Origin of the sequence: Kitasatospora sp. NPDC098663 (assembly GCF_044760075.1) — a bacterium.
Taxonomy (GTDB): Bacteria; Actinomycetota; Actinomycetes; order Streptomycetales; family Streptomycetaceae; genus Kitasatospora.
Genome location: NZ_JBIWAP010000039.1, coordinates 1 through 55824, shown reverse-complemented (window position 1 = coordinate 55824; position 55824 = coordinate 1). Strand labels below are relative to the sequence as shown.

Below are 55824 nucleotides of genomic sequence, written 5' to 3'. Positions count from 1 at the left end.
GATCACCGCGGCCATGCTCCAACCGGTCGGCCTGGCCCGCTTCGCCAAGGCCTTCCCGGAGCGCACCTTCGACGTCGGCATCGCCGAGCAGCACGCCGTCACCTCCGCCGCCGGCCTCGCCACCGGCGGCCTGCACCCGGTCGTCGCCGTCTACGCGACCTTCCTGAACCGGGCCTTCGACCAGGTCCTGATGGACGTCGCCCTGCACCGGCTCGGCGTCACCTTCGTCCTCGACCGGGCCGGCGTCACCGGCACCGACGGCGCCTCGCACAACGGCATGTGGGACATGTCGATCCTGCAAGTCGTCCCGGGTCTGCGGCTCGCCGCTCCGCGCGACGCCGACCAGCTGCGGGCCCAACTGCGCGAGGCCGTCGCGGTCGAGGACGCCCCCACCGTGATCCGCTTCCCCAAGGCCACCATCGGGCCCGCCGTGCCGGCCGTCGAGCGGATCGGCGGGATGGACGTCCTGCTGCGCACCGGCCGACCGTCGGAGATCCTCCTGGTCGCGGTCGGCAGCACCGCCGCCGCCTGCCTGGACGCCGCCCGGCTGCTGCTCGCCGAGGGCTTCACCGCGACCGTCGTCGACCCCCGCTGGGTCAAACCGGTCGACCCGGCCCTGCCGGAACTGGCCGCCGCCCACCGGCTGGTCGTCACCGTCGAGGACAACGGCCGCACCGGTGGCGTCGGCGCCGCCGTCGCCCAGGCGCTGCGCGACGCCGACGTGGACGTGCCGGTGCGGGTGCTCGGCCTGCCGCAGGAGTTCCTCGGCCACGCCGCACGCGGGGAGATCCTGGAGGAGACCGGCCTGACCGGCACCGGAGTCGCCGCGCAGACCGCCGTCTTTGCCAAGAACCTGCTACCTAACCGAGGAGCGAACCAGCGCCATGCCGGCTGACCCCGACCGCACCGCCGCCAGCTTCGACCTCGCCGCGCTGATCGCCGAACGCGGCGCCGAGCGGTACGAGCTGCACGGCCGCCACCTCAACCCGCAACTGCCGCGCATGCTGCACACCATCGGGTTCGACAAGTACTACGAGCGCGCCAAGGGTCCGTACTTCTACGACGCCGAGGGCAACGAGTACCTCGACATGCTGGCCGGCTTCGGCATCTTCGCGCTGGGCCGCCACCACCCCGTCGTGCGGTCGGCGATCCAGCAGGTGATGGACCTCGACCTGCCGGACCTGGTCCGCTTCGACTGCTCGCCGCTGCCCGGGCTGCTCGCCGAGCGGCTGCTCTCGTACGCGCCCGGGCTGGACCGGGTGTTCTTCGGCAACAGCGGCACCGAGGCGGTGGAGACCGCGCTCAAGTTCGCCCGGTACGCCACCGGCCGCAGGCGCGTCCTGTACGCCGACCACGCCTTCCACGGGCTGACCACCGGCTCGCTCTCCGTCAACGGGGAGAGCGGTTTTCGCAAGGGCTTCGACCCGCTGCTGCCGGACACCGCCATCCCGCTCGGCGACCTCGGCGCGCTGGCCAAGGAGCTGAAGCGCGGCGACGTCGCGGCCCTGATCGTCGAGCCGATCCAGGGCAAGGGCGTCCTGGCGCCGCCGCCCGGCTGGCTGCGCGCCGCGCAGGCCTTGCTGCACGAGCACAGGGCGCTGCTGATCTGCGACGAGGTGCAGACCGGGATCGGCCGTACCGGCGAGTTCTTCGCCTACCAGCACGAGGAGGGCGTGCTGCCCGACCTGGTCTGCGCGGCCAAGGCGCTCTCCGGCGGTTACGTGCCGGTCGGGGCGACGCTCGGCAAGAGCTGGATCTTCGAGAAGGTGTACTCCTCCATGGACCGGGTGCTGGTGCACTCGGCCAGCTTCGGCGCCAACGCCCAGGCGATGGCGGCCGGACTGGCGACCCTGGAGGTGATGCGCGAGGAGAAGGTGGTGGAGAACGCGCGTCAGGTCGGCGACCAATTGCGCGAGCGGCTGGCCGCGCTGGTCGACCGGTACGAGCTGCTCGCCGAGGTGCGCGGCCGGGGTCTGATGATCGGCATCGAGTTCGGCCGGCCCAAGTCGCTCAAGCTGCGCACCGGATGGACGGCCCTGCAGGCCGCGCGCAAGGGGCTGTTCGCCCAGATGGTGGTCGTTCCGCTGCTCCAGCGGCACCGGATCCTGACCCAGGTGTCCGGTGACCACCTGGAGGTGATCAAGCTGATCCCGCCGCTGGTCATCACGGAGCGCGACGTCGACCGGTTCGTGGACGCCTTCACCGACATCATGGAGGACGCTCACCGGGGGAGCGGGCTGATGTGGGACTTCGGGCGGACGCTCGTGAAGCAGGCGGTCGGCAGCCGCTGAGCTGGTACCGAGCCCGTGGTCGGCGGCGGTGCGAGAGTGGGAAGTCGGCCGGGCCGACTTCCCACTCCGTGGGAGACACCGTGTCAGAGCTCGGTCCGGCGGCGCCGGATGACCACGATGAGATCGACGGTGGCGAACAGGGTGAGCAGACCGCAGGCGACGGCGAAGCCGGTCAGAGTCCCCTGGCTGGGGGCGCCGTCGGTAGGGGAGGCCGCCGCCCAGATCGCGAAGCCCGCCGTCGCGAGCGCGAACAGCGGCGTGAAGGTCAGCGACAGCAGGTAGCGGAGCTTGAGGTCGCTGCGGGCGGTGCTCGGCTCGGTGCCGCTGCGCCACGGCCGTCGCGGGGTGGTGGTGCGCATGGCCGTTCACCTCCGGGCCGCGCGGGTGGGGGCTACGATTCCAGTCTACGTCCGTGGGGGAGAGCGGGGGAGACGCGATGACGGGGTCGGACGCGGCGGCGGACGCCGAGGGCTACGCCGGGCTGCGGATCGAACGGGCCCGGGAGCTGGCCCGGCGGCACGGCTGGGCCTCGGTCCGGGTGCTGGAGCCGGGGGCGATGATGACCATGGACCACCGTGAGGGCCGGCTCAACCTCGCGGTCCGCGACGGTGTGGTCGAGCGCAGCTGGGAGGGGTAGGGCCTCCCTCCCGGTGGTCGACGTCCTCGATGGTCGGGGTGCCCGGCGGTCGCGGTGCCCGGCGGTCGCGGTGCCCGGTGGTCGCGGTGGCCGTGGCGTGCGGGCTCAGTGGCCCGGCCGTCGGGCCAACCGCTGTTCGGCGGCGACGACCATCGGCTCCAGCAGTGGCAGCGAGAGCAGTACCAGCAGTCCGGCGGCCCAGCCGGCCAGCACGTCGGTGACCCAGTGGGTGCCCAGGTAGAGCGTGGTCAGGCCGATCGAGCAGGCGGTGGCGGCGGCGATCACCGCGCCGGTGCGCCGCCAGCGGACCGCGAGGTAGGCGAGCACGCCCCAGGTGACGACCGCGTTGGCGGTGTGACCGGACGGGAAGATGGTGCCGCCGGAGAACAGTTCGGGCGAGCCGACGTACTGGGCGTAGTGCGGGCCGAGCCGACCGGTGACGATCTTGACCGCGCCGACCGTGACGTTGAGCAGCAGCAGCGCGACGGCCATCACCAGCAGCGGGCGCAGCCGCCCCAGCCGGTGCGCGCGCCAGCCGAGCCAGACGAAGGCGGCGATGGCGGAGGGGCCGCGTTGCCCGGCGACCACCCAGGTGTCGAGCAGCGGTTCCAGGCTGGGCCAGTGTTCGTAGGGGCGGAACAGCCGGACCGACCAGTCGAGGTCGACCAGGGCGGTGTTGAGCAGGACACCGGCCAGGACCAGCAGGTAGGCGACGCAGGTCACGGCGAGCAGGGCGGCCTGTCGGCGGCTCATCGGCGGCCAGCTGGGCTCGCGGCGGTGGGCTCGTTCGGGGCTCGGGCGCTCGCGGTGGGTGGTGGTGAGCTGCTCCGGCCCCTGGTTGGGATAGGGCGCGGGGGTACTCGGGGCTTGCACGGGGGTGACCTTACCCATCCCGCCGGGGCTATTCCGGAGGGATTTGTCATTTTCCCGTGAAATCGACAATTGGCGGGGAGAGGTCCGCCCGGGGAGTGATTTCCGCGATTCTCGGATCGAATGCCAGTGTGGTGTTCGAATGATTCTGCAAAAGCCCCGGTAAAGAAAACGGAGCGGGAGGCCGGCGAGTCCGGCTTCCCACTCCGTGGTAACCCTGTGTAGGTTCCGTGCTCAGTCGAGGGGGCCACCCGCGACGTAGATCACCTGCCCGGAGACGAAGCCGGCACCCTCGCTCGCGAGGAAGGAGATGGTGTGGGCGACGTCCTCAGGCAGACCGACCCGTTGGACCGGGATCTGGGAGGCCGCAGCGCGCTTGAAGTCTTCGAAGTCCATGCCGACCCGGGCGGCGGTGGCCGCGGTCATGTCGGTGGCGATGAAGCCGGGTGCCACGGCGTTGGCGGTGATCCCGAACTTGCCCAGCTCAATGGCCAAAGTCTTGGTGAAGCCCTGCAGACCGGCCTTGGCGGCCGAGTAGTTGGCCTGGCCGCGGTTGCCCTGGGCGGAGGAGGAGGACAGGTTGACGATGCGGCCGAAACCGGCGTCCACCATGTGCTTCTGCACCGCGCGGGTCATCAGGAAGGCCCCTCGCAGGTGGACGTTCATGACCGTGTCCCAGTCGGACTCGGACATCTTGAAGAGCAGGTTGTCGCGGAGCACGCCCGCGTTGTTGACCAGCACGACGGGGGCGCCGAGTTCGGCGGCCACCCGGTCGACGGCGGCCTGCACCTGGTCGGCGTCCGAGACGTCGGCGCCCACGGCCAGGGCCCGGCCGCCGGCCGCGGTGATCCGGTCGACGGTGTCCTTGCCGGCGGTCTCGTCCAGGTCGAGGACGGCCACCGCGTAGCCGTCGGCGGCCAGTTGCACGGCGGTGGCGGCGCCCAGGCCGCGGGCGGCGCCGGTGACGACGGCGACCCGGGGGGCGGTGCTCTGCTCGGTCATGCGCGCTCTCGTCTCTCTCGGGGTGGTCTCCGCGGGGAGCGCCCCGGGGAGGGTGGCCACACCCTACCCGCGAGTAGGGAGGGCGAACAGGGTCGGCGAGCCGCACGTGACGGTCGGTAAGGACCGACCGGTCGGCTTTCTACTGAGAACGGGTTACCGAGAGAGCGTGGCGGGCGCGTAAATATGCCAATGTTGCCGAACCTGCGTCTACTATCCGCCCCTGCCTGCCAGCAAGGGCCCGCCGTTTGTATAGTGTCCGCCAGCAGCCACCGGCTGCACGGCTGGAGCGCCCTCCCTCATAGCTGGACGCCCACTCGCCGTTACTGCCCCACCCGGGTGTCCCACACACACCGGGTGTGACATCGGGACGGATACATGGTGCTGGGGGAGATCCCGACGACCCGCGTGTCCGCGCGACTGCAACAGTCGCCCGGACACCTGATTCGCGTTGCACAGCAGGTTCACACCAGGCTGTGGTCCGAGCATGTCGGAGCCGATCTCACGGCTCCGCAGTTCGCCGTTCTGCTGGTCCTGGCCCTCGAACCGGGTGCCGACCAGCGGACGGTCGGCGAGCGAGCCTCGCTGGACAAGGCGACGATGGCGGAGATGGTCGCGCGGCTGGTCCGTCGCGGCTTGGTGCTGCGAAGGCGTGACCCGGCCGACGGCCGGCGAAAACTGCTCGCGCTCTCGCAGAGCGGTGCCCAGGCGGTGCGTGAGGCCACCGGCGGTGTGGTCCGCGTGCAGCGCACCCTGTTCGAGCCGCTGACGGCGGAGGAGCAGGTGGAGATCGTGCGGGTGATGGCCAAGATAGCCAGGCTGGAGCCCGCCGCGGTCGCCGTGTTCTCCGACACGCGGCCGATACTGGACGCGCAGCGGGCGATCGGCTACCTGATCAGGGTGGGCCAGCAGGTGCACACCAAACTCTGGTCGGAGCACGTCGGTGCGGAGCTGACGGCTCCGCAGTACGCGGTGCTGGACGCGCTGGAGCTGGAACCGGGCGCCGACCAGCGCACGGTCGGTGAGCTGGCCTCGCTGGACAAGGCGACGATGGCCGAGATGGTCAGCCGGCTGGTGCGCCGCGGTCTGGTGCAGCGCCGGCGCGACCCCTCGGACGGGCGCCGCAACCTGCTGTCGCTCTCGCCGGCGGGCCAGGACCTGCTGCACCGTTCGACGGCCGGCGTGGCCGAGGTCCAGCGGCTGCTGCTCGCCCCGCTGGACGAGGGTGAGCACGGGCCCGCGCTGGCGCTCCTCGGCAAGGCGGCGCGGCTCTAGAGGGATCCTTTGAGCGCCAGCCAAAACGATTCGCCAACGTACGGAAGGCCCGGTGTGTTGAGGGCCTGAGGCGTTGGCGATTCAAGGAGTCGGCGGCTCAAGGTGTTGGTGGCCCGCCCTGCCGGAGGCCGCTGCTCATTGGCGACGGCGGATCGTGGCACACCGAAGACCGCCCACCCCTGATCGGGGTGGGCGGTCGTTCGACATGACCGCTCGTCAGAGAAGTCGGACGGCGGGTGCCGTCAGTTCCAGTCGAACTCCTGCGGGTCCGGACCGATCCGCGTGCCGGTGGCGACGCCGGCGATCGCGGCGAGGTCCTCGGCGTCCAGCTCGAAGCCGGCGACGTCCAGGTTCTCCCGGATGCGGGCGGGGGTGACCGACTTCGGGATCGCGATCACGCCGCTCTGCAGGTGCCAGCGGAGCACCACCTGGGCGACCGTGCGGCCGTGCTTCTCGGCGATCTTCGCCAGCGCCGGCTCGGCGAGCAGCTCCTTGCCCTGGCCCAGCGGGCTCCAGGCCTCGGTGGCAATGCCGTGCTGGGCGTGGAAGGCGCGCAGCTCGGTCTGCGGGAAGTACGGGTGCAGCTCGACCTGGTTCAGCACCGGGACGACCGAGGTCTCGTCGAGCAGCCGGGTGAGCTGCTCAGGCCCGAAGTTGGAGACGCCGACCGACTTGACCCGGCCGTCCGCCTTCAGCTGCTCGAAGGCCTTCCAGACGTTCAGGTAGCTGCCGTGCTTCGGGCGCGGCCAGTGGATCAGGTAGAGGTCGACGTAGTCGAGGCCGAGCTTGGCCAGCGACGCGTCGAACTCGCGCAGGACGGCGTCGCGGCCCTGCTCGCCCGACCAGTCGCGGGTGCCCGAGTTCCACAGCTTGGTGGTGATGTAGAGGTCCTCGCGGGCCACGCCGCCGGCCAGGGCCTCGGTGATCGCCTGGCCGGTGCCGGCCTCGTTCTCGTAGATGGCCGCGGTGTCGATGGAGCGGTAGCCCGCCTCGATCGCGGTGCGGACGGCGGCCGTGGCCTCGGCGTCCGGGACCTGCCACACGCCGAATCCGAGCTGCGGGATCTGCGCGCCGTCGTTCAGCGTGACGTTGGGGATGTTGCTCACGGGAAGGGGTGCCCTCCTGATCGTCCGTGTGATTCCAGAAGGGGGCAACTGGCACCCGGGCGGGATTGTTCCCGCCGTTCGGGGGAATCTTGCGGGGGCCGGAGGCCCGTTCCGGTGGGGATCCGGGGGCCGGGTGGCGAAAAAACCTGTTGCGCAGATCACATCGGGGTTGGCAGGCTCGCGGCCATGACCTCCTGAGATCCGGGCCCTTCGTGCCCCTCCCGCCTCCGCCCGGCCGTCCCGTCCGGCTGTCCCGTCCGGCGCCGCCCCGGACGCGCCGATGCCGCCGGTGCGAGGCGCCGCGCTGTCGCCCGCCGCCGTCCGGCTTCCGCCGTTCGCGCGAGCCGGGCCCGCCGTGCCGCGAGAGCCGTGCCTCCGGCTCGTGACCTTCTCCCCGCGTGTCCGCTCACGCCTGTTCGCACCCCTCAGCACCCCTCAGCACCCTCCAGCACCGTCCCGCACCCTTCTGTATCGGAGCGTCATGCTGCTCACCCCCCTGCCGTTGGCCGACCCCGGCAGTCCCGATCTCTCCTCACCCCTGGCCCTCCTGCGCTGGCTCCAGCGCGGCCAGCGGCGCGGGCAGGTGCTCGCCACCTGCTGGGCGCTGCTGGAGATGGGCGGTCAGGCGGCGCTGCCGATACCGCTCGGGTGGGGCGTGCAGGCTGCCGTCGACGGCGAGGCCGCCGGGATCTGGCGGGCCGGCGCCCTCGCGGTGGCGCTCGCCGTGCTGTCCGCGCTCGGTTCCGTGCTGCTGCACCGCCAGGCGGTCTGGAACTGGATCCACGCGGCGTGCCACGTGCGGCAGCTGGTGTCCCGGCAGGCCTCGCACCTGGGCGCCGGGCTGTCCCGCCGGATCGCCACCGGCGAGGTCGTCGCGGTCGGCAGCGGGGACGTCGAGCGGATCGGCTGGTACGTCGAACTCGTCGCCCGGGTCCGGGCCGCGGTGATCGTCTGGCTGGCCGTCAGCTCGGCCGTGCTGGTCGTCGAACCGGTGCTCGGGGTCGGGGTGCTGCTCGGCGTCCCGGTGCTGGCGGCCGCCGTCTGGCCGCTGATCGGGCCGTTCGAGCGGCGGTACGAGCAGCAGCGCACGCTCGGCGGCAAGGCCACCGAGCTGGCCGCCGACACCGTGGCGGGGCTGCGGGTGCTGCGCGGCATCGGCGGCGAGGAGCTGTTCCTCGACCGGTACCGGGCCGCCTCCCAGAAGGTCCGGGCCGCGGCCGTCCGATCGGCCCGGCTCTGGTCGCTGATGCAGGCCCAACAGGTCCTGTTGCCGGGCCTGTTCGTGATCGGGGTGACGTGGTACGGCGCCCGGCAGGCGGCCTCGGGCGAGCTCGCCGTCGGCACCCTGATCGCCGTGTACGGCGCCACCGCCTTCCTCGCGGCGCCGCTGCGGATCCTGGGCGAGGCCGCACACGCCTGGAGCGTCGCCCGGGTCTCCGCCGGGCGCGCCGTCCGGGTGCTCTCGCTCAGCCGCACCAGCGGCGTGGCCGAGGCCTCGCTGAACAAGACGGGGAACGCCGACCTGTTCGATCCGGCGACCGGGCTGACCGCACGGGCCGGGGAGCTGACCGCGGTCGTCTGCGGGGACCCGGACTTCGCCGGGGCGCTCGCCGAGCGGCTCGGCGGGCACGTCCCGGTTGCCGACGGCGAGCCGGAGCAGCCCTCCGTCCGGCTCGGCGGGACGGAGTTGGACGCGGTGCCGCTGGCCGAGGCCAGGGCGGCGGTGCTGGTCCACGACAAGGAGCCGGTGCTGCTCTCCGGCACCCTGGCCGGGCTGTTCGACATCCCGTCCTCGGGGCGGGTCTCGGTGGCCGAGGCGCTGGCCGCCGCCCGGTCCGACGACGTGCTGGAGGCCCTGGTGGACGGCTCGCCGGAGTGCGAGGGCGACGCGATGCTCGCCCGGATCACCGAGCGCGGGCGCTCGCTGTCCGGCGGGCAGCGCCAGCGGCTCGCCCTGGCCCGCGCGCTGCTGGCCGACCCGCCGGTCCTCGTCCTGGACGAGCCGACCAGCGCGGTGGACGCCCACACCGAGTCCAGGATCGCCACCGGACTGCGGGACACCCGGGCCGGGCGCACCACCGTGGTCTTCGCGACCAGCCCGCTGCTGCTCGACCAGGCGGACCGGGTGGTGCTGCTGCGCGACGGCCGGGCGGCCGTGGTCGGGCGGCACCGCGACCTGATGCGGACCGAGCCGGCCTACCGGGCCGTGGTCACCCGCGAAGAGCAGCCGGAACCGGTGGGGGAGCCGGTATGAGCGGCCGCGTGGGCACCCGCGCCGTCCGTCCCGCCCGACCCGCCGCACACCTGAGGAGCACGTCATGAAGCCCCCCGTCCATGAGGAGCAGGGGCCGGCCACCACCCTGCCGGTCGGCTCACCGGCCGCCGTGCGCGCCTACCTGCGCCTGCTCGCCCGGCGCCACCGCGGCGGGTTCTCCGCGGTGGTGGGGTTGCACTCGGTGGCCACCGTGGCCGGGCTGGTCGGCCCCTGGGTACTCGGCAGCCTGGTCGAGTCGCTGGCCACCGGGACCGCCGAGGCCACCATCGCGGTCGCGGTCGGCTGGTACCTGCTGGCGCTGGTGGTGCAGTCCGCCTTCACCGGCTGGTCCCGGATGCGCGGTGCCGTCCTCGGCGAGCGGGCGCTGGCCGACCTGCGCGAGGACTTCCTGGTCCGCTCGGTCGCGCTGCCCACCGGCGTGCTGGAGCGGGCCGGCACCGGGGACCTGGTCTCCCGGGGCACCACGGACATCGACCGGCTGGACAAGTCGGTGCGCGAGGCCGCGCCCGAACTCGCCGTCGCCATCGTGTCGTTGCTGCTGGTGATCGGCGCCCTGCTGGTCACCTCGCCGCTGCTCGCGCTCACCTCGCTGGTCGGCCTGCCGCTGCTGCTGGTCAGCTCCCGCTGGTACTTCAAGCGCGCGCCGCAGTCCTACCGCAACGAGTCGGCCGGGTACGCCGCGGTGAACACCGTGCTGGCCGAGACGGTGGACGCCGGGCGGACGGTGGAGACGCTGCGCCTGGGCGACCAGCGGATCGCCCTGACGGACCGCAAGCTGGGCGAGTGGCTCGCCTGGGAGCGCTACACCCTGTGGCTGCGTTCGGTCTGGTTCCCGACCGTCGACGCGTTCTACTCCTCGGCGGTGCTGGCCACCCTGCTGCTCGGCGGGCTGTTCACCCTCAAGGGTTGGATCACCGTCGGCGAGTTGACCGCGGGAGTGCTGTACGCGCAGATGCTGGCCGGGCCGGTCGACCTGATCCTGCGCTGGTACGACGAACTGCAGATCGGCCAGGCCTCGCTGGCCCGGCTGGTCGGCGTCCGCGAGGTGCCGGAGCACGAGGGCGACGAGTCCAGCCACCCGGACGGCCGCCGGGTCGAGGCCCGGGACGTCCGGTTCGGCTACCGGGAGGGCGCCGACGTCCTGCACGGCATCAGCCTGGACGTCGCGCCGGGCAGCAGGGTCGCGCTGGTCGGGCCGTCCGGGGCGGGCAAGTCCACGCTGGGGCGGCTGCTGGCCGGGATCTACGCCCCCGGGCGCGGCAGCGTGACGCTCGGCGGGGCGGCGCTGGCGCGGATGCCGGCCGAGCGGGTGCGGGCGGAGGTCGCCCTGGTCAACCAGGAGCACCACGTCTTCGTCGGCACCCTGCGGGACAACCTGCGGCTGGCCGCGCCCGGGGCCGAGGACACCGAACTGCGCTCCGCGCTGGACGCGGTGGACGCCGGCGGCTGGGTGGACGCGCTGCCGCACGGCCTCGACACCGAGGTCGGCTCCGGCGGCACCGTGCTGACCCCGCCGCAGGCCCAGCAGCTGGCGCTGGCCCGGCTGGTGCTGGCCGATCCGCACACCCTGGTGCTGGACGAGGCCACCTCGCTACTGGACCCGCGCGCCGCCCGGAACCTGGAGCGCTCGCTCGCCCGGGTGCTGGAGGGCCGCACGGTGATCGCCATCGCCCACCGGCTGCACACCGCGCACGACGCGGACGTGATCGCGGTGGTCGAGGGCGGCCGGATCAGCGAATACGGCAGCCACCCGGAGCTGGTCGCGGCCGGCGGCCCGTACGCGGCGCTCTGGCGTTCCTGGCGGGACGAGCGGTAGCGGGTCGGCGCTGTCGAACCCGTACGGCGCTGTCGAACCCGTACGGCGCTGCCGAACCCGTACGGCGCCGTTGACCCGTAAGGCACTTCAAACCCGCACGGGGTCGGATTACCCCGTGCGGGTTACTCCCTCGCCCATCAGGGCGCGTAACCGGGCAAATCGGAGCCCCGGCCCGCAGACTGCTCCGGTGACCAAGATTTCGGACGGCTCGGCCGGCTCCAAACGCAGTGAGATCGCGGGGATCCCCACCCGGTACATCGGGATCGGCGTCCTCGTCGTCCTCGCTGTGTGGTTCCTGTTCGCGAACCTCGACAAGGTGAAGATCCAGTTCTGGGTGTTCACCGTCACCGCGCCGCTCTGGATCGCGCTGCTCGCCACGCTGCTCGCCGGCGGCGCGCTGGGCTGGCTGCTGAAGGGGCGTCGCGGCCGGTGACCAGCGTTCCCGGGCCGCCCCAGGCGGGGCCCTCGGCCTTCACGCCGCTGATCGAGGTGCGCGGCGTCAACAAGCACTTCGGGGACCTGCACGTCCTCCAGGACATCGAGCTGACCGTGGGCCGCGGTGAGGTCGTCGTGGTCATCGGACCGTCCGGCTCCGGCAAGTCCACGCTCTGCCGGGCGATCAACCGCCTGGAGCCGATCGAGGACGGCACCATCCTGATCGACGGCGAACCGCTGCCCGAGGAGGGCAAGGGGCTGGCCCGGCTGCGCGCCGAGGTCGGCATGGTGTTCCAGTCCTTCAACCTGTTCGCGCACAAGACCGTGCTGCAGAACGTCTCGCTCGCGCAGATCAAGGTCCGCGGCCGGCCCCGGGCGGAGGCGGACGCCAAGTCCCGCGCCCTGCTGGAGCGGGTCGGGCTGGAGGCGCACGCCGACAAGTACCCGGCCCAGCTCTCCGGCGGCCAGCAGCAGCGGGTGGCGATCGCCCGGGCGCTGGCGATGGACCCGAAGGCGCTGCTGTTCGACGAGCCGACCTCGGCGCTCGACCCCGAGATGATCAACGAGGTGCTGGACGTCATGCGCCAGCTCGCCCGCGAGGGCATGACGATGGTCGTGGTCACCCACGAGATGGGCTTCGCCCGGGCCTCCGCCAACCGCGTCGTCTTCATGGCCGACGGCCGGATCGTCGAGGACCGCGCCCCGGAGGACTTCTTCAGCGCTCCGGAGAGCGAGCGCGCCCGGGACTTCCTGTCCAAGATCCTGAAGCACTGAGGCGGCGCCCGTGACGAGCAAGACCACGCCCGCCGCCCGGAGCCGGACGGTGCTCGCCGCCGTCCTGCTGCTCGCCGTGCTGGCCGCCGGCTGCGGCAAGCCCGGCACCCCGCCGCCCAAGGGCCCGCAGGCGAGCGCGCTGCCCAGCTACCAGGTGCGCGACGCCGCGTCCATCACCGGCTCGCCGACCCTGGACGCCGCCCGGAGCCGGGGTCACCTGGTGGTCGGCGCCAAGGAGGACCAGCCGTACCTGGGCGAGAAGAACCCGGCCACCGGCGTGTACTCCGGCTTCGACATCGAGATCGCCAAGATGGTCGGCGCCTACCTCGGCTTCCCGCCGGACCGGATCGAGTTCAAGACCATCGCCTCGGCCAACCGCGAGACCGCGCTGCAGAACGGCCAGGTGGACTTCTACGTCGGCACCTACACCATCAACGACAACCGGAAGAAGCTGGTCGGCTTCGCCGGGCCGTACTTCGTCGCCGGGCAGTCGCTGCTGGTGCGCAGGAACGACAACACCATCCACGGCCCGCAGGACCTGGACGGCAAGAAGGTCTGCTCGGCGGCCGGTTCGACCCCGTACCAGCGCATCCAGTCGCAGTACCCGAAGGCGAAGCTGATCGGCTACGACACCTACTCGGCCTGCGTGGACAACCTGATCACCGGCCAGGTCGACGCCGTCACCACGGACAACGCGATCCTGCTGGGCTACGCGGCCAAGGTGCCGGACGAGCTCAAGGTGGTCGGCCCGCTGTTCTCCCAGGAGCCGTACGGGATCGGCACCCCGAAGAACGACACCGTGCTGCGCCTGGCCCTGGACGACGCGCTGGCGCAGAACGAGCAGAACGGCAACTGGAAGAAGGCCTACGACGCGACCCTGGGCCTGTCCGGGGAGCCGGCGCCGACACCGCCGCCGATCGACCGGTACTGAGAGGGCCGCGCCGTGAAAACGCTGACCGACAACTGGTCGACCTACTGGGACGGCTTCCTCGGCACGCTCTCGCTGTTCGCGGTGAGCGCCGTGCTGTCGCTGGTGCTGGGAGTGATGATCGCGGGTTTCCGGGTCTCACCGGTCCGGCCGCTGCGGGTGTTCGGGACGGCGTGGGTGACGCTGCTGCGCAACACGCCGCTGACCCTGCTGTTCTTCATCGTGGTGCTGGGCCTGCCGCGCTTCAACATCACGCTGCCGTTCTTCGTCTTCGCGGTGGCCGCGCTCGGCTGCTACACCTCGGCCTTCGTCTGCGAGGCGATGCGTTCGGGCATCAACACCGTGCCGGCGGGGCAGGGGGAGGCGGCGCGCAGCCTGGGCATGAGCTTCGGGCAGACGATGAGCGTGGTGGTGCTGCCGCAGGCGTACCGGTCGGTGGTCGCGCCGATCGGCAGTGTGATGATCGCGCTGGCGAAGAACACGGCGATCGCCGGCTCGTTCAGCGTCACCGAACTGCTCGGCACCTACCGGACGATCAACGAGCTGGGTTACAGCATCATCTGGACCTTCGTCTGGATCGCCGTCGGCTACCTGATCATCACCCTGGCCGTCAGCGCCGTCTTCAACCTGCTGGAACGACGAGTGGCGGTGTCGCGATGACCGTTGGATCCTCGGCGCTGTACGACATCCCCGGTCCGAAGGCGCTCGCCCGCCACCGCCTGTACGGGGGGATCGCGCTGCTGCTGATCGCGGCGCTGATCGGCTGGATCGTCTACATGCTGTTCCACACCCACCAGTTCACGTACCGGAAGTGGATGCCCTTCGAGTACCGGGGCGTCCAGGACCTGCTGCTGAGCGGGCTCGGCAACACCCTCAGGGCCTTCGGCTGGACGGTGCTGTTCGCGCTGCCCTTCGGGGCGCTGTTCGCGGCCGGGCGGCTGTCCGACCACAAGGTGGTGCGGGTGCTCTCCGCGGTGGTGGTGGAGTTCTTCCGGGCCATGCCGCTGCTGGTGATGATCTTCTTCGTCTTCGTCGCGCTCAAGGTGCAACCGCTGTGGGCGCTGGTGACCGGGCTGGTGCTGTACAACGGCTCGGTGCTGGCCGAGGTCTTCCGGGCCGGCGTGCTCGCGGTGCCCAAGGGGCAGCGCGAGGCGGCCTACGCGCTCGGCCTGCGCAAGACCCAGGTGATGACGTACGTGCTGGTGCCGCAGGCGAACCGGGCCATGCTGCCGGCCATCATCAGCCAGCTGGTGGTCGCGCTCAAGGACACCTCGCTGGGCTTCCTGATCACCTACGAGGAGTTCCTGCACGCGGGCAAGCTGATCGCCACCAACCTCGACTACGACCTGCCGTTCATCCCCGTGGTGATCGTGATCGCGCCGATCTACATCGGCATGTGCCTGCTGCTCTCCTGGCTCGCCCGCTGGGTCGAGCGCCGCAGCCGGCGCAGCCCGAGCATGCGGGGCGGGGCGCCGGTGGTCAAGGCCGGGGTGGCGATGGGGCTGCCGCCGTCCGCGCAGCAGTGAGAAGTCTGGTTCGATCCTGAACCATAGGTGCGGGTGGGGATAGAGCGGGCATCTCCAATTTCCTCTTATGATTGCGGAGGTTCGACGACGACGACCGGGGGAGGGCCATGGAGCCGGTATTCGACTCGCGGCACATCAGGACGTTCCACGAGGTCGTCAGAGCGGGCTCCTACTCGGCCGCCGCCCGTGAGCTCGGCTACACCCAGCCCGCCATCACCCAGCAGATGAAGGCGCTCGAACGCACCGTCGGCGTCGCGCTGTTCACCCGGGCCGGGCGCGGACTGCGGCTCACCGAGGCGGGCGAGGCGCTCTCCCGGCACGCCGAACTGATCCTCGGCAGCCTCTCCGCCGCCCAGCAGCAGCTCGCCGCGCTCGCCCGGCTGCGGGCCGGGCGGGTGCGGGTCTGCGCCTTCCCCAGCGCCAACGCCACGCTGATACCCGAGGCGATGGCCCGGCTGCTCGCCGAACACCCCGGTGTGCGGGTCGAGCTGCTGGAGGCCGAACCGCCGGACTCCGTCCAGCGACTGCTGCGCGGGGAGTGCGACATCGCGCTGGCCTTCCGCTACCCCGGCAGCGCGACCGAGGTGCCCGACGGGCTGGACGAGATCCCGCTGATGGAGGACCTGCTCACCGTGCTGCTGCCGGTCGGGCACCCGCTCGGCCGCCGGCACGCCGTCCGGCTCGCCGACCTCGACGGCGAGCGCTGGATCGCCGGGTGCCCGCGCTGCCGGGCCAACCTGCTGAACGTCTGCGCGGAGGAAGGCTTCGCGCCGGACATCGTGTTCTCCACGGACGACAACCTCGCGGTGCAGAGCCTGGTCGCCGCCGGGGTGGGGATCGCGCTGATGCCCGCGCTGGTGCTCTCCTTCATGTGCCACCGCAAGGTCACCGGGCGGGCCGTCGAACCGCACCTGCGCCGGCAGGTGAGCGCGTACGTGCTGCGCGAGCACCGGCGGATCCCGGCCACCGGGCTGGTGCTGGACCACCTGCGGCGGGCGGCGGCGAGCCGGATCGGGTGCTGACCGGATCGGGTGCCGAGTCGTCGCCCCGGCGAGTGCTCGCCGGGGCGATTCATAAGCTGAGGTTGGGGGGAAGCTTAAGAACCCTCGTTGGACGTGATAGGTCGGTGCAGCCGAACCTGCTGGCATGACACTCCCAGCCACGGTCGGCAACGACCGGCTCACCGAGCGGATGACCGCCCTGATCGGCGAGATCCGTGCCGTCGTGGACCGCGGACTGCCCCCGGAACTCACCGCCTACCTGGTCGGCGAACGCCTCGCCCCGCACCTGCACGCCGACCCCGACGGGCCCGACGCGCTGCTCACCCCCGCCCAGCGCGAGGGCGACCCGAAGCGCTACCGCCAGCACGTCCTGCACGCCGAGGAGGACGGCGGCTTCTCCGTCGTCGCCCTGGTCTGGCTGCCCGGCCAGCAGACCCCGATCCACGACCACGTCTCCTGGTGCGTGGCCGGCGTCCACCAGGGCCAGGAGAGCGAGACCCGCTACCGACTGGTCTCCGACGGCCGCACCGCCCACCTCGTCGAGACCGAGCACGTCGCCGGCCCGGCCGGCACCGTCGCCGCCTTCGCCCCGCCCGGTGACATCCACCTGGTGCGCAACGCCTGCAACAGCACCGCCATCTCCATCCACGTCTACGGCGCGGACGTCGCGCGGCTCGGCACCAGCATCCGGCGCGTCTACCGGCTGCCCGCCGACCAGCAGCAGTGAGGGCGGCGTGGCACTGACCCTCCGGGAGCGCGCCGCGCGCACCCGCTCACTGCCCCCGCTCGGCGGGGACGCCCCCGGCCTGCTGCTCGCGGCGGCCGGGGTGGCCGCCGCGATCGCCGTCCACGCGGCCGTGCCCGCCGTGCCCAAGCTCACCGCAGCCGTCGTGCTCGGGATGGCGGCGGCGCACCTGCCCGGGCTGCGCCCGGTGGTGCGCGGGGTGGCCCGGCCGGGGCTGTCCATGGCCGGCAAGCGGCTGATGCGGCTCGGCATCGTCCTGCTCGGGCTCAAGCTCAGCCTGGACGACGTGCTCGGCCTCGGCTGGGCCACCGTCGCCATGGTGCTCGCGGTGGTCGCGGCCACCTTCACCGGCACCCTCTGGCTCGGCCGGCGGCTCGGCTTGCCGGGCGACCAGCCGCTGCTGGTCGCCACCGGGTACTCCATCTGCGGAGCCTCGGCGATCGGCGCGGTCAGCCAGGCGGCCGGCAGCGAGGAGGAGGACGTCGCCGCCTCGGTGGCCCTGGTCACCCTGTGCGGGACGCTGGCCATCGCCGTGCTGCCGCTGCTCCAGCAGCCGTTCGGGCTGGGCGACGTGGAGTTCGGGCGGTGGGTCGGTGCGAGCGTGCACGACGTCGGGCAGGTGGTCGCCACCGCGCAGACCGGCGGGGCGGGCGCGTTGCGGGAGGCCGTCCTGGTCAAGCTGATGCGGGTGATGCTGCTGGCGCCGCTGGTCGCCGGGATGGCCGTCACGGTGCGGCGCCGGGCGCGACGGGCCGGGGAGGCCGTCGCCGAGGCCGGCCAGGAGTCCGGGGAAGGCCAGGAGTCCGGGGAAGGCCCTGCGAAGAGCCCGGTCAGGACCGGTAGCCGCCCGCCGATCGTCCCGCTGTTCGTGGCGGGGTTCCTCGCGATGATCGTGCTGCGGACCACCGGGGTGCTTCCGGAGCGGGCGCTCACGCTCGCCGGGGACGCCCAGGAACTGCTGCTGGCCGCCGCGCTGTTCGGCCTCGGCAGCGCCGTGCACCTGCCGACCATGGTCCGCACCGGCGGGCGCCTCGCCCTGCTCGGGCTCGGCTCCTGGGTGGTCGTCGCGGGCGTCTCCTACGCCGGGGTGCTGGTCACGACGTGACGGGCGCAGGGGCGGACTCGGCTATTGTCGGGCGGGTACTCGTCCGCCGGGACGCTCCTGCACCCGAGTCCGCTGAGGAAGCCGCATGTCCACCGCACTGCCCGAACGGGACGCTCACGAGGCCGTCGTCACGCTCGACCGGCGGGACGGCCCGTTCGGCGAGGTGGTACTGCGTCGGCGCGGTCGGCACTTCGAGATCATCGCCAACGGCTGCTTCCTGATGGACACCGCCGACGGCCGCTCCGAACGCCTGCTGATCCAGGCGGCGCTGGACGAACTGGACCGCACCGGCGCCCCCGCGGAGCCCTCCGTGCTGATCGGAGGCCTCGGCGTCGGCTTCTCGCTGGCGTACGCGGCGGCCGAGCCGCGCTGGGGGCGGATCGCCATCGTCGAGCGCGAGAGCGCCATCATCGACTGGCACCGGAGCGGGCCGCTTGACGCCTTCTCCGGCGGCGCGCTGGAGGACCAGCGGGTCCAGGTCCTCCACACCGACCTGCTGGAGTACCTGGCGGCGGCCGACGGCGCGCGCTACGACGCGCTGTGCCTCGACATCGACAACGGCCCGGACTGGACCGTCACCGACTCCAACGCCGGGCTGTACGGCGCCGACGGGCTCGCGGTGCTCTGGCACCGGCTGCAGCCGGGCGGGGTGCTGGCGGTGTGGAGCGCGCAGCCCTCCGCGGACTTCGAGGAGGCACTGCGGGCGGCGGGCTTCTCCGACGTCGTCACGCACGAGATCCCGGTCAGCCGCGGCGTACCGGACGTGGTCCACCTGGCCCGGCGCGCGGGCTGACGGCGCAGGGCCTCCCAACCTTCCTTCCGCGTCCGGGCGTTGTCCACCGCTGCGGTCAACTGCCGGACTGCGGCGTCGCGTTGTCGCGGCCTCCGCAGGGTGGACCCTGGTGGAGGGGGCAGTTGTCGGGGCTCAGCCGAACGGCCTGGTCTCCGGGCCCGAAGCCTCCGCCGCGTCGGTCTCCGTCGTCTCCTCCGGGGTGGACGGGAGGCTTCCCGGGGCGAAGGGGTTGAAGTCCGGCGGGGGCACCATGACGGGCGTGCCCTTCCGCGGCGCGTGCTGCGCGGCAGCAGCCTGCGCGGGAACGGCCGGCGGTGCGGAGGGCGGCGGCGGGACGGCCGGGCCCTGCGCCGCGAGCGTGGTGCCGAACGGGTCCGACTGGTCGGCCGTCACCGTGCCGAACGGGTCGGTGGCCGGGGCGGCCGCTGCCGGGGGCGTCTCCGGGGTGGACGGGAGGCTTTCCGGGGCGAAGGGGTTGAAGTCCGGCGGGGGCACCATGACCGGCGTGCCCTTCCGCCTGGCCGGCGCCGCCTGCGGCTCGGCGTCGGCCGGGGAGGCCTCCGCGACGGGTGCGAACGGGTTGAAGTCCTCGGGCGGCAGCTGCGCCGGCACCTCTTCCGGCTCCTGCTCGACGGGAGCGGGAGCGGGAACGGCAGCAGACGCGGCGGGCACGGGCGCGCGCACGGCGCCGGCCACCTCCCCGTCCCAGCCGAACTGAACGCTCTTCAGCAGCTCCGCGAACGCCCGCGTGTACAGGTCCCAGTCCTCCGGCTGCGCCGTGGACAGCTGGACGCAGAGCACGGTGCCGCCGTCCGGCAGCGGGACGAAGGCCTCGACCGCCGAGGTGACCACCCAGCGCCGCTGCCCGTCGGCGGACAGCGGCCCCGGCACCGGGACGGTCCGTCCCTCGACCAGGACGGCGGCCGGCCCGGCCGGCAGCAGGACCGTCCACACCTCGGCGTGCCGCCGGACGGTGGCGAGCTCGGTGGCGAGCGCGGTGATCGGCAGCGGGTGCCGGGCGAGCGAGACGACGAGGGCGGCGTCGGAGGTCCGGCCGTCCACGTCCAGCGCGCAGACGCCCGCGTAGACCGTGCCGGCGTCGTGGACCAGGTCGGCGAGGGTGGCGGAGATGACCGCGAAGTCGCGGCGCTGCTCCGGACCGTCACCGCTGAACAGCTCCTCGGCGACCTCGGCCAGATGCCCGGTCAGTTCCTCGGCGGCCGCGGCGGTGGCCGGGTCGACGCCGTCCGCCCCGCCCGCCGGCGCGGGCACCGTACGGGAGCAGACCCCGGCCGGACCGCCGGGGGAGGTCAGCGGGTGGAAGCCGGGCGGGACCACGAGTCGGACCTCGGCACCCGCGCCGGTGGCCAGTTCGACCGGCCGGCGGGTCTGCTGCCCGGCGGCCAGCGCGGCCAGTGCCGGGGCGAACGGCGGGCGCAGCTTGGGGTCGGCGAACTCGCCGGTGACCGGCAGTTGGAACAGCGCGGCCGAGGTGGTGCCCCGGTCGGCGATCGCGCCGCGCACCGTCCCGCCGCCGTAGCGGGTGTGCAGGGCGGCGGTCACCCGGTCGGCGACCCGGGCGCCGGTGCCGGGGCGGGCCGTGCCGGCGGTGAGCACCGTGCCGAGCCGGTCCACGGCCGCGTGTACCGGGCCGTTCGGGGCCAGCGGGAGGCCGAACAGCGCCTCGGCGGCGGGGTGTTCGGCCGGACGCAGGGCACCGAGTGAGGCCGCAGGATGGCGGGAGGTGCGCTCGTCGAAGAGGGCGTCGGTGAGCGTGCCGAGGGTCGCGCAGACCTGCTCCGCCGCTGCGAAGGGATTGGCCTCCGCGCTGAACTGGACGTCCTGGGTCAACTGTTGAGCCCCCCGCTCTGCTGCGTCTGCGGTCCGCTGGTTCGGCTGGGTCCGTGCGCGCCGTGGTGGCGTGCCGTCGGATCCGTGCTCATTCCTATCAGAGCCCGCTGTCGGGACCGAACCGGCCGATCACCCGATGGGAGCCGCGGCCGTTTCGCCCGTGGCCTGCGGGGACGTTTCGCCGGAGGGTGCGGTGGCGAGCGCGGTGACCGCCTCGGCGATCCCGGGGACGGCGAACAGTCCGGCGAGCTCCCGCACCAGGCGCCCGGTCGGGCCGTCAGGACGCTCGTCCGCGAAGAACGAGGCGAGTTCGGCGGCGAGCGCCGGCTCCCGGGCGGCGGTGAGGGTGAGGGAGGCGACGAACTCCTGCACCAGGTGCAGCTGCAGGTCCTCCAGCGGCACCGAGCGCTCGGCCAGCCACTCCAGCGAGGTGATCTCGGCGTTGGCGATCCAGGCCCGGACGGTCAGCCGCAGCCCGGGGCTCGGCGTGGGGATCGCCAGGTGGGAGAGGATCTGGTCGTGGGCGGCCCGCCGTACCTCGTCGATCACCGCCGAGGTGCCGGCGCTGGCCGCCACCGAGCCGCCGCGCAGCAGCGCCGCGAAGCCGGGCCCGTGGCTCTGCACGAAGTCCAGGTAGCGGCCCATCACCCGGTACAGCCGCTCGGACAGCGGCCCGTCGGCGGCCTCCTCGAAGCGCGCCGAGAGCTCCCGCCCGGCCCGGCGCAGCGACTCCTCGTACAGCGCCTGCTTGCCGGGGAAGTAGTGGTACACCAGCGGCCGGGAGGCCCCCGCGGCGGCGGCGATGTCGTCGATCGACACCTCCTCCGGCGGTCGGCGGCTGAACAGCTCCAGCGCGACGGCGATCAGCTGTTCGCGCCGCTCGTCCACGCTGAGCCTGCGGCGCGGCCGCTCACCGGCAGCCGCCCGGTCCGGCGTCCGGCCCGCCGCCCGGTCCGGTGCCTGCTTCGAGGCCTGCTCCGGGGCGGGAGTCCGTGCAGCGCGGGCGGCCGTCGGCGACGGCGTACGGGAGGCCATGCGCGCCACCCTATCCGCCGTCCAGGGCCGGGCCTATGCGGCGTGGAGGTCCAGGTAGCGGCGGTAGGCCTCGCGGCCGTCGGGGACGAAGTGGTCGCGGGCGAGGCGGTCGGCGAGCTCGGCGGGGGTGAGCCAGGCGTGCCAGGCGACCTCGGACTCCTGCGGCTGGACCGGGCCGTCCCACTCGGCCTCGTACATGTCGCTCCACCAGGAGAGCCGGTCCTGCCGGAAGAGGAACTTGAAGAGCGGGCGCGGGGTGATCCCGTGGACGCCGAGCTCCTCCTCGGCCTCGCGGACGGCGGCCTCGGCGTACGTCTCGCCGGAGCCGACCACGCCGCCGACGAACATGTCGTACGCGCCGGGGGCGAACAGCTTGGTGTCGGTGCGGCGGTGGACGAAGATCCGCCCGGCCGGGTCGCGGACCAGGATGAAGACGCACCGGTGGGTGAGCCCCTGCCGGTACACCTCCCCGCGCAGCGCCGTCCCGATCACCCGGTCGTGCTCGTCGACGACGTCCAGCAGTTCTTCGGCAGGGTTGGTCATGATGGACAGGTTAGGGTTTCGGGGCCCGCTTCGAACGCTTTTCGAGTGAGATCCGAGCTCGATTCGCGCGTGAGCCGCATGCCATTCGTATGTGATTCGTGTGCGATCGGACGCGGGCGGGAAAGCAGGAACCGGACAGGCTGAGGGCGGCGCGCGATGGTGGAGATCTGGGGCGAGACGGCCGAGGGGTTCGAGCCCGTACGGGAGGCCTTCGCGCGGAACTTCCACGAGTACGGCGAACTGGGCGCGGCCTTCGCGCTGTACGTGCGCGGCCGCAAGGTGGTCGACCTGTGGGGCGGTGACGCCCGGCCCGAGGTCGGCGGGCGGCCCGCACCGGCGGTGCCCTGGACGGCGGACACCGCCCAGGTGCTGCGCTCGGTCACCAAGGGCCTGACCGCGAGCACCGCGCTGCTGCTGGCCGAGCGCGGCCTGCTCGACCTGGACGCCCCGGTGGCCTCCTACTGGCCCGAGTTCGCGCAGGCCGGCAAGCGCGGGGTGCCGGTGCGCTGGCTGCTGTCGCACCAGGCCGGGGTGCCCGCGCTGGACGTGCCGCTGCGGTTGGAGGACGTGCTGACCTGGGAGCGCGCGGCGGCCGCGGTGGCCGCGCAGGCGCCCGCCTGGGAGCCGGGCACCGCGCACGGCTATCACCCGTACACCTTCGGCTGGCTGGTCGGCGAGGTGGTGCGGCGGGTGAGCGGGCGCACGATCGGCCAGTACTTCGCCGAGGAGATCGCCCGGCCGCTCGGGCTGGACCTGTGGATCGGGCTGCCGGCCGGGGCCGCGCCGAGGGTCGGCCGGCTGGTCGACCTGCCCGCCCCGGAGGCGGCCCGGACCGGGCCGAGCGGGCTGCGGCTGCGACCCAAGCAGTCCGTCCGGGACGCCTACCAGGACCCGGCCTCGCTGACCGCGCGGTCCTTCGCCTCGGTGCGCCCCGGGGTGGACCTCAACGACCCGGCGGTGCAGGCCGCCGAGATCCCCGGCGCGGGCGGCATCGGCACCGCCCGCTCGCTGGCCCGGTTCTACGCGGCGCTGATCGGCGCCGCCGACCGCCCGGACGGCTCCGGCGCGCTGCTGCCGCCGCTGCTCGGGCCCGGGGTGCTGACCCGCGCGGCCGGGCCCGAGGTGAGCGGGCCGGACCGGGTGCTGATCGTCAACTCCACTTTCGGCCTGGGCTTCTGGCGGCACGGCCCGACCGCGCCGATGGCCTCCCCGGCGAGCTTCGGCCACCCCGGCCGGGGCGGCTCGCTGGGCTTCGCCGACCCGGAGCTCGGGCTGGGCTTCGGCTACGTCACCAACGGCATGCAGCCGGGTGTCACCGGCGACGTCCGCTCGCGCAACCTGATCCGCGCGGTGCGGGGGTGCCCGGGGCTGTCCGGGTAGCGCCGGGCGCGGTCCCGATCCGTCAGGCCTGGCCGGTCTCGAAGCGGGTGATCTTCGGGCCGGTGAGGGTGAAGCGCCAGGCGGTGCGCATCTCGCCCCAGGTGTCGTTGGTGAAGTTGGCGACCAGGGCGTGGCCGCCGTCCGATTCGGTCTGGACGTCCATCCGGCCGCGGACGGTGAAGATCTCCTTGTCGATCCACTCGGCCAGGTCGCGGTCGGAGCCGTCGTCGGACATGGTCGCGTCCGGGGTGAGGGTGGCAAGGAAGGCGTCGCGGTCGCCCGCGTTGACCGCGGCGACGAAGGCGCGCACGGTGGGGTCGGAGAGCTTGGCGGGGGAGATGGTCATCGGGACTCCCGGGGGTGAGGGGCGGGGAGTCCTGTTTACGGCGTTCGCCGGGTGTGTTCGGGCATGTCGGCGGCGCGTCGAGAAAATCGGGCATTCATGTGCTTAGATCCCGAAATGGGCGTTTTGCCCTACGGAGGGTTGCGCAGCGTGGACGTCCGGAAGGGCGTTCGCGCTGCGGCCACGGGGAGTGGCGGCGGAGCGGGAGGCCGGGACCGGTCTCCCGCTCCGTGTTTGCGCGGTTCCTGATTCCGCGTCCCGTGAAGGGCGCGGCGTGCGCGAGGCCGCGGTCTAGAAGAGCCCGACGGCGTCCGGGGAGTAGCTGACCAGCAGGTTCTTGGTCTGCTGGTAGTGCTCCAGCAGCGCCTTGTGGTTCTCCCGGCCGATGCCGGAGTTCTTGTAGCCGCCGAAGGCCGCGTGGGCGGGGTAGGCGTGGAAGCAGTTGGTCCACACCCGGCCGGCCTGGATGGCGCGCCCGGCGCGGTGGGCGGTGTTGAGGTTGCGGGTCCAGACGCCCGCGCCCAGCCCGTACTGGGTGTCGTTGGCGAGGGTGATCGCCTCGGCGAAGTCCTCGAAGCGGGTGACCGAGACGACCGGGCCGAAGATCTCCTCCTGGAAGACCCGCATGCTGTTGACGCCCTCGAACACCGTGGGCGTCACGTAGTACCCGCCGGCCAGGGCGCCGCCGAGGTCGGCCCGCTCGCCGCCGGCCAGCAGCTTGGCACCCTCGGCCTGGCCGATCTCGAAGTAGGAGAGGATCTTCTTCAGCTGTTCGACGCTGGCCTGCGCGCCGACCTGGGTCTCGGTGTCCAGCGGGTCGCCCTGGCGCATCGCGCGCACCCGCTCCAGGCCGTCGGCGAGCAGTCGCTCGTAGACCGAGGACTGGATCAGCGCCCGGCTGGGGCAGGTGCACACCTCGCCCTGGTTGAGGGCGAACATCGCGAAGCCCTCGACGGCCTTGTCGTAGAAGGCGTCCGAGGCGTCGGCGACGTCCGCGAAGAACACGTTGGGGCTCTTGCCGCCGAGTTCCAGCGAGACCGGGATCAGGTTGTCGCTGGCGTAGCGGGCGATCAGCCGGCCGGTGGTGGTCTCGCCGGTGAAGGCGATCTTGCGGATGCGGTTGCTGGAGGCCAGCGGGGCGCCGGCCTCCTCGCCGAAGCCGGTGACGATGTTGACCACGCCGGGCGGCAGCAGGTCGGCGGTCAGCTCGGCCCACAGCAGCACCGAGGCAGGGGTCTGCTCGGCGGGCTTGAGCACCACCGCGTTGCCGGCCGCGAGCGCCGGGGCGAGCTTCCAGACCGCCATCAGGATCGGGAAGTTCCACGGGATGATCTGGCCGACCACGCCCAGCGGCTCGTGGAAGTGGTACGCCACGGTGTCCTCGTCGAGCTGGGACAGGCCGCCCTCCTGGGCGCGCAGCGCGCCCGCGAAGTAGCGCAGGTGGTCGACCGCGAGCGGGAGGTCGGCGGCCAGCGTCTCGCGCACCGGCTTGCCGTTCTCCCAGCTCTCCGCGACGGCCAGCCGCTCCAGGTTCGCCTCCATCCGGTCGGCGATCCGCAGCAGCACCTGGGCCCGCTCGGCGGGCGGGGTGCGGCCCCAGCCGGGGGCGGCGGCGTGGGCCGCGTCCAGCGCGGCCTCGATGTCCTCGGCGGTGCCGCGGGCGACTTCGGTGAACACCTCGCCGGTGACCGGGGTCGGGTCGCCGAAGTACTCGCCGCGCACCGGCGGGGTCCAGTCGCCGCCGATCCAGTGCTCGTACCGGGAGCGGTAGGCGACGATGCTGCCGGGCGTGCCGGGGGGCTGGTAGACCGTCATGCTCTGGTGTCTCCTCGCGACGTCGGGCGCCGCCCGGACCGGGCGGTGCGGGCGGCGCGCCGGGCCGCGCCCGGCGCGGGGCGGCCCGGCGGGAGGGTGCGGACACGCAATTCGGGGCGTCCGCCCGCCGGGGCGTCCGCCGTCGAGCACGATAGCCGCCCGGCGCGGGGTGCGGCTACGGTCCGTGCGCGCGGCTCGTACGGACGGTGCGCGTTCCGGCCGTCGCGCCGGGGCGCGCGCCGTGTCTCCGCGCTCCGGTCGGGACGGAGTCAGACCGCGTGGTAGCGGCCGGTGCGGGACTCCCAGTACAGGTAGCCGGCGAGCCAGGTGACCAACCCGTCCGCGTACCGCTGGGCGATCGTCCGTTCGACCCGGGAGAGCCCCAACTCCCGGTACACGTCCGGCAGTCGGCCGTGCAGGTCCCGGCACCGCTCGACCATCAGCTGTGCCTCCTCCAGCACCACCGCGCAGGCCTCCTCGGCCGAGCAGCGGCGCTCGCGCTGGACGATCATCACCAGGTTGTTGACGTCGCCGCGCGGGGCCTCCAGCGGGAACGACCGGACGTCGTTGCTGAGCGAGGGGATGTCGGCGGCCAGCTGGCGCAGTTGACGCAGCACCGGGTGGTGCAGGACGGCGGCGGGGACCTCGAACTGGCCGAGGCGTTCGACCATGTCGAAGATGGTCTCCATCGCCGCGGTGCCTCGTCTGAGCACCAGGTAGCCGTCGCGGTCGGGTGGCCGGGTGGAGATGCGGCCGGCGGCCTCGGCGGGATGACTGGCCAGGTACCACTCCCAGTTGTACGCGGCGCGGGCCTGCCAGCGGGCGGGCATGCCGCGCACGCTGCGGTCCCAGAGGTCGGCGAAGGCGGTCTCGACCGGCGAGTCCTGGTCGGGGCGGGCGCCGTGCAGGACGGCGATCAGCCGCTCGCAGATGGGCGCGACCTCTGTCGGGCGGCGGCCGAGCGGGCCGTCGAACTGGTCGTCGAAGAGGAAGTAGAAGCCCATCAGGTCGGCGGCGAGGGAGAGTTCGTCCGGGCCGGTGTCGGGGTAGCCGAGGGCGGCGAGGTCGACCACCTCCCAGTGGGCGTACCCGGGGTGGTCGACGTCGGGGAGCAGCGGGTGGCGGACCAGCCAGTCACGGTGCAGCGCGGTGGCCTGCGGACCGTGCGGGCTGCGGCGGTGCGGGAACGGAATCTGAAGTGAGGTGTCGTCAGACATCGGACTCCCGGTGCGGCGAAGGGTGGGGGCACTAGTGGTTCGAACGCTCGGTGTGGGGGGAGTTGACGCGGCGAGGCTCCCGGGGAGAGGGTGGTAGCGAAAGATCATCTTCGCCTCGCGGGCCGTAGGGTATCTGATGTAATGATCGGACGTTAGGGGTATAGGGCAATTGCCCTTGGCAAGGCGTCCGAACCCTCACCGTCCGCCCCAGCCTGCGCGAATGCCCCACAGTGAGTGCCACGCAGCGCTAACCTCGGCTCCACGGGCAGTGATGCGAGCAGCGACACGGGCTGTGACGCGAGTGGCGAGGCGGAGGCACGACGGTGACCGAGCAGGACAACGAACTTCGGACGGGATCAAGTTCCGGCCGGGACGGCGACAGCACCTCGCCGAGGGTCAGGCTGCGCGACCGCGACGCCGAACTGCGCTCCGTCGAAACGGCCGTCGACAAACTCTGCTGCGAATTCGCGGCCGGCGGCACCGAGATCGGCGAACTGCTCGCCTTCTCCGGCCGCCCCGGCATCGGCAAGACCAGCCTGCTGCACGAGGTCCGACGGGTCGCCAAACTCCGCGACCGCGCCACGGTGTTGTTCGCCCGCGGCGGCGAACGCCAGTTCAACGAGCCCTACCACGTGCTGCGCCAGCTCCTCCAACCCCTCCTCACCAGCCTGGAACCCGACGAGTTCCGCCAGGTCATGGGCACCTGGGAGGAGGTCGTCGGACCGGCCATGGGCCTCAAGCGGCCCAAGGCCGGTGCCCGCCGCCTCGACCCCCAGGGCGTGCGCGACGGCCTCGACTACGTCCTCACCCAACTCGCGCCGCGCCGGGCCCCGCTGGTCATGATCGTCGACGACCTGCACTGGGGCGACCACGAGTCGCTCTCCTGGCTCACCCAGTTCGCCGTCCGCTCCCGCGAACTGCCCGTCCTGCTCGTCTTCGCCTTCCGCGAGGACGAGAGCGACTGGCCGACCGAGATCCAGCAGCACCGCAAGGCCGTCCTCGGCCTCGCCACCAGCAAGCACGAGCTCAACCGGCTCTCGCTGGTCTCCGTCACCGACATGATCCGCGCCGAACTCGGCGACAAGGCCGAGGACGCCTTCTGCTACGAGTTCTGGAACGTCGTCAACGGGAACCCCTTCGAAGCCGTCGCCCTGCTCGACCAGGTCCGCGACCAGGACCTCGAACCGGTCGAGGAGAACTCCCAGCAACTGCGCGAACTCGCCGTCGACGCCACCGGAATGACCCTCAAGAGCTGGATCGACCGGCTCGGCTCCGGCACCCTGCGCTTCGCCTGGGCCTGCGCGATGCTCGGCACCGACATCCGGGTCGACCTCGCCACCCGGATCTGCGCCCAGACCACCGAGGGCGCCCGCGACGCCATCAAGCAGCTGCGCAAGCAGCGCGTGCTCACCCAGACCCCCAACGGCAACCTGGAGTTCGTCCACCCGCTGATCGGCAGCTCGATCTACAACACCATGCCGGAGGCCACCCGCACCGGCATGCACGGCGTCGCCGCCGCCGAGATCGAGAACGCCGGACTCGGCCTGCTCGCCGCCTCCCGCCACCTCGTCGAGACCTTCTCCGGCGAGGGCGACGACAAGACCGTCCGCAAACTGCGCCGGGCCGCCGTCGAACACCTGCTCATCGGCGCCCCCGAAGCCGCCCAGCGCTGTCTGCACCGAGCCCTCAACGAACCACCGGCCGACGACATCCGCGCCGAAGTGCTGTACGAGCTGGGCTGCTCCGCGCTGCTCACCGACCCCGTCGCCACCGTCAACCAGCTCAAGCTCGCCCTCGACCCCGAGGAGGGGCCGCTGCGCCCCGAACTGCGGGTCGACGCCACCTTCCGGCTCTCCGAGGTGCTCGCACACAGCGGCGAACTGCGCCAGGCCGCGGTTGTCTGCCAGGACGAGGCCGAGCAGACCGCCGACCCGGCCGGCCGACTCCGGCTCCAGGCCGCCTCGTTCATGTGGCACGCCTTCCGCAAGTCCGAGGACGACGGGCCCGGCCGATCCACCCGGCTCGGCCTCATGTGCGACGGCCTCAGCACCCGCGACGCCGCCGACCGGGCCGTCCTCGCGATGCGCGCCTGGGACCTCACCCTGCGCGGCGCCCCCTCCACCGAGGCGCTGACCTACGCCGACGCCGTCCTGGACGCCGGCCGACTGCCCAAGGGACTCGGCTGGACCAACAGCACCTGGGGCTTCGAACTGCCCTCCATGCTCGGCCTCACCTACACCTACAACGACCGCATCGCCCAGGCCGAGCGGCTGTTCGCGGACGCCATCATCCAGTTCGAGGTGGCCGGGTGGAGCGGTGCCCACCGGGGCTTCGCGTACTTCCTGATGGGCCTCGCCCGCTTCCGCCGCGGCCTGCTCGCCGAGGCCGAGGACTTCCTGCGCCGCGCGCTGCGACTGTCCGAGCGGATCGGCCCCAAGCTGCCGCTCGCCTGGGACGCCGTCGGCGTCCTGGTGGACACCCTGCTCGCCCGCGGCCGGACCGAGGAGGCCTGGGAACTCGCCGTCAAGTTCGGCTTCCACCCGCCGTACCACGCGACCGCGATGGTGCTGCCCGACGCGCCCTCGCTGTACGGCAAGCTGCTGATCGCCAAGAAGCGCTACGCCGGGGCGGCCGCCGCACTCACCGAGGCCGGCGCCCAACTGGAGGCCCGCGGCTGGCACAACACCGTCTGGGCGCCCTGGGCCGGCCACCTCGCCATCGCGATCGCGGCCGACGAGCCCGACCGGGCCCGCGAGTACGCCCATAAGGCCGTCCATGACGCCCGCACCTTCGGCACCGCCTCGGCGATCGGCACCGCGCTGCGGTTGAACGCCCAGATCGAGGACGGCCAGCAGGCGGTCGAACTGCTGGAGCAGGCCGTGATGTACCTCGGCCAGTCGCCGGCCGGGTACGAGCACGCCGTCGCGCTGGTCGACCTCGGCGCCGCGCTGCGCCGGGTCGGACGGCTGGAGGACGCGCAGGAGTACCTGTACCAGGGCATCGAACTGGCCCAGCACTGCTCGGCCGAGGGGCTGGTCGACCAGGCGCGGCGGGAGCTGGCCAACTACGGCCTGCGGCCCAACCGGCTGGGGCTGCGCGACTTCCGGGAGACGCTCAGCCAGCCCGAGTGGGAGGTCGCCAACCTCGCGGTGCAGGGCGTGCCGCCGCAGCGCATCGCCGACGAGCTCGGCGTGCACCTCAGCCTGGTCAACCGTCGACTGGCCGCGGTCTACCGCAAGGCGGGCAGCGGGCCGGACGGCCTGGCCTCCGCCCTCGGGCTGCCGACGCAGCCGCGCGGGGCCACCCGGCCGGGGGCGGAGCCCGAGGAGGAGTAGCCGCGGGCGGCCCGGGCGCGTGGGCGGCGGGCGCCCGGGCGGCGCGCGGAGGCGCGGGAGTGCTCCCGGCGCGGTCGCCGTCGCTAGGCTGACGCAGACGTGGGGTCGCCGCGGCGACCCCCTGGACGGACCCGGAACCGGGGCGGTCACGGCACCCCGCGACCGCCAGTGAGGAGCAGGCCATGGCGAGCGAGGCCACCAGCGTGCGGCACGAACCCCTCGACCCCTCGGGCGCGGGCGCCGCGATCGAGCGCTGGACGCTCTCCGCCGGCCCGTACGAGGCGAGCGTGCTCACCCTCGGCGCCACCCTGCACACCCTCACCGGCCCGGACCGCGCCGGGCGCCCCGCCCAACTGCTGCTCTCCACCGACCAGCTGACGCAGATCCTCGGCCCGGCCCGGCACTACGGCACCGTGGTCGGCCGGTACGCCAACCGGATCGACGGCTCCAGGATCACCATCGACGGCGAGGAGCACCCGCTCGCCCCGACCGGCGGCGGCATCACCATCCACGGCGGGCCGGACGGCTTCGCGCAGCGGATCTGGGAGGCCGAGCGGATCGAGGGCGGGGTGCGGCTGCGGCTGCACAGCCCGGACGGCGACCAGGGCTTCCCCGGCGCGCTGGACGTCACCGTCTCCTACACCCTCGACCAGGCCGGCGAGCTGGTGATCGCCTACCGCGCCGTCACCGGCAAGCCGACCGTGGTCAACCTGACCAACCACGCGTACTTCAACCTTGCGGGTGAAGGGAACGGCGACGTCCTCGGCCACCTGCTCACCCTCGACGCCGACGCCTACACGCCGGCCGACGAGCGGCAGATCCCGTACGGGCGGACCGAACCGGTGGCCGGCACGCCGTTCGACTTCACGGTGGCCACGCCGATCGGCAAGTCGGTGCACGACGACCACCCGCAGCTGGCCGGGCCCGGCGGCTACGACCACAACTGGGTGCTCCGGGACCGGCCGGCCGACGGCAGCCCGGCCCGGGCGGCGCTGCTGGAGGACCCGGTCAGCGGTCGCACCCTGGAGGTGCTGACCACCGAGCCGGGCGTCCAGGTCTACACGGCCAACAAGTTCCAGGGGGCGGTCACCGGCGCGAGCGGCGTTCCGTACGGGCCGTTCGCCGGGATCGCGCTGGAGACCCAGCACTTCCCGGACTCCCCGAACCACCCGGCGTTCCCGAGCACCGTGCTGCGGCCGGGGGAGGAGTTCCGCTCGACCACCGTGCTGCGGTTGGGCGTCAGCTGAGCGCTCCGGGCGCGTCCGGGGTGAGGCCCTGCCGCAGGTCCGGAGTGAGGTCCGGTACGAGGTCCCGGCGCATGCAGAGCCGGGGCCAGCGGTCGAGACCGTGCTCGGCCTCCTTGCGGCGGATCTCCCGCAGGCCCGGGGTGAGCTCGTGGTCGGCGAGCGGGCGGAAGCCGCAGCGGGCGTAGTAGGGGGCGTTCCAGGGGACGTCGGCGAAGGTGGTGAGGGTGAGCGCGGGGGCGTCGGTGCCGGCCGCGAGGTGTTCGATCAGGGCCCGGCCGATGCCCCGGCGGGCGTGGTCGGGGTGGACCGACACCTGTTCGATGTGCAGGGCGCCGTCCACCGGCTCGGCGAGCAGGTATCCGGCGATCGGACCGGGACCGGGACCGGGACCGGGACCGGGTTGCCGGGGCAGGTCGGTCGCGTCGGGGACGGCGACCAGGGCGACGCCCGCGTCCAGGTAGTGGGCCAGCTCGTCCGGGGCCGGTGGTTCGTCGTCGGCGATCTCCGGCATGCCGATCGCGGCGAAGGGGGCCCCGGCGGCCCGCTCCAGTTCGCACAGCAGCGGCAGTTCGTCCCTCATGGCGGCTCTGATACGCATGCGTTCAGTCTGCTGCAAGCGGTTTCCGGCCAGGGATGGTGGTGCTCTCGGCCATCCGGTACCGGCCTGAAGCGGGCGAACCCGGACATTTGGTCGGACTGTCCACTACCGTGCGGCTACGTCCAGGACACGTGGGCGTAACGATCGCCGTTTCTTGCAGAAACTTGCTGCAAGGACTTTCCGTCGCTATTGCACCGCTGTTAACTTCCTTCCGAGCCCGACGGCAGCAACGGTGCAGTCGGCACGAGGCAGCCATTATGCGCCTGTCTCCGAAGATCTCGGGCACCCCCACCCTCCCAAGGAGTTCTCATGCGGCGTGGCATCGCGGCCTCTGCCCTCGTTGTGGCCCTCGCGGTCTCGATGGCTGCCTGTGGCAGCAGCGGCTCCAGCTCAAACGGCAAGGCCGACGGGCCGGTCACCCTCACCTACTGGGACACCTCGAACGCCACCAACGAGGCGCCGAGCTACCAGGAGCTGGTCAAGAAGTTCGAGGCCGCCAACCCGAACGTCAAGGTCGACTTCGTCAACGTCCCGTTCGACCAGGCGCAGAACAAGCTCCAGACCGCCATGGGGGCCAAGGGCGCTCCGGACGTGTTCCGCTCCGAGGTCGGCTGGACCGCCGCCTTCGCCAAGGCCGGCTACCTGGAGCCGCTCGACGGCACCCCGGCCGTCGCCGACACCTCCGCCTTCCAGCCCAGCCTGATCCAGCAGGCCAAGTTCGACGGCAAGCTGTACGGCGTGCCGCTGGTCACCGACACCCTGGGCCTGCTCTACAACAAGGAGCTGTTCGCCAAGGCCGGCATCACCGACGCCCCCAAGACCTGGGACGAGCTGAAGACCGACGCCGCCGCGCTCAAGGACAAGGCCGGTGTCGACGGCTTCTGGCTGAAGGCCGCGGACGGCTACTACGCGATGCCGTTCCTGTTCGGCGAGGGCACCGACACCGTCGACGCCGCCGGCAAGAAGATCACCGTCACCTCGCCGGAGGCCGTCAAGGCCATCGAGACCTACAAGACGATGTTCACCGCGCCCGGCATGGCCAAGGCCGACGTCACCACCGACGCCTACGCGCACATGATGGACGCCTTCAACAACGGCAAGGTCGCGGCCATCGTCCAGGGCCCGTGGGAGATCACCAACATCTACAAGGGCGCCGCGTTCGCCGACAAGAACAACCTCGGCATCGCGCCCGTCCCGGCGGGCTCCAGCGGCAAGTCCGGTGCGCCCACCGGCGGGCACAACATCTCCGTCTACGCCGGTGCCGACCAGGCCCACAAGGCCGCCGCCGAGAAGTTCGCCGCCTTCATGACCTCGGCGGAGAGCCAGGCCTTCATCGCGCAGAAGAACTCCACCCTGCCGACCCGCTCCGACGCCTTCACCGCCGACGTCAAGGCCGACCCCGGCATCGCCGGCTTCCAGGCCGTCCTCGGCAGCGCCAAGCCGCGCCCCGAACTGCCCGAGTACAGCTCGCTGTTCTCCTCGCTCGGCACCAACCTGGGCAAGGCCGTCCAGGGCACCGGCACCCAGGACGCGCTGAACACCGTCGCCACCGACTACGCCAAGCTGCTGCCGGGCTTCGCCAAGTAGTCGCCGTCGGCCGTCCGAGCCGCCGCCGCTCCAGGCCCTGTCCGGGACCTGGCGGCGGCGGCCACCCGGCGGGCCCGGCGGCCGGACCCGCTCTCCCCGAGACTTCCCCCCGAGAAGGTGTCAATCGATGTCAGTCGCCGTGCAGGGCGCCACCGGCAAGGGCAGCCCGGAGCGCGAGCAGCGTCCGGGCCTGCTGGAACGCGTCAAGCGCTCCTACGCCAAGCACTGGTACGCCTACGCGATGATCGCCCCCGTGGTGCTGGTCCTCGGTGCGCTGGTGCTCTACCCGCTGGTCCAGGGCCTCTGGCTCACCCTGACCGACGCCAACAGCCTCAACGTCGCCCGCAAGATCGGCGTCAACGAGATCCCGGCCAGCTACAACTTCGTCGGCTTCCACAACTACGCCGACATCCTGTGGGGCCCCGGCTCGTACGACCGCTTCTGGTCCCACTTCGTCTGGACCATCGCCTGGACGGCCATCTGCGTCTGCCTGCACTACAGCCTCGGCCTGGGCCTCGCCCTGCTGCTCAACAAGAAGCTGCGCGGCCGCGCCGCCTACCGGATGCTGCTCATCCTGCCCTGGGCCGTGCCGACCTTCGTCACCGTCTTCTCCTGGCGACTGATGCTGTCCGACGGCGGTGTCGTCAACAGCATGCTCGGCTTCCTCCACCTGCCCGAGCCCGGCTGGCTCACCGACCCGTGGGCGCAGAAGTCCGCCGCGATCCTGGTCAACACCTGGGCCGGCGTGCCGTTCATGATGATCTCGCTGCTCGGCGGCCTGCAGTCGATCCCGGCCGAGCTGTACGAGGCCGCCGAGATGGACGGCGCCACGCCGTGGCAGCGCTTCCGGTACGTCACCCTGCCCGGGCTGCGGGCCGTCTCCTCCACCGTCGTCCTGCTCGGCGTGATCTGGACGTTCAACCAGTTCAACGTCATCTTCCTGCTCTTCGGCACCGGTGCGCCCGACGCCCAGCTGCTGGTCACCTGGGCCTACCGCCTCGGCTTCGGCCAGATCCCCCGGGACTACGCGCAGTCCGCCGCCTACGGCGTGATCCTGCTGTCCATCCTGATCGTCTTCACCGCCTTCTACCGGCGCTGGCTCGCCCGCAACGAGCAGGCCAACGGCTGAGGCCCCGGACCCAGTTGACCCACGAAGGCAGGTACCCCCGATGAGCACCACCACCGAACTCCCCACCCCCGCGACGACCGTGGCCCCGGCCGCCCGGCCGGCCAAGGTCCGCCGGCGCGGTGAGAGCAGCCCGCTGGCCAGGGCGCTGTCCCACGGCACCCTGATCGTGGCCGGCCTGATCGCGCTGTTCCCGGTGGCGTGGATCCTCTTCGTCTCGCTCGGCCCGGACAAGACCGACTACCTCCACCCCGGCGCGATCCTCGACAAGCTCACGCTGTCGAACTACCACCACGTGCTGTTCGACACGGACTTCTTCACCTGGTTCGGCAACGCCCTGCTGGTCTCCGGCGTCACCACCGTGTTCGGCGTCCTGGTCGCCGCCACCACCGGCTACGCCGTCTCCCGGATGCGCTTCCCCGGCCACCGGCCGCTGATGTGGTCGCTGCTGGTCACCCAGATGTTCCCGATCGCGGTGCTGATCGTGCCGATGTACACGATGCTCTCCGACCTCGGCCTGCTGGACAGCTACCTGGGCCTGATCCTGGTCTACTCGACCACCACCGTGCCGTACTGCGCCTGGCTGCTGAAGGGCTACTTCGACACCATCCCGGTGGAGATCGACGAGGCCGGCCGGGTCGACGGGCTCAGCCCGTTCGGCACCTTCTGGCGGCTGGTGCTGCCGCTCGCCCGCCCGGGCCTGGCGGTGGCCGCCTTCTACTCCTTCCTCACGTACTGGGCCGAGGTGCCGTTCGCCTCCACCTTCATGCTCAGCTCCGACAAGTACACGCTGGCCGTGGGCCTGCAGACCTTCGTCAGCGAGCACGACGCCCAGTGGAACCTGATGGCCGCGACCGCCGTGCTGATCGCGATCCCGTCGGCAGCCTTCTTCTACCTGGTGCAGCGTCACCTGGTCACCGGTCTGACCGCCGGTGCCTCCAAGTCGTAACGCTCCTCGCTCCTCTAGTCCCCAAGGGATACCGTCCATGACCCAGAACCTGGCCGACACCTCCCGGCCTGCCGCCGACGCCGCCGCCCACGAGGCGGTCACCCCGGCTCCTGCGACTGGCGGCGCGTCCAGAGGCTGGTGGCGGGACGCGGTCATCTACCAGGTGTACCCGCGCAGCTTCGCCGACTCCAACGGCGACGGCATGGGCGACCTGCCCGGCATCCGCAGCCGCCTGCCGTACCTGCGCGACCTCGGCGTGGACGCGGTCTGGCTGTCGCCGTTCTACGCCTCGCCGCAGGCGGACGCGGGCTACGACGTCGCCGACTACCGTGCCGTGGACCCGATGTTCGGCAGCCTGCTGGACGCCGACGCGCTCATCCGGGACGCCCACCAGCTGGGGCTGCGGATCATCGTCGACCTCGTCCCCAACCACTCCTCGGACCAGCACGAGTGGTTCCAGCGCGCCCTGCGCGAGGGCCCCGAGTCCCCGCTGCGCGAGCGGTACCACTTCCGCCCCGGCAAGGGCGAGAACGGCGAACTGCCGCCCAACGACTGGGAGTCCATCTTCGGCGGCCCGGCCTGGACCCGCAGCGAGAACCCGGACGGCACCCCCGGCGACTGGTACCTGCACCTGTTCGCCCCCGAGCAGCCCGACTTCAACTGGGAGAACCAGGCCGTCGCCGACGAGTTCCGCTCGATCCTGCGGTTCTGGCTCGACATGGGCGTCGACGGCTTCCGCATCGACGTCGCCCACGGCCTGGTGAAGGCCCCCGGCCTGCCCGACCTCGGCGGCTCGGACCAGCTCAAGCTGCTCGGCAACGACGTCATGCCCTTCTTCGACCAGGACGGCGTGCACGAGATCTACCGCAGCTGGCGCAAGATCCTCGACGAGTACCCGGGCCAGCGGATCGGCGTCGCCGAGGCCTGGACCCCGACCGTCCAGCGCACCGCCAACTACGTGCGCCCCGACGAGCTGCACCAGGCCTTCAACTTCCAGTACCTGGGCACCGGTTGGGACGCCGCCGAGCTGCGCGAGGTGATCGACGTCTCGCTCGACTCGATGCGCCCGGTCGACGCCCCCACCACCTGGGTGCTGTCCAACCACGACGTCACCCGGCACGCCACCCGCTTCGCCAACCCGCCCGGCCTCGGCACCCAGATCCGCACCCCCGGCGACCGCGAGCTCGGCCTGCGCCGCGCCCGCGCCGCCACCCTGCTGATGCTCGCGCTGCCCGGCTCCGCGTACATCTACCAGGGCGAGGAGCTCGGCCTGCCGGACGTCACCGACCTGCCGGACGAGGTCCGCCAGGACCCGTCGTTCTTCCGCAAGGCCGGGCAGGACGGCTACCGCGACGGCTGCCGCGTCCCGATCCCGTGGTCCGGCACCGAGGCCCCGTACGGCTTCGGCCCGGTCGCCGGCGGGCCGTCCTGGCTGCCGCAGCCGGCCGAGTGGGCCGCGCTGAGCGTCGAGGCGCAGACCGGCGACCCGGCGTCCACCCTGGAGCTGTACCGCAGCGCGCTCGCCGTGCGCCGCTCCCAGGACGACCTCGGCGCCGGGACGGCCGTGGAGTGGCTGGACGGCCCCGAGGGGACCCTGGCGTTCCGCCGCGGCTCCTTCGTCTGCACCGTCAACACCACGGACGAGCCGGTCCGGATAGCGGCGCCCGGAAAGCTGCTGCTCTCCTCGGTGGAGCTGGTGGTCGACGGCGGCGAGACCGTGCTCGCGCCGGACAGCACCGGCTGGTGGGCGGTCTGACGTGGTTGCAATAGGCTCTGGGACCGTGACTACGGCGCGACTCTCAGACATCGCGGCGCAGGCGGGGGTCAGCGAAGCCACCGTCTCCCGCGTACTCAACGGCAAGGCGAACGTCTCCGCCGCCACCCGGCAGACCGTGCTGGCGGCGCTCGACGTGCTCGGCTACGAGCGGCCGACCCGACTGCGTCAGCGCAGCGCCGGCCTGATCGGGCTGATCACGCCGGAGCTGAGCAACCCGATCTTCCCCGCACTGGCCCAGGTGATCGAGCAGGTGCTCAGCCGGCACGGGTACACCCCGGTCCTGTGCACCCAGACGCCGGGCGGGTCCACCGAGGACGAACTGGTCGAGATGCTGGTCGACCGGGGCGTGGCGGGCATCGTCTTCGTCTCCGGGCTGCACGCCGACTCCACCGCAGACCACGACCGCTACGCCCGGCTGACCGGCCGAGGGGTGCCGTTCGTGCTGATCAACGGCTACAGCGAGCGGATCGACGCGCCGTTCATCTCGCCGGACGACCGGGCCGCGATGTGGATGGCCGTCCAGCACCTGGCCGAACTCGGGCACGAGCGGATCGGGCTGGCCGTCGGGCAGCGGCGGTACGTGCCGGTGCTGCGCAAGATCGAGGGCTTCACGGCGGCGATGCGCGAGGTGCTCGGGCGGAGCCAGGAGGAGGCCGAGGAACTCGTCCACCACACGCTGTTCAGCGTGGAGGGCGGGCACGCGGCGGCCGGCGCGCTGCTGGACAAGGGCTGCACGGCGATCGTCTGCGGCAGCGACATGATGGCGCTCGGGGCGATCCGGGCGGTGCGGCAGCGTGGGCTGTCGGTGCCGCACGACGTCTCGGTGGTCGGCTTCGACGACTCGCCGCTGATCGCCTTCACCGAGCCGCCGCTGACCACGATCCGCCAGCCGGTCGAGGCGATGGCGACCGCGGCGGTGGACGCGCTGCTGGAGGAGGTCGGCGCAAACGCGGCCCAGCGCGGGGAGTTCATGTTCCAGCCGGAGCTGGTCATGCGCGGGTCCACGGGGGCCTGCGCGCGCTGAGGACGGTCAACGGACGGGCCCCGGAGAGCAACTGCTCTCCGGGGCCCGTTGCGTGCTGTCCGGGTGCCGGGTCAGCCCTCGTGGTCCGTGGGGCGGCTCCTGCACCCGGCGGTCGTGCTCAGACCCGGCCGGCGAAGTCCGGCGCCCAGTTGGCGACGGTCTGCAGGCGCACGCCCGAGCTCGGGTTGGCGGCCTCGACGTACTGGCCGCCGCCGATGTAGATCGCGACGTGGTAGACGCCGGAGTTCTGGCCGTTGTTGGACCAGAACAGCAGGTCGCCCGCCTGGAGGCTGTCCAGCGAGACGCGGGTGCTGGCGGCGGCCTGGTCGGCGGCGACGCGCGGGACGGAGACGCCCGCGGCGCGCAGCGCGGCCTGGGTCAGGCCGGAGCAGTCCCAACCGCCGTTGCCGGTACCGCCGTAGACGTACGCCTGGCCGACCTTCGACTGGGCGAAGGAGACCGCGGCGGCCATGCTGCCGGTGGCGGCCGGGGCCGGCGCCGGGGTCTGTGCCTGGGCGGCCGGCTTGGAAGCCGGCTTGGTGGCCTGGGGCTGAGCCTGGGGCTGGGCCGCCGGCTTGGTGTTCGCGGCGCCACTGTCGGAGGTCTGGCCGGACTTCTGCGAGCGGTCGAACCAGGTGAAGTCCGAGCCGGACGTGGCCGACGAGCCGGACTGCTGGGCCTGGCCGCCGTCCTTGAACGAGAGGCGCTGACCCGGGTAGATGGAGTCCGGGCCCTCGGTCAGGGTGCCGCGGTTGAGCTCGTACAGCCGCTGCCAGCCGCCCTGGAGGTTGTGCTTGTCGGCGATCGAGGACAGCCAGTCGCCGGAGGCCACGGTGTAGTCGTCGGTCTGGGGCTGGGCGCTGTTCTGGGCCTGGTTCTGGCCCTTCTGCGCCTGGTCCTGGGCCGGTGCGGCCGGCTTGGCGGGCTTCGGGGCCGGGGCCTGGGTCTGCGCGGGCTTGGTGGCCGGGGTGGCCGGGGCGGCCGGCTTCGCGGCGGGCTTGGTGGCGGTCGAGCCGGCAGCCGAGCCGGCCGAGGTGTCGACGGCGGCAGCGGCGCCGCCCTTGGTCAGGCCGGCCTGGACCGAGCACACCGGCCAGGCGCCGGGGCCCTGCGAGGCGAGGACCTTCTCGGCGACGGCGATCTGCTGGTCCTTGGTGGCCTGGTTGGCCTGGGGGGCGTAGGCGGTGCCGCCGAAGGCGGCCCAGGTGCTGGAGGTGAACTGCAGTCCGCCGTAGAAGCCGTTGCCGGTGTTGATGCTCCAGTTGCCGGTGCTCTCGCACTGGGCGACCTTGTCCCAGGTGGCGACGGAGGCGGCGGAGGCGGTGCCGGAGGTGAGGCAGGGGATGGTGAGGCCGACGCCCGCGACGCCGATGGCGGCGATGACGCGTCGGGTACGGCTGGACAGACGGGTGCCGTTGGTGGGCAGCATGAAGACGCGGTCCTCTCCCACGCCTGCGAGGTGAGCTGTCGGATTCGGGCTGGAGTTGCCCGGCCGCGCTGTGGGCGCGGCTTCACCCCTAGCCCTGGATCGTTCCGGGGAACGGTCCGGGGCGACTTACCTGTGGGTCCCCCGCTCCTGCCGTGGTGCGTTTTCGCGCTGCCAGGACATCCGACGGCAGGACTCGGCGTCGCGGATGAACTGGGTTCGTGTGGCCACGAACGGGGAGCACGTTAAGCAGACTTAAGTTCAAACTGCAAACACCTGTGACGCGCATCACGGTTTGGTGAGAACGATCGTTCCTCTCGCTCGCCATGATCAAAAATGACCGATTTCCGGCAACCCGGCGAAGGATGCGCACAACTGTCTGCGCTTCAGGATGCGGGTGACGGAGGGTCGGACCGCCCGGGGGGCCGCCCGCCGGGAGGGTGGCGGGTCCGCACTGTGGCCCTCGGGGGGCGCGTCGAGCGATGGCGAACAAATGCGGATAGAACGGACATCGCGCTCATTCGCCCTTTAACTCCCTTACAGGACAAGCGGGAAGGGCCCGGGACGGTTGCGTCCCGGGCCCTTCGCACGTGCGGTGACCGCTACTGGCCGACCGACTCCTCGGCGGCGGCGTGAGCCGCGTGAGCGGCGTGACCGCCCCGGCCGGAGTGGTCGGCGTGGGCGCCCCCGGCGGCCTCCGCCGCCTCGGCCTCGGCCTCGGCCTCGGCCTGCGCCAGGGCCTCGGGGGAGGGTGCGGGCAGCGCGGCCAGGTAGGTGGAGGCGATCAGCTGGCCGACCGTCGGGTAGGCGCCCAGCGGCGCTGCGGACGGGCAGCCGGTCTCCTCGGCGGCCGTGGCGAGCAGTTCGGAGTCGGCCTCCGGGCCGATCACCAGCGGGGCCAGCGCCGGGCGCTGGGAGCCGGTCTCCTTGAGGTGGTTGACGGCCGCGGCGACCGAGCCCGGTACGTCGAGCGCGGCGGGTACGACCGGGACGGCCAGCCGGGCCGCCAGCAGGACACCGGTGATGCCGGCCGCGGCAGCGGCCTCCTCGCCGCCGACGGTGGTCAGCACGACGCCGTCCGCGGCGGTCGCGATGGCGAACAGCCGGGCCCGGTCGGCACGCGCCAGGCCGGCCTCGGACAGGCGCACGTGCACGGCCTCGGCGAGCAGCGGGTGCGGGCCGAGCACGTCGGTGACGGGGGCTCCGTAATCGGCGGCGAGGGCGTGAAGTTCGGTCAGGAATCCGTGCGGGCCCGGTACCAGCGGCACCAGGACCGGCGCGGGCAGGCCGGCCTCGGCGGCCATGGCCAGCAGTTCGGCGACGGTGCGGTCGTCGCTGTCGGCGCCCTGGGCGGCTTCGCCCGGGAGGTAGCCGACGGCGGTCTGGATGCCGCTCTGCTCGCTGCGGACGATCGACAGCAGCTCCTCGACGACCGAGCGGGACTCGGGCCCGGCGGTCGCGGGCACGGCGAGCACCAGGGCCGGGGATCCGGCCGGGATCTCGGGGCGCTCGGGGCGACGGTGGCGCCCCCGCGCACGGGAGCCTGGAGTGCGGACGGGCAGTGGCGCGCCCGGGATGGCTGCGGTGCTCATGCCGGAGATCGTAGGACATCGGCCCGTCAGGCCCGCATTCGGCTGCCGGTCGGGTTTCGCGTGGTCATGGCGGGTGCGCCGCGCTCCCGTCGTGACCGTCCGGGCGGTTTGCCCGCAATCCGGACATATCTCACCCAGCCCTCGAGCGATCACCGCTCGTTGCCCTGACGTGTCCGACGGGGCGTCGAGTTGCCTCTGTGGCGCGTGAGATGTCTCACAGCCAGGACATCGCCTGACGGAGGGTCACGAAGGCGCGACTCCGGGCGTCTGAAGATCAACATTCAGCGGGGGGCCGCTCACGGCCGGTTATCGAGAATCTGACGATTCACTCGGCTATGTCCGTTTACGTACCGTCAGGAGAAGGGTCCGTGAAGAGTTCGGAACTGCCGGTGAAAGGCCTCGTGCACCTGCACTGTCCCGTGCTGATGCACGTGCACAGCAGCTATCATCGCGTCAAGTGAGGCGTTGTGCCGGGCCGGTACGGGGCCGGTCCGTTCGTTCGGCGGGTGCCGGGAGCGCCGCGCTGGACGACCACTCCGGAGCTCTTCGGGAGATTTCTATGCACGACTCGCAGGACACGCACGGCTCGTACGACACCTACAACGGGATGGCGGCCGCCGACCTCAAGGGGGTTGTCTGGCAGAAGAGCCTGCACAGCAACTCCCAGGGGAACTGCGTCGAGTTCGCGGCCCTGCCGGGGGGCGATGTGGCGATGCGCAACTCGCGCTTCCCGGAAGGTCCGGCGCTCATCTACACCCGGGCCGAGATCGCCGCCCTGCTGTTGGGGGCCAAGGACGGGGAGTTCGACCACCTGGCGGTCTGACCGGCCGTCGTCCTGCCATCGGGGGGCCGTCGTGGGTGCTGACACCGCGACGGCCTTTGTCTTTTCCGGAGCCGGTCCGGGGCCGCGCGACGGGTGCTCTCGCGACGGGAGTTCTCGCGGCCGGCCGCGCGCAGGTGCGGCGGGTGGTCCCGCGCACGGCTGGGGGCCCGGACGCGGACGGGGGTCGGGCCGCCGGGGTGCCCGGCCGTCGGTTCGGCCGTCGGTCCGGTCGGCTCGTCCGGGGGGCGGGCCGGGGAATCGTCGTGGGAATCGTTCTGAGGGCCGAGCCGGGGCCCGTGGCGCACCTGCGCCAGGCCCGTCGATCCGCCCCGCGGAGCCCGGGGTGCGGTCCTCTCGGGGCCTCCCTCGGCCGGCCGCGCGCCGCCTGGCGCTAGGCCGAGCGCCGGTGCCGTCCACCGAGTTCGGAACCGGTGGCCGGCTCCGCCTCGAACAGGGCCCAGACCACCTTGCCGCTGCCCAGCGGGTGCCAACCCCAGGAGCGGCTGAAGGACTCCACCAGGTGCAGTCCGCGGCCGGACTCGGCGACGAAGTCCGCCTCCCGGGCGACCGGGCCGATGCAACTCGGGTCGCTCACCGCGCAGACCACCTGGGGAGAGCGGTGCACGAGGCTTATTCGGATCGGCAGCCGGCCTTCGGGGGTCGGCTGTATGGGAAAGTCGTACTCGCCCTGGGCGCCACCCGCAGGGTCGGGCCGTGCGCCGACCGCATGCCGCAGTGCGTTGGTCACCAGCTCCGAGGCCACCAGCGCGACGTCGTCGAACAGCTCCATCAGGCCCCAGCGCTGAAGAGAGGTTCTGGCGAAGTCGCGCGCGGTTCTGACGGCTTCGAAGCGAGGAGCGAGCGTACAGGTGACCACATGGGGGTCAACCGCCAAAGCCGTACCGGTGCTCATGAAGAGCTCCTCCCATAAGGGGGCGGACACGGCTGGACCCGCCGGGGTCATGCCGGTCACCTCCGACTCGCTCGGCCGCTCGGCCGCCCCCTCGACCAGCGCGCGCGCACACGTTCCCCCGGTGGCGCGGGGGAACGCTGCCGGGTCGGTGCACGGAGTCGCGCGTGGGGTCGACGCGGAGCCCGCGGGAATGCCAGGGATGTGCAGGTGCACGTGCACCATGGTGGTGTGCGCTCACTGCAGATGCAAGAGTCGATTCACGTGCAGTCGCACTATTGGCATATGCAAGCGCCGGATGCACGTGCATCCTGGTGTGTGGAGTGTGGAACTGATAGGAACATCCGTCAGTATCGGCACCGTGAGCGCTCAACTGATGGCAGACTGTGCGCTGTTTGCCCAAGGTGGAGGTTTCGACCGCATGACCACAGTTCAGCCGGGCGGCGGCTCGATGGTCCGCCGGATCCTCCTCGGTTCTCAGCTGCGTCGCCTGCGTGAGACGCGTGGCATCACGCGCGAGGACGCCGGCTACGCGATCAGGGCCTCGGAGTCCAAGATCAGCCGCATGGAACTCGGCCGCGTCAGCTTCAAGGAGCGCGATGTCGCCGACCTGCTCAGCCTCTACGGCGTGGACGACGGCCTGGAGCGGGAGGCACTGCTCGGGCTGGTCCGCGAGGCCAACAAGTCCGGCTGGTGGCACAGCTTCAACGACGTGCTGCCGGGCTGGTTCCAGACCTACGTCGGCCTGGAGGAGGCCGCCCAGCTGATCCGCACCTACGAGGTGCAGTTCATCCCCGGACTGCTGCAGTCCGAGGAGTACGCACGGGCGGTTTTCGGACAGAGTCGGCCGGTCGTCAGCGAGGAGGAGATCGAGCGGCGGGTCAGCCTCCGCCTGCGTCGCCAGAAGCTGCTGACCGAGGGCGCCAGCCCGCGGCTGTGGGCCGTGATCGACGAGGCCGCTCTGCGCCGCCCCGTCGGCGGGCCCAAGGTGATGCGCGGCCAGGTGCAGTACCTGATCGACGTCGCCGAGCAGGCCAACGTCGTGATCCAGGTGATGCCGTTCCGATTCGGCGCGCACGCGGGGGAGTCCGGGGCGTTCACGATCCTGCGCTTCCCCGAACAGGACCTCGCGGACGTCGTCTACCTGGAGCAGCTCACCAGCGCGCTGTACCTCGACAAGCGGGACGACGTCGACGCGTACATCCAGGTCATGGAGCGGCTCTGCGTGGACAGCCTCACGCCCGAGCGGACCGTGGACCTGCTGGCCTCGATCCTCAAGGAGCGCTGAGGGGAACTCCCAGCGGAGCGTACGGGTCCGGCGCCCGCGATCGGTCGCCCGGACACCGAGCCGCCGTCCACCCGCCGTCAGCCGCGGGCCGGCGGCCGTTCGCGTTCCGGCGGCAGTGCCTGCGGCGGGGTGCCCAGCTCCCAGGGCAGGTCGTAGCGGCGGAACAGGTCGGCCCGGATGGGTGCCAGCGGGAGTTCGGCGCCCGGCAGCAGCACCCCGATGCAGCCGCCCATCAGCGCGCTGCGCAGCACCGCGTGCTCGGCGGCCGGGTCCGGCGCGCCCCAGTCGAGCAGCAGGCCCTGGAGGATCGCGCCGAGCTGCTGCTGCTCCGGGTCCTGGACGAAGGCGCCGGAGTCCGGGTCCAGGATCAGCGCGAGGTGTGAGCGCATCACCCGTGGATGCTCCAGGGCGAGGGTGAGGACCGCGTCGATCGCGTGGGCCAGCCGGGCCGCCGGCGTGGCGTCCGGGGTCAGTTCGGCGAGCGCGCCGGAGAGCGACTGGTGCATCATCCGGTGCGTCGCCGACTGCATCAGCAGCCGTTTCCCGTCGAAGTAGTAGGAGAGCAGCCCGCGGGCGAGCCCGGCCCGCTCGGCGATGTCGGTCAGCGTGGTGCCCGCGTATCCGTGCCGGTCGACCAGTTCGACGGTGGCTCGCATGATGCGCCGACGGGAGCGTTGCCGCATCTCCTCATTGACCGAATCCCCGCGAGGTGCCATCGTGTCTGCTCCGAACGTTCGTTGGCTCCGGGCCAATATACTGGCGGAGCCGGTAGTCGCACCGTGAAACCGCGCGCCGGTGGGCGCCGCTCGGGCGCCCGGTACGAAGACGGCCGGCTCCACCAAAACGGGGGTTTGGTGGAGCCGGCGCCATTGTCCGACGGCGGGGGGCCGGGGGCCGGCCCCGGGCGGCGGTCTACGGTCAGCGGTTGGTCAGGACTTCGGTCCGCGCCGGGCTCGACCCGACCGGGGGGTAATCGTAGTCCGGCACCGGCACGGGAGCCGACTTCCGCCGCCGGTCGACCAGGGCACCCACCGCGGCGATCAGCAGGCCGAGCAGCGCGACCGCCGTGACGAACACCAGGGCCGGCCGGTAGCCGTCCAGCTGTGCCTGCGGGCTGTCACCGCCGGCACTGCCGGCGGTGATCATCGCGGTCGCGCCGGCCAGGACCACCGCGGTGCCGACCTGGATCGCGGTGTTGACCAGGCCGGAGGCCAGTCCCTGCTCCTCGTCGCCCACGCCGTCGGTGGCGGCGATGTTCACCGAGGGGAAGGCCAGCGCGAAGCCCAGGCCGAGCAGCAGCATCGAGGGCAGGACCAGACCCAGGTACGAGCTGTGCTCGTCCAGCCGCAGGAACAGCGCGAACGCGCCGACCAGGGCCAGCAGGCCGATCGGCAGCAGCCGACCGGTGCCGAAGCGGTCCACGATCGGGCCCATGAACGGTGCCGAGAGCGCGATGAACGCGCCGGCCGGCAGCAGCCCGAGGGCCATCTGCAGCGCCGACCAGCCCAGCAGGTGCTGCAGGTAGAGGGTGACGACGAACTGGAACCCGCCGTACGCGCCGGCCATGGCGAAGGCGATCACGTTGGCCCGGGCGACCGAGCCGTTGCGGAAGATGCCGAGCCGGACCAGCGGGTGGGCGGTGCGGCTCTCCACCAGCAGGAAGGCGGCGGCCAGTGCGGCGACCACGACCAGCGAGCCGACGGTGCGAAGGCTCAGCCAGCCGGCGCCCTGCGCCTCGGTGGCGGTGAACACCAGCAGCAGCACGGTCGCGGTGCCGGTGATCGCGCCCAGCACGTCGTAGCCGCCCTTGGCACGCTCCTCGGCGGGGCGGGGGAGCAGCCGGACCGCGAAGAGCAGGGCGAGCAGCGCGACCGGAACGGGCATCAGGAACGTCCAGCGCCAGCCGACCGAGGTGAGCAGCCCGCTGAGCACCAGGCCGAGCGAGAAGCCGCTGGCGCCGCAGGTGGTGTAGATCGACAGCGCTCGGTTGCGGGCGGGGCCCTCGGCGAAGGTCGTGGTGATGATCGACAGGCCGGCGGGGGCGGTGAAGGCGGCGCTGACGCCCTTGAGGAAGCGGGCGGCGATCAGCAGCCCGCCGTCGTCGACCAGGCCGCCGAGCAGCGAGGCGGCGGCGAAGACGCCCAGGGCGACCAGGAAGACCCGGCGGCGGCCGAGCAGGTCGGCGGCACGGCCGCCGAGCAGCAGCAGGCCGCCGTAGCCGAGCACGTAGCCGGAGACCACCCATTGCAGGGCGGAGGTGGAGAGGTGCAGCTCGGAGCCGATGGACGGAAGGGCGACGCCGACCATGGAGACGTCCAGGGCGTCCAGGAACATGGCGGCGCAGAGCACGATCAGGGTGCCCCAGAGGCGGGGTGTCCAGCTCAGCCCGCTGGTTGACGGGGCGTCGGGTGACGTGGCGGTCGCGGTGGTCATGGGGAGGACAGTACATGCGCGTGCATTCAATGCAAATGAATAAGATGTGAACACATAATTTTACGGCGCACATGCTAGGGTGGCACCGTGGCTGATCTCGACTCCCCGGCGGAGGCCGGTCTCGTCGCGCAATGGCGCGACCTGCTGGCCCGGCATGCCGCCACGGCCTGCATGCTCGATCGCGAGCTGGGTGACAAGTGCGGGCTGGGCGTGAGCGAGTTCGAGGTGCTGGAGCGCCTGGTGGAGGGGTGTCAGGGCGGCGGTCATGCGCTGCGGGCGCAGGAACTGGCCCACACCGTCCACCTCAGCCAGAGCGCGCTGTCCCGGGTGATCGCCCGTCTGGAGAAGGGGGGACTGGTCACCCGGGCCATGTGTGAGAGCGACCGGCGGGCCATCGTGATCACCCTGACCGGGGCCGGTCGGGAGCGGTACGAGCAGGCCAGGCCGCTCCATCGCGAGGTGCTCGAACTGACCCTCGGCACCCCGCTCGGGCCGCTGGGCGAGCCGCCGACAGGCTGACCTGTTGTCAACTCGGGGGGTCGGCAGCCGGGTTGGACTTTTCGGGCGGGGGCGAGGGCCTTCTCAGAGGAGCGAGGTCAGCCCCGGGGCGACGGCCAGCAGGACGGCCGCGGCAGGTGCGGCGAGGGCGACGGCGGTGAGGCGCAGCCGGTGCGGCACGGACAGTCGCGGACGGCCCGCGAGCAGCCGGTCCACCCGCCGCGGGGACTGCGCCAGACCGGGCGGGCAGGAGCCGAACACCCCGCGGTCCAGATTGAGTTCGGCCAGCGCGAGGGCGGTGGTGTGCCGGCCGTGCCGGCGCGCCGCCCGGTCGTCGGCCGCCAGCTCCACCAACTCCTCCACCTGGGCCCGGAAGGCGCTGAACACGCCGACCCCGGGGAAGCCGGAGGCGAGCGCCTGTGCGCACTGCTGGAGCCAGTGGTGCCGGGCCCGGACGTGCCCGCGCTCGTGGCTCAGGACGGCGGCCAGCTCCCGGTCGGTCAGCTGCTGGAGGGCGCCGGTGGTGACCACCAGGCGGGAGTCCGGGCCGGGCAGCGACCATGCCTGCGGGCGGACGTTCTCCAGCACCACCAGCCGCTCCCGGCGACTGCGGGCGGCCGCGATGGCCTCGGGCAACTCCGGAGCGCGGACAGTCAGTTGAGCATGCCGGTGGTCGCGGATCGCCTTCGCGGAACGGACTTCGCGGGTGAGCGCCAGCACCGTCTGCAGGCCGCCCGCCGCCAGCACCGCGGCGCACAGCCGGCCCCAGCCCTCGGCGTCCTGGAGGCCGTACGCGGCCTCGACGCCGTGCGGGGCGCCCGAGAACACCAGGGCGCGCAGTTCGGGCAGCGCGGCGGAGGCGGCCAGCAGCAGGCCCAGGACGCAGCACAGCAGCACGGCCACCACCAGGCACTGCCATGCCAGCAGTGCCAGCACCGGTTCGCGCTCCGCCCAGCGGGCCCGGGCCAGCAGCCGGGGCGCGACGGTCGAGAGCAGCAGTCCGAGCAGCAGCAGGCCGATCAGGGCAGTCATCGTATGGGCTCCCCGAGTACGCACGGAACGCGACAACGCGCTCCCTGCCAACCTATGCGCTGATGACGTCCGGAGGAACGGCTTTCGACCGGCCAGTGACCAACGCCACGTCAGGGATGGGGTCTTGGATCGATCCGGGCTCACATGGTCAGGAGCATGGCGAACATGCCGATGCCCATGGTGAGCCGGCAGGCCCGGGGCAGCCCGGAGGTGCCGAGTGCCATGGTGCCGGAGGGGGTGTGCAGGAGCCGGGTGCCGACCCACAGGGAGTAGGCGCCGAAGTAGAGCAGGAGGGAGCCGGTCAGCAGTGGCGTGCCCGCGTCGGCGGCGTGGTGGTGATGGCCGGGGGTGGCGGTCATCGCGAGCGCCATGTACGTCATGGCGAGCGCGCCGATCGCGTGGTGCAGCCGGTGTGCCCGGCGGGCCGGGGCGCGTACGGCGGCGAGCAGGAAGGCGGCGGCGGGGAGGCCGAACACCCAGGCCCAGACGGTGGCCGGGACGGCGCCGCCGGTCACGGCCATGGCGGCCATGCCGAGCCCCATCAGGGCCTCGGCGGCATCGGACTCCCGGGCGAGCAGGCGGCGGGCGCCGAAGTGGTGAGTGGGGTCGGTGGCGCAGGGGGAGTGGCGTAGCCGGGTGAGGCAGTAGGCCCCGGCGGTGGCGGTGAGGAGCGCGAGCAGCCAGCTGATCAGCGAGGGTCCGTGCAACGGCGGCCTCCCGGGGCGGCGGGGGCGGGCGGCCGGCGGCGGCGTGGCCCGCCGACCGCGGTCTGGACGGTCGTCCCGTCCACGATCACCGCTGTGGCCGGGGCGCGGGCAGGGCGCGTACCGGGGCGCACAGTGGTGCCCCCCGGTGTGCGGCCACCGGGCACACGCTCCGCCGCCCCGGCCGGGGCTCAGCCCGCGAGCCGCCCCGAGGCGACGACCCGGCTGAGGAACCGTCGCGTCCGCTCCTCCCGCGGATCGCCGAACACCTGCTCCGGCGGCCCCTGTTCGAGCACCACCCCGTCGTCCAGGAAGCAGACCTGGTCGGCCACCTCGCGCGCGAACCCCATCTCGTGGGTGGACAGGACCATCGTCATGCCCTGCTCCTTGAGGTCGCGCACCACCGAGAGCACCTCCCCGACCAGGACCGGGTCGAGCGCCGCGGTGATCTCGTCGAGCAGCAGCAGCCGGGGCCCGGTGGCCAGCGCCCGCACGATGGCGACGCGCTGCTGCTGCCCTCCGGAGAGCCGGTCCGGGTACTCCTTCGCCTTGGCCGCCAGCCCGAGCCGGTCGAGCAGCCCCAGCGCCTCCGCCTCCGCCTCGGCCCGCCCCCGTCCGTGCACCCGGCGCGGGGCGAGCGTGATGTTCTCCAGCACGGTCAGGTGCGGGAACAGGTTGTAGGACTGGAACACCACGCCGATCCGGCGGCGGACGGCGTCCTGGTCCGTGCGCGGGTCGGTGATCTCCTCCCCGTCCAGGAAGACGGCCCCGTCGTCGATCCCCTCCAGCAGGTTGACGCACCGCATCAGCGTGGACTTGCCGGAGCCGGACGCCCCGATCAGTGCCGTCACCGAGTGTTCGGGCACGGCGAACCCCACGTCGCGCAGCACCACCTGGCCGCCGAAGGTCTTGCGCACGGACTCCAGCCGGAGCACGTCCCCGCTCACACCGCACCTCCCTGGAACTGCCGACGGTTCGTCCGCGCGGTCAGCCAGTCGGCGAACCGCGTCAGCGGAATGGTCAGCACGATGAACACCAGCCCCGCCACCAGGTACGGCGTGAAGTTGAACGACCGGGCCGCGATGATCTTGGCCGCGTACACCGCGTCGATCGCCCCGCCGATCGAGACCAGCCCGGTGTCCTTCTGCAGGCTGACCAGGTTGTTCAGCAGTGGCGGCACCACCCGCCGCACGGCCTGCGGGAGCACCACGTACCGCATCGCCTGCGCGTTGGTGAGCCCGAGCGACCGGGCCGCGGCCCGCTGGCTGGGATGCACCGACTCGATGCCGGAGCGGAACACCTCCGACACGTACGCGGAGTACGTCAGCACCAGCGCCGCCCCGCCGAGCACCAGCGGATCGGTGGTCACCCCGCCGAGCCGCAGCGCCGGCACCCCGGTGATCATCACCAGCAGGCAGATGATCATCGGCAGCCCGAGGAAGAAGTCCACGTACGCGGTGGCCAGCAGCCGCACCGGCAGGAACACCGGCCCGCGCAGCGTCCGCAGCACCGCGAGCAACAGGCCGAACACCAGGATCAGCGCGCCGCAACCGAGCATCAGCTCCAGGTTGAGCCGCAGCCCCTTCAGCACCTCGGGCAGCGCCTGGCGGGCGTAGTCGGCGTTGAAGAAGGTTTTCCGAGTCACCTCCCAGCCGGGGGAGTTGACGACCAGCAGGTAGAGCGCCACCGCCGTGGCCAGGGTCGACCCGGCGGCCATCAGCGCCGACCGGCGGGCCCGGCCGCGCCGGTACGCCTCGTGCGCCAGCCGCCGTTCGGACGGGCGGTAGCCGTCGTCGTCCCCCTTGCCCTCGCCGCCGTCGAGGCCCTTCTCGTCGCGCCCCTCCCCGTCTCGGCTCTCCCCGTCTCGGCCCTTGGCGACCGACGCCGGATCGGCCGCCACCGCGTCGCCGCTCACTTGAGCACCGGTGCCGAGACGGCGTCGGAGAGCCACTGCTTCTCCAGCTTCGCGAGCGTGCCGTCGGAGCGCAGCGCGTCCACCGCCCGCGACACGCAGCCGGTCAGCTTCGAGCCCTTGTCCAGCACCAGACCGAACTGCTCGCTCTTCGACGCCCCCTCGAACTGGCCGACCACCTGCGCCTGCGGCACCTCGGCGCCGGTGATGTAGAAGGCCGTCGGGAGGTCCACCACGAGCGCCTCGATCTGCCCGTTCTTCAGCGCGGCCTTCGCGAGGTCGTTGGAGTCGAACACGGCCGGCTGGACACTCGGCTTGATCGTGTTGGTGATGGTGTCGAGGCTGGTGGTGCCGACCTGCGCGCCCAGCTTGGCGCCCTTCAGGTCCGCGATGCTCTTCGCGCCCGCCGCCTTGGAGTTCTTCAGCGCGATGACGGCCTGGCGCACGTCGTAGTAGCCGGAGGAGAAGTCGACGGCCTGCTTGCGCTCGTCACTGACGGACACCTGGTTGACGTCGAAGTCGAAGTCCTTGGCCCCGGGCGAGGTGGCCTTGCCGAACGGCGCGACCACCCAGCTGACCTTCTCCCTGGGGTAGCCCAGCTTCTCCGCCACCGCGAAGGCCACGGCGGACTCGAACCCCTTGCCGTTCTCCGGCTTGTCCTCCGTGAACCACGGGTCGTACGCGGGTTTGTCGGTGCCGACGGTCAGCGTCCCCGCCGTCCGGGTCGCCAGCGCTCCCGGCGCGCAGCCCGCGGCGGTACCGGCCGCACCCGAGGAGCCCGAGGAGGAGGCCCCGTCGGACTTGGCGTCCTGCGGCGCGCACGCGGTCAGCGCGGCGGCCGCGGCGAGCAGCGCGGCGAGGGGCAGAGCGGCGGACGGCTTGCGGATGGTCATGGCAGGGCTCCAGTGAGGAAGGGCCGGGCGGGGCAGGAGATGCGAAGGGCCGGGCGGGGCAGGAGATGCGAAGGGCTGGGCGGGGCAGGGGAACGGAAGGCGACGGGCGGGGCAGGGGAAGGCGACGGAGCGGGCCGGGGCCGGCCGCGGGCCCGGCGGGTCACTTCCCCCCGGTGGCGGCGCCGGAACACACACGGCATGGTCGGCGTACGGGCCCGCGTCCGCGGCGCCCTCCGAGCCGAATCAGCGACAGCGGCGGCAGAGGCCGCGCACGCGACAGCAGGCGTGACAACAAGAGGGCGCCCGGAACAGGCCGATGTGGCACTCGGTCACCGTGATCACCGCCGGGAGCATGGCGGGAGGTTCGCATTCCGACGGCGCGTCTGTCCAGAGCATCCAGATCCCTGTCCACATGGCGGACGCCCGGTCGGCGGGCCCGCGCCGCAGGGCCCCGCGAGGGCCTCGGCGGAGCCACGCCGGAGCTTTGTCGGTTGCGACCCCCTTGAACAGGAGAACCTTTCGTACTTATGGTGTCTCCGTTGAAATAACTCCTGTCGAAGTGAGTCCCCGATGCAGAATCTTTCGCCAAGGCTCGCTGCGGCGGCCGACGCCCCGGTCTCGAACCTCGCCGGCCACCCGGCCTGGCTGCGCCTGAAGGAGGCCGTCGAGACGCTGCGCCCGCTGCAGTCCAAGGACGGCTCGATCGACCTGTCCGCCGTCCAGCGGCACACCGTCGATCCGCTGGTGGCCACCGTCCGCGCCGCCGTCGAGGAGCTCGCCCCGCTGTTCCCGCACGACGCCGCCTACCTGGCCGCCGTCGACGCGGACCTGGCCAAGTGGGCCGACACCGGCTTCCGGGAGCCCGACTTCCTGGACTCGCTGCTCGCCTTCCACCCCGCCGACCAGCGCGAGGACGGCCTGGAGCACCTCGTCGTCTTCCCGATGTACACGCAGAACGGCAACCCGAACCGCAACCTGGAAGCCGTCCTGCTGAGCGTCGTGTGGCCCGACTGGCTGGCCGAGCTGGAGCGGACCCGCTTCGACAACCCGATGTTCGTGCCGATCACCTTCACCGACTTCACGGCCGGCTACGACACCAACTCCGCCGTCCTCTTCCCCGAGACGGTCGCCGTGCGCAAAGCGCCGGAACGTTTCACCTGGGGCGGTATCTTCTGCGACCGCGAGGCCGCCCGCTTCCGCGCCGTCACCACCAGCGCCGTCCAGCAGCTCGGCCTGGAGATCCCGGCCGACGCCGAGGGCCTGCTCAAGGACCAGGACCGCGCGCAGGAGACCTTCGTCCTGTGGGACCTCGTCCACGACCGCACCCACAGCCACGGCGACCTGCCGTTCGACCCCTTCATGATCAAGCAGCGCAGCCCGTTCTGGATGTACGGCCTGGAGGAGCTCCGCTGCGACCTCACCACCTTCAAGGAGGCGGTGAAGCTGGAGGCCGAAGGCAACGCGCACGCCCGCGACGTCCAGTACGCGGTCCTCTTCGACCGCCTGTTCCGCTTCCCGGTCAGCGGCGACCGCGTCCGCAACTACGACGGCATGGGCGGCCAGCTGCTCTTCGCCTACCTGCACAAGCACGACGCGCTGCGCTGGCGCGACAACCGCCTCAGCATCGACTGGGACCGGGCCCCGCAGGTCACCAACGAGCTCTGCGCCGAGATCGAGACCCTCTACCGCGACGGCATCGACCGGCCCAAGCCGGCCCACTGGATCGCCGCCTACCAGCTGGTCTCCCGCTACCTCACCCCGCACCCCGCCTCCACCTGGGCGAAGGGCCCCGAGGCGCTGCCGCTCGACATCACCGACGGCAAGGCCCTCAACAAGGCGCTGTGCGACGCGGTGCTCCCGGACGAGTTCCCGCTGAGCATGTTCTACGAGGCCTTGTCCAAGAAGCTCGGCGGCGTCATCGCCGCCACCGCCGGCATCACCGGCACCGGTATCCAGGGAGCCGCCGCGTGACCACGACCACCAAGTCCCCGCTGACCGGCAAGGTCATCGCCGTCGCCGGAGCCAGCGGCCCGGCCGGCCAGGCGGTGCTGCGCCGCCTCACCGCCGACGGCGCCACCGTGATCGGTGCCGACATCGACGCCCAGCGCCTCGAGTCCGCGCTGGACGCCACCCGCATCGCCGTGCGCGGGGCCAAGGTCAGCGGACAGGTGATCGACCTGCTCGACCCGCAGGAGGTCCACGACTGGGCCGACCACCTGGAGGCCGAGCACGGCCACGTCGACGGTCTGTTCCACCTGGTCGGCGGCTGGCGCGGCAGCAAGACCTTCTTCGACACCCGCCTGGACGACTGGGACTTCCTGCACGACACCGTCGTGCGCACCCTCCAGCACACCTCGCTGGCCTTCCAGCCCGCCCTGGTCCGCAGCTCCGCCGGCCGCTACGCGATGATCTCCGCCGCCGCGGCCCACAAGCCCACTGCCGGCGGCGCCGCCTACGCGGCCGCCAAGGCCGCCACCGAGGCCTGGACCCTCGCCATGGCGGACTCCTTCAAGAAGGAGACCACCGCCCCCGACGGCGAGCCCACCGCGGCGGCTGCGATCCTGGTCATCAAGGCGCTGGTCAGTCCCGAAATGCGGGCCGAGAAGCCGGAGGCGAAGTTCGCCGGCTTCACCGACACCGCCGACCTCGCCGGACACCTGGCGGGCCTCTGGGACCGCCCCGCAGCAGAACTGAACGGACAGCACCTGTGGCTGACAGCCCGATGACCGACCTCACCCGTACGGACGCGGTACGGCGGCACGACCCCGCCGTCCGCGGCTTCGCCAGCGACAACTACGCCGGCGTGCACCCGGAGATCCTCGCCGCGATAGCCCTCGCCAACGGCGGCCACCAGATCGCCTACGGCGAGGACGACTACACGGCCCACCTCCAGGACGTCTTCCGCGGCCACTTCGGCGACAAGGCCGAGGCCTACCCCGTCTTCAACGGCACCGGCGCCAACGTGGTCGCCCTCCAGGCGCTGCTCCCGCGCTGGGGCGCCGTGGTCGCCGCCGAATCCGCCCACATCAACGTGGACGAGGGCGGCGCCCCGGAGAAGATGGGCGGTATCAAGCTGCTCACCGTCCCCACCCCGGACGGCAAGCTCACCCCCGAGCTGCTCGACCAGCAGGCCTGGGGCTTCGGCGACGAGCACCGCGCACAGCCGCTCGCGGTCTCCATCACCCAGAGCACCGAGCTCGGCACCCTCTACACCGCCGACGAGATCCGCGCGATCACCGAGCACGCCCACCAGCTCGGCATGCTCGTCCACGTCGACGGCTCCCGCCTGGCCAACGCCGCCGCGGCGCTCGGCCTGCCGCTGCGCGCCTTCACCACGGACGTGGGCGTCGACGTGCTGTCCTTCGGCGGTACGAAGAACGGCCTGCTGTTCGGCGAGGTCGTGGTGGTGCTCAACCCCGAGCGGGTGCGGAACATCAAGTTCCTGCGCAAGACCTCGATGCAGCTCGCGTCGAAGATGCGCTTCCTCTCCGTCCAGTTCGAGGCGCTGCTCTCCGGCGACCTCTATCTGCGCAATGCCGGGCACGCCAACGCGATGGCGAGCCGGCTGGAGGCGGCCGTCCGCGGGATCGACGGTGTCGAGATCGTGCGCCCGGTCCAGGCGAACGCGGTGTTCGCGATCCTCCCGCGTGAGGTGAGTGAGCGGCTGCAGAAGCACTACCGCTTCTACTTCTGGAACGAGCACACCGGCGAGGTGCGCTGGATGTGCTCGTACGACACCACGGAGGCCGACATCGACGGCTTCGTGGCGGCCATCGCCGAGGAGATGGGCCGCGTCTGACGACGCCTGAACAGCGGATCGCCCCTGCCCGGGACCCTGGGCAGGGGCGATTTGCATGTGGCGGTCCTGTCCCCGTACAGTTCCGGAGTCGCCGCGAGAGAGCGGGGGCAA

General features: G+C 72.4%; 50 protein-coding genes and 1 riboswitch (1 of these 51 only partly in view). Of the genes, 29 read left to right on the top strand and 21 right to left on the bottom strand.

Translation table 11 applies throughout. The features are described 5' to 3' along the window. On the top strand, positions 1–895 hold the final stretch of the coding sequence (dxs, locus tag ACIQVZ_RS32440) for a 1-deoxy-D-xylulose-5-phosphate synthase (protein ID WP_402454904.1). It extends 1016 nt beyond the left edge of the window; 895 of the gene's 1911 nt are visible here — the last part of the coding sequence; the start codon falls outside the window, past its left edge; its stop codon occupies positions 893–895. Then, the gene (locus ACIQVZ_RS32435) at positions 885–2291 is read left to right on the top strand and encodes an aspartate aminotransferase family protein (protein ID WP_402454901.1); all 1407 of its coding nucleotides are present in this window, start codon (positions 885–887) and stop codon (positions 2289–2291) included. The genes dxs and ACIQVZ_RS32435 overlap by 11 nt, the downstream gene beginning before the upstream one ends. A gap of 83 nt (positions 2292–2374) precedes the next feature. On the opposite strand, the gene ACIQVZ_RS32430 is transcribed toward ACIQVZ_RS32435, so the two are convergent. Next, positions 2375–2650, bottom strand: coding sequence for a DUF6343 family protein (locus ACIQVZ_RS32430; RefSeq protein ID WP_350875563.1), 276 nt, complete (start codon positions 2648–2650; stop codon positions 2375–2377). A 77-nt stretch (positions 2651–2727) separates the two neighbouring features. Here ACIQVZ_RS32430 and ACIQVZ_RS32425 point away from each other — a divergent pair, with 77 nt between their 5' ends. Next, a complete protein-coding gene (locus ACIQVZ_RS32425) occupies positions 2728–2928 on the top strand; it encodes an I78 family peptidase inhibitor (protein WP_063350104.1) in 201 nt (66 codons plus the stop codon). A 105-nt stretch (positions 2929–3033) separates the two neighbouring features. On the opposite strand, the gene ACIQVZ_RS32420 is transcribed toward ACIQVZ_RS32425, so the two are convergent. Both ACIQVZ_RS32420 and fabG read right to left on the bottom strand, forming a co-directional pair. Further along, positions 3034–3801: a phosphatase PAP2 family protein gene (locus ACIQVZ_RS32420; protein WP_402454899.1), complete on the bottom strand. Its 768-nt coding sequence runs from the start codon at positions 3799–3801 to the stop codon at positions 3034–3036. A 231-nt stretch (positions 3802–4032) separates the two neighbouring features. Next, positions 4033–4800: a 3-oxoacyl-ACP reductase FabG gene (gene fabG, locus ACIQVZ_RS32415; RefSeq protein WP_350875567.1), complete on the bottom strand. Its 768-nt coding sequence runs from the start codon at positions 4798–4800 to the stop codon at positions 4033–4035. A 375-nt stretch (positions 4801–5175) separates the two neighbouring features. Here fabG and ACIQVZ_RS32410 point away from each other — a divergent pair, with 375 nt between their 5' ends. After that, positions 5176–6072, top strand: a complete 897-nt coding sequence (locus tag ACIQVZ_RS32410) for a MarR family winged helix-turn-helix transcriptional regulator (protein ID WP_350875569.1) — start codon at positions 5176–5178, stop codon at positions 6070–6072. A gap of 242 nt (positions 6073–6314) precedes the next feature. Here the strand turns inward: ACIQVZ_RS32410 and ACIQVZ_RS32405 are convergent, their stop codons facing one another. Beyond that, entirely contained in the window at positions 6315–7178 is an 864-nt protein-coding gene (locus tag ACIQVZ_RS32405; RefSeq protein ID WP_350875571.1) for an aldo/keto reductase, read from the bottom strand. Between the two features lie 481 nt (positions 7179–7659). Between ACIQVZ_RS32405 and ACIQVZ_RS32400 the strand changes: the two genes are divergently transcribed. From ACIQVZ_RS32400 to ACIQVZ_RS32350, 11 genes are all read left to right on the top strand, one after another. Then, complete coding sequence (locus ACIQVZ_RS32400; protein ID WP_350875573.1) at positions 7660–9432, top strand: ABC transporter ATP-binding protein; 1773 nt, start codon at positions 7660–7662, stop codon at positions 9430–9432. A 64-nt stretch (positions 9433–9496) separates the two neighbouring features. Continuing rightward, positions 9497–11269, top strand: coding sequence for an ABC transporter ATP-binding protein (locus ACIQVZ_RS32395; protein ID WP_350875575.1), 1773 nt, complete (start codon positions 9497–9499; stop codon positions 11267–11269). Positions 11270–11456: 187 nt separating this feature from the next. Continuing rightward, a complete protein-coding gene (locus tag ACIQVZ_RS32390; RefSeq protein WP_350875577.1) occupies positions 11457–11702 on the top strand; it encodes a LapA family protein in 246 nt (81 codons plus the stop codon). A gap of 47 nt (positions 11703–11749) precedes the next feature. Then, the gene (locus ACIQVZ_RS32385) at positions 11750–12478 is read left to right on the top strand and encodes an amino acid ABC transporter ATP-binding protein (RefSeq protein WP_350875699.1); all 729 of its coding nucleotides are present in this window, start codon (positions 11750–11752) and stop codon (positions 12476–12478) included. A gap of 10 nt (positions 12479–12488) precedes the next feature. Continuing rightward, complete coding sequence (locus tag ACIQVZ_RS32380; protein ID WP_350875579.1) at positions 12489–13409, top strand: glutamate ABC transporter substrate-binding protein; 921 nt, start codon at positions 12489–12491, stop codon at positions 13407–13409. A gap of 12 nt (positions 13410–13421) precedes the next feature. Next, positions 13422–14066, top strand: a complete 645-nt coding sequence (locus ACIQVZ_RS32375; RefSeq protein WP_350875581.1) for an amino acid ABC transporter permease — start codon at positions 13422–13424, stop codon at positions 14064–14066. After that, positions 14063–14932, top strand: coding sequence for an amino acid ABC transporter permease (locus ACIQVZ_RS32370; protein WP_350875583.1), 870 nt, complete (start codon positions 14063–14065; stop codon positions 14930–14932). The genes ACIQVZ_RS32375 and ACIQVZ_RS32370 overlap by 4 nt, the downstream gene beginning before the upstream one ends. A gap of 107 nt (positions 14933–15039) precedes the next feature. Further along, positions 15040–15954 (top strand): LysR family transcriptional regulator, encoded by a 915-nt coding sequence (locus ACIQVZ_RS32365; protein WP_350875585.1) that lies wholly within the window; start codon positions 15040–15042, stop codon positions 15952–15954. 124 nt (positions 15955–16078) lie between these two features. Continuing rightward, the gene (locus ACIQVZ_RS32360; protein ID WP_350875587.1) at positions 16079–16660 is read left to right on the top strand and encodes a cysteine dioxygenase family protein; all 582 of its coding nucleotides are present in this window, start codon (positions 16079–16081) and stop codon (positions 16658–16660) included. 13 nt (positions 16661–16673) lie between these two features. After that, on the top strand, positions 16674–17783 hold the full coding sequence (locus tag ACIQVZ_RS32355) for a YeiH family protein (protein ID WP_402454940.1): 1110 nt from the start codon (positions 16674–16676) through the stop codon (positions 17781–17783). An 85-nt stretch (positions 17784–17868) separates the two neighbouring features. Then, positions 17869–18576: a spermidine synthase gene (locus ACIQVZ_RS32350; protein WP_402454894.1), complete on the top strand. Its 708-nt coding sequence runs from the start codon at positions 17869–17871 to the stop codon at positions 18574–18576. Between the two features lie 132 nt (positions 18577–18708). Here ACIQVZ_RS32350 and ACIQVZ_RS32345 read toward each other — a convergent pair whose 3' ends face one another. The 3 genes from ACIQVZ_RS32345 to ACIQVZ_RS32335 all read right to left on the bottom strand — a co-directional run bounded on the left by ACIQVZ_RS32345 (position 18709) and on the right by ACIQVZ_RS32335 (position 22005). Next, a complete protein-coding gene (locus tag ACIQVZ_RS32345; protein WP_402454892.1) occupies positions 18709–20427 on the bottom strand; it encodes a hypothetical protein in 1719 nt (572 codons plus the stop codon). Between the two features lie 129 nt (positions 20428–20556). Beyond that, complete coding sequence (locus tag ACIQVZ_RS32340; RefSeq protein WP_402454890.1) at positions 20557–21462, bottom strand: TetR/AcrR family transcriptional regulator; 906 nt, start codon at positions 21460–21462, stop codon at positions 20557–20559. A gap of 33 nt (positions 21463–21495) precedes the next feature. Then, a complete protein-coding gene (locus ACIQVZ_RS32335; RefSeq protein WP_063350117.1) occupies positions 21496–22005 on the bottom strand; it encodes an NUDIX hydrolase in 510 nt (169 codons plus the stop codon). Positions 22006–22161: 156 nt separating this feature from the next. On the opposite strand from ACIQVZ_RS32335, the gene ACIQVZ_RS32330 reads away from it, so the two are divergent. Further along, entirely contained in the window at positions 22162–23385 is a 1224-nt protein-coding gene (locus ACIQVZ_RS32330) for a serine hydrolase domain-containing protein (RefSeq protein ID WP_350875596.1), read from the top strand. A gap of 22 nt (positions 23386–23407) precedes the next feature. Here the strand turns inward: ACIQVZ_RS32330 and ACIQVZ_RS32325 are convergent, their stop codons facing one another. The 3 genes from ACIQVZ_RS32325 to ACIQVZ_RS32315 form a co-directional block, all read right to left on the bottom strand. After that, the gene (locus ACIQVZ_RS32325; protein ID WP_350875598.1) at positions 23408–23731 is read right to left on the bottom strand and encodes a nuclear transport factor 2 family protein; all 324 of its coding nucleotides are present in this window, start codon (positions 23729–23731) and stop codon (positions 23408–23410) included. Positions 23732–24019: 288 nt separating this feature from the next. Next, complete coding sequence (locus ACIQVZ_RS32320; protein ID WP_350875603.1) at positions 24020–25543, bottom strand: aldehyde dehydrogenase family protein; 1524 nt, start codon at positions 25541–25543, stop codon at positions 24020–24022. 269 nt (positions 25544–25812) lie between these two features. Further along, positions 25813–26760 (bottom strand): terpene cyclase, encoded by a 948-nt coding sequence (locus tag ACIQVZ_RS32315; protein ID WP_350875605.1) that lies wholly within the window; start codon positions 26758–26760, stop codon positions 25813–25815. Positions 26761–27083: 323 nt separating this feature from the next. Here ACIQVZ_RS32315 and ACIQVZ_RS32310 point away from each other — a divergent pair, with 323 nt between their 5' ends. Both ACIQVZ_RS32310 and ACIQVZ_RS32305 read left to right on the top strand, forming a co-directional pair. Then, positions 27084–30095 carry an ATP-binding protein gene (locus ACIQVZ_RS32310; RefSeq protein WP_402454887.1) on the top strand — a complete coding sequence of 1004 codons (3012 nt, stop codon included), beginning with the start codon at positions 27084–27086 and terminating at the stop codon, positions 30093–30095. A gap of 182 nt (positions 30096–30277) precedes the next feature. Further along, positions 30278–31342, top strand: coding sequence for an aldose epimerase family protein (locus tag ACIQVZ_RS32305; protein WP_350875609.1), 1065 nt, complete (start codon positions 30278–30280; stop codon positions 31340–31342). Here the strand turns inward: ACIQVZ_RS32305 and ACIQVZ_RS32300 are convergent. Then, positions 31335–31940, bottom strand: a complete 606-nt coding sequence (locus ACIQVZ_RS32300) for a GNAT family N-acetyltransferase (RefSeq protein WP_402454885.1) — start codon at positions 31938–31940, stop codon at positions 31335–31337. The genes ACIQVZ_RS32305 and ACIQVZ_RS32300 overlap by 8 nt on opposite strands. A gap of 309 nt (positions 31941–32249) precedes the next feature. Here ACIQVZ_RS32300 and ACIQVZ_RS32295 point away from each other — a divergent pair, with 309 nt between their 5' ends. From ACIQVZ_RS32295 to ACIQVZ_RS32275, 5 genes are all read left to right on the top strand, one after another. Beyond that, positions 32250–33527 (top strand): extracellular solute-binding protein, encoded by a 1278-nt coding sequence (locus tag ACIQVZ_RS32295; RefSeq protein ID WP_402454883.1) that lies wholly within the window; start codon positions 32250–32252, stop codon positions 33525–33527. A 127-nt stretch (positions 33528–33654) separates the two neighbouring features. Next, the gene (locus ACIQVZ_RS32290; protein WP_350875614.1) at positions 33655–34656 is read left to right on the top strand and encodes a sugar ABC transporter permease; all 1002 of its coding nucleotides are present in this window, start codon (positions 33655–33657) and stop codon (positions 34654–34656) included. Positions 34657–34696: 40 nt separating this feature from the next. Beyond that, positions 34697–35602 carry a sugar ABC transporter permease gene (locus tag ACIQVZ_RS32285; RefSeq protein ID WP_402454882.1) on the top strand — a complete coding sequence of 302 codons (906 nt, stop codon included), beginning with the start codon at positions 34697–34699 and terminating at the stop codon, positions 35600–35602. A 37-nt stretch (positions 35603–35639) separates the two neighbouring features. Continuing rightward, positions 35640–37358 carry a glycoside hydrolase family 13 protein gene (locus ACIQVZ_RS32280; RefSeq protein WP_402454880.1) on the top strand — a complete coding sequence of 573 codons (1719 nt, stop codon included), beginning with the start codon at positions 35640–35642 and terminating at the stop codon, positions 37356–37358. A gap of 25 nt (positions 37359–37383) precedes the next feature. Then, positions 37384–38403 carry a LacI family DNA-binding transcriptional regulator gene (locus ACIQVZ_RS32275; RefSeq protein WP_350875620.1) on the top strand — a complete coding sequence of 340 codons (1020 nt, stop codon included), beginning with the start codon at positions 37384–37386 and terminating at the stop codon, positions 38401–38403. A 118-nt stretch (positions 38404–38521) separates the two neighbouring features. Here the strand turns inward: ACIQVZ_RS32275 and ACIQVZ_RS32270 are convergent, their stop codons facing one another. Both ACIQVZ_RS32270 and ACIQVZ_RS32265 read right to left on the bottom strand, forming a co-directional pair. After that, positions 38522–39853 carry a transglycosylase family protein gene (locus tag ACIQVZ_RS32270; protein ID WP_402454878.1) on the bottom strand — a complete coding sequence of 444 codons (1332 nt, stop codon included), beginning with the start codon at positions 39851–39853 and terminating at the stop codon, positions 38522–38524. Then, a riboswitch (cyclic di-AMP (ydaO/yuaA leader) is annotated at positions 39840–40000 on the bottom strand. It overlaps the preceding gene by 14 nt. 431 nt (positions 40001–40431) lie before the next feature. After that, complete coding sequence (locus ACIQVZ_RS32265; RefSeq protein WP_402454876.1) at positions 40432–41421, bottom strand: hypothetical protein; 990 nt, start codon at positions 41419–41421, stop codon at positions 40432–40434. Positions 41422–41980: 559 nt separating this feature from the next. Between ACIQVZ_RS32265 and ACIQVZ_RS32260 the strand changes: the two genes are divergently transcribed. After that, positions 41981–42244: a DUF397 domain-containing protein gene (locus ACIQVZ_RS32260; protein ID WP_280679710.1), complete on the top strand. Its 264-nt coding sequence runs from the start codon at positions 41981–41983 to the stop codon at positions 42242–42244. A gap of 391 nt (positions 42245–42635) precedes the next feature. Here ACIQVZ_RS32260 and ACIQVZ_RS32255 read toward each other — a convergent pair whose 3' ends face one another. After that, entirely contained in the window at positions 42636–43157 is a 522-nt protein-coding gene (locus tag ACIQVZ_RS32255) for an ATP-binding protein (protein WP_350875627.1), read from the bottom strand. 418 nt (positions 43158–43575) lie between these two features. Between ACIQVZ_RS32255 and ACIQVZ_RS32250 the strand changes: the two genes are divergently transcribed. After that, positions 43576–44442, top strand: a complete 867-nt coding sequence (locus ACIQVZ_RS32250) for a helix-turn-helix transcriptional regulator (protein ID WP_063350131.1) — start codon at positions 43576–43578, stop codon at positions 44440–44442. A 77-nt stretch (positions 44443–44519) separates the two neighbouring features. Here ACIQVZ_RS32250 and ACIQVZ_RS32245 read toward each other — a convergent pair whose 3' ends face one another. Together ACIQVZ_RS32245 and ACIQVZ_RS32240 are read right to left on the bottom strand one after the other, a co-directional pair. After that, positions 44520–45098 (bottom strand): TetR/AcrR family transcriptional regulator, encoded by a 579-nt coding sequence (locus ACIQVZ_RS32245; protein ID WP_402454874.1) that lies wholly within the window; start codon positions 45096–45098, stop codon positions 44520–44522. 262 nt (positions 45099–45360) lie between these two features. Further along, positions 45361–46875 (bottom strand): MFS transporter, encoded by a 1515-nt coding sequence (locus tag ACIQVZ_RS32240; protein ID WP_402454871.1) that lies wholly within the window; start codon positions 46873–46875, stop codon positions 45361–45363. Positions 46876–46962: 87 nt separating this feature from the next. Here ACIQVZ_RS32240 and ACIQVZ_RS32235 point away from each other — a divergent pair, with 87 nt between their 5' ends. Then, positions 46963–47394, top strand: coding sequence for a MarR family transcriptional regulator (locus tag ACIQVZ_RS32235; protein WP_350875634.1), 432 nt, complete (start codon positions 46963–46965; stop codon positions 47392–47394). A gap of 63 nt (positions 47395–47457) precedes the next feature. Here the strand turns inward: ACIQVZ_RS32235 and ACIQVZ_RS32230 are convergent, their stop codons facing one another. The 5 genes from ACIQVZ_RS32230 to ACIQVZ_RS32210 form a co-directional block, all read right to left on the bottom strand. After that, the gene (locus ACIQVZ_RS32230) at positions 47458–48405 is read right to left on the bottom strand and encodes a M56 family metallopeptidase (RefSeq protein WP_402454869.1); all 948 of its coding nucleotides are present in this window, start codon (positions 48403–48405) and stop codon (positions 47458–47460) included. 140 nt (positions 48406–48545) lie between these two features. After that, the gene (locus ACIQVZ_RS32225; RefSeq protein WP_402454867.1) at positions 48546–49112 is read right to left on the bottom strand and encodes a DUF5134 domain-containing protein; all 567 of its coding nucleotides are present in this window, start codon (positions 49110–49112) and stop codon (positions 48546–48548) included. A 188-nt stretch (positions 49113–49300) separates the two neighbouring features. After that, a complete protein-coding gene (locus ACIQVZ_RS32220; protein WP_402454865.1) occupies positions 49301–50056 on the bottom strand; it encodes an amino acid ABC transporter ATP-binding protein in 756 nt (251 codons plus the stop codon). Continuing rightward, positions 50053–50874, bottom strand: coding sequence for an amino acid ABC transporter permease (locus tag ACIQVZ_RS32215; protein WP_350875703.1), 822 nt, complete (start codon positions 50872–50874; stop codon positions 50053–50055). Before ACIQVZ_RS32215 ends, ACIQVZ_RS32220 begins: the two co-directional genes overlap by 4 nt. Before the next feature lie 146 nt (positions 50875–51020). After that, positions 51021–51914, bottom strand: a complete 894-nt coding sequence (locus tag ACIQVZ_RS32210; protein ID WP_402454863.1) for an ABC transporter substrate-binding protein — start codon at positions 51912–51914, stop codon at positions 51021–51023. A gap of 570 nt (positions 51915–52484) precedes the next feature. Here ACIQVZ_RS32210 and ACIQVZ_RS32205 point away from each other — a divergent pair. From ACIQVZ_RS32205 to ACIQVZ_RS32195, 3 genes are read left to right on the top strand one after another with little or no spacing between them, the layout of a single operon-like run. Next, positions 52485–53885, top strand: coding sequence for a DUF6421 family protein (locus ACIQVZ_RS32205; RefSeq protein WP_350875644.1), 1401 nt, complete (start codon positions 52485–52487; stop codon positions 53883–53885). Further along, positions 53882–54640, top strand: coding sequence for an SDR family NAD(P)-dependent oxidoreductase (locus ACIQVZ_RS32200; RefSeq protein ID WP_350875646.1), 759 nt, complete (start codon positions 53882–53884; stop codon positions 54638–54640). The genes ACIQVZ_RS32205 and ACIQVZ_RS32200 overlap by 4 nt, the downstream gene beginning before the upstream one ends. After that, on the top strand, positions 54637–55713 hold the full coding sequence (locus tag ACIQVZ_RS32195) for a threonine aldolase family protein (protein ID WP_402454936.1): 1077 nt from the start codon (positions 54637–54639) through the stop codon (positions 55711–55713). The genes ACIQVZ_RS32200 and ACIQVZ_RS32195 overlap by 4 nt, the downstream gene beginning before the upstream one ends. Positions 55714–55824: the final 111 nt, after the last annotated feature.

Bases quoted from the DNA above. Each gene is read 5' to 3' on its own strand.
- ACIQVZ_RS32435 (WP_402454901.1), top strand. From the start codon at position 885: ATGCCGGCTGACCCCGACCGCACCGCCGCCAGCTTCGACCTCGCCGCG.
- ACIQVZ_RS32430 (WP_350875563.1), bottom strand. From the start codon at position 2,650: ATGCGCACCACCACCCCGCGACGGCCGTGGCGCAGCGGCACCGAGCCG.
- ACIQVZ_RS32425 (WP_063350104.1), top strand. From the start codon at position 2,728: ATGACGGGGTCGGACGCGGCGGCGGACGCCGAGGGCTACGCCGGGCTG.
- fabG (WP_350875567.1), bottom strand. From the start codon at position 4,800: ATGACCGAGCAGAGCACCGCCCCCCGGGTCGCCGTCGTCACCGGCGCC.
- ACIQVZ_RS32410 (WP_350875569.1), top strand. From the start codon at position 5,176: ATGGTGCTGGGGGAGATCCCGACGACCCGCGTGTCCGCGCGACTGCAA.
- ACIQVZ_RS32400 (WP_350875573.1), top strand. From the start codon at position 7,660: ATGCTGCTCACCCCCCTGCCGTTGGCCGACCCCGGCAGTCCCGATCTC.
- ACIQVZ_RS32395 (WP_350875575.1), top strand. From the start codon at position 9,497: ATGAAGCCCCCCGTCCATGAGGAGCAGGGGCCGGCCACCACCCTGCCG.
- ACIQVZ_RS32370 (WP_350875583.1), top strand. From the start codon at position 14,063: ATGACCGTTGGATCCTCGGCGCTGTACGACATCCCCGGTCCGAAGGCG.
- ACIQVZ_RS32365 (WP_350875585.1), top strand. From the start codon at position 15,040: ATGGAGCCGGTATTCGACTCGCGGCACATCAGGACGTTCCACGAGGTC.
- ACIQVZ_RS32360 (WP_350875587.1), top strand. From the start codon at position 16,079: ATGACACTCCCAGCCACGGTCGGCAACGACCGGCTCACCGAGCGGATG.
- ACIQVZ_RS32350 (WP_402454894.1), top strand. From the start codon at position 17,869: ATGTCCACCGCACTGCCCGAACGGGACGCTCACGAGGCCGTCGTCACG.
- ACIQVZ_RS32340 (WP_402454890.1), bottom strand. From the start codon at position 21,462: ATGGCCTCCCGTACGCCGTCGCCGACGGCCGCCCGCGCTGCACGGACT.
- ACIQVZ_RS32335 (WP_063350117.1), bottom strand. From the start codon at position 22,005: ATGACCAACCCTGCCGAAGAACTGCTGGACGTCGTCGACGAGCACGAC.
- ACIQVZ_RS32330 (WP_350875596.1), top strand. From the start codon at position 22,162: ATGGTGGAGATCTGGGGCGAGACGGCCGAGGGGTTCGAGCCCGTACGG.
- ACIQVZ_RS32325 (WP_350875598.1), bottom strand. From the start codon at position 23,731: ATGACCATCTCCCCCGCCAAGCTCTCCGACCCCACCGTGCGCGCCTTC.
- ACIQVZ_RS32320 (WP_350875603.1), bottom strand. From the start codon at position 25,543: ATGACGGTCTACCAGCCCCCCGGCACGCCCGGCAGCATCGTCGCCTAC.
- ACIQVZ_RS32315 (WP_350875605.1), bottom strand. From the start codon at position 26,760: ATGTCTGACGACACCTCACTTCAGATTCCGTTCCCGCACCGCCGCAGC.
- ACIQVZ_RS32305 (WP_350875609.1), top strand. From the start codon at position 30,278: ATGGCGAGCGAGGCCACCAGCGTGCGGCACGAACCCCTCGACCCCTCG.
- ACIQVZ_RS32300 (WP_402454885.1), bottom strand. From the start codon at position 31,940: ATGCGTATCAGAGCCGCCATGAGGGACGAACTGCCGCTGCTGTGCGAA.
- ACIQVZ_RS32295 (WP_402454883.1), top strand. From the start codon at position 32,250: ATGCGGCGTGGCATCGCGGCCTCTGCCCTCGTTGTGGCCCTCGCGGTC.
- ACIQVZ_RS32290 (WP_350875614.1), top strand. From the start codon at position 33,655: ATGTCAGTCGCCGTGCAGGGCGCCACCGGCAAGGGCAGCCCGGAGCGC.
- ACIQVZ_RS32285 (WP_402454882.1), top strand. From the start codon at position 34,697: ATGAGCACCACCACCGAACTCCCCACCCCCGCGACGACCGTGGCCCCG.
- ACIQVZ_RS32280 (WP_402454880.1), top strand. From the start codon at position 35,640: ATGACCCAGAACCTGGCCGACACCTCCCGGCCTGCCGCCGACGCCGCC.
- ACIQVZ_RS32265 (WP_402454876.1), bottom strand. From the start codon at position 41,421: ATGAGCACCGCAGCCATCCCGGGCGCGCCACTGCCCGTCCGCACTCCA.
- ACIQVZ_RS32260 (WP_280679710.1), top strand. From the start codon at position 41,981: ATGCACGACTCGCAGGACACGCACGGCTCGTACGACACCTACAACGGG.
- ACIQVZ_RS32255 (WP_350875627.1), bottom strand. From the start codon at position 43,157: ATGAGCACCGGTACGGCTTTGGCGGTTGACCCCCATGTGGTCACCTGT.
- ACIQVZ_RS32250 (WP_063350131.1), top strand. From the start codon at position 43,576: ATGACCACAGTTCAGCCGGGCGGCGGCTCGATGGTCCGCCGGATCCTC.
- ACIQVZ_RS32245 (WP_402454874.1), bottom strand. From the start codon at position 45,098: ATGCGAGCCACCGTCGAACTGGTCGACCGGCACGGATACGCGGGCACC.
- ACIQVZ_RS32240 (WP_402454871.1), bottom strand. From the start codon at position 46,875: ATGACCACCGCGACCGCCACGTCACCCGACGCCCCGTCAACCAGCGGG.
- ACIQVZ_RS32230 (WP_402454869.1), bottom strand. From the start codon at position 48,405: ATGACTGCCCTGATCGGCCTGCTGCTGCTCGGACTGCTGCTCTCGACC.
- ACIQVZ_RS32210 (WP_402454863.1), bottom strand. From the start codon at position 51,914: ATGACCATCCGCAAGCCGTCCGCCGCTCTGCCCCTCGCCGCGCTGCTC.
- ACIQVZ_RS32205 (WP_350875644.1), top strand. From the start codon at position 52,485: ATGCAGAATCTTTCGCCAAGGCTCGCTGCGGCGGCCGACGCCCCGGTC.
- ACIQVZ_RS32195 (WP_402454936.1), top strand. From the start codon at position 54,637: ATGACCGACCTCACCCGTACGGACGCGGTACGGCGGCACGACCCCGCC.